Below are 55,958 nucleotides of genomic sequence, written 5' to 3'. Positions count from 1 at the left end.
GCCCGCGACCTGCCGCACACCCCGGCGCTGATCTCCGGAGCGGCCTGGGGCGGCGGCGACAGCTTCTTCTCCGGCGGATCGGGCGGCCCGGGCGGGGCCACCGACTTCACCGTCTCGGAGGCGGCCAGGATCGCCCCCCGGCTCTACGCGATGGCCGGGGTGGGGCCGCGCGACATCGACGTCGCCGAGATCTATGACTGCTTCACCTATTCGGTGCTCGTGCAGCTCGAGGACTACGGGTTCTGCGCCAAGGGCGAGGGCGGCCCGTTCGTCGAGTCGGGCGCGATCCGGCTGGACGGCCCGCTGCCGGTCAACACGCACGGCGGATTCCTGTCGGAGGGATACGTGCACGGCATGAACCACATCGCCGAGGCGGTGTCGCAGCTGCGCGGCACGGCGGGGGACCGGCAGGTGCCCGGCGCGGAGGTCGCCCTCTCCACGGCCCAGCCGGGCTACGTGCTCGCCGGCACCTCCGCTCTGATCCTCACCGCGGGCCGCTAGATGCCCGTCACCACTTCCTTCATCCGTGCCGCGTCCCGCATTCGCACGGCCGGCAGCGCGCGGCGCGGTGCGGATGAGGGGACCATCTTTCCCAGGAGCCTTCCCAGGAGACGAGCATGAGTCTGCGGCAGCGGCCCCGGCCAGAACCCGATCGCGACTCCGCTCCCTGGTGGGAGGCGGTCCGGCGGCACGAACTGCTCGTCCAGCGGTGCGGGGGCTGCGGCACGCGCCGCTTCCCGGCCCGGTCGGTGTGCAACCGCTGCCGCTCCCGGGAGTGGGACTGGGTGCCCTCGGCGGGCACCGGCCGCGTCTACAGCTGGATCGTCAATCACCAGGTGTTCATGCCCGCGCTCGCCGACGAGGTGCCGCTCCCGATTCTGCTGGTCCGGCTCGACGACGGCGATGACATCTTCATGTACGGCGACCTGGCGCGCGATACGGCGGGCGGCCGGACCGGCGAGAATGAGATCACGGCGGAGCTGCCGGTGGAGGCCGTCTTCACCGACGTGGACGACGACTTCACGCTCGTCCAGTGGAGACCCAGACGCTGACCCCGCCGTTCCCGGTGCGCACGCGACGCGGCGGCACCAGCCACGGGCCACGAGCCGCCGGGGAAGGAGCACGGGGCCGGGAGGAGCGGGTGTGCGGATCGCGGTTCTCGCCAAGCAGGTCCCCAGGTTCGAGGAGCTGAGCCTGGGCCTGGACGGGCGGCTGCTCCGGGAGGGGCTCGAGCTGGAGATCAACCCGTACTGCCGGCGTGCCATCGCCAAGGGCGTCGAGCTCGCCCGGGCGACCGGTGGCAGCTGCGTGGTCCTGACCCTCGGGCCCCCCAGCGCCGCGGAGGTGCTGCGCGAGGCGATCGCCTGGGGCGCCGACGAAGGGGTGCTCATCAGCGATCCGGCGTTCGCGGGCGCCGACACGCTGGCCACCGCCCGCACCCTCGCCGCCGCGCTCCGGCTCGAAGATTTCGACCTCGTCCTGGCCGGGCTGAACTCGGTCGACGCCGACACCGGCCAGGTCGGCCCTCAGCTGGCGGAGCTGCTGGACCTGCCGTTCCTGGGCGGCGTCCGGGAGCTGACCCTGGACGCGGGCCTGGTCCGGGCCCGCTGCGAACGCGACGACGGGCACGTCCTCGCCGAGGTCGCTCTTCCGGCGGTGCTCACCGCTGCCGAGCGGCTCTGCCCGCCCGCGAAGATCCCGGCACACGAGCGCGGCCGGCCGCGCATCCGGATCCGCACCGCGGCCGACCTTGGGCCCGGCCCCTGGGGCGCCGCGGCCAGCCCGACCGTCGTGGGAGAGGTACGGCCCGTGGGCGGTGACCGGCCCGGCGTACGGCCCGCGGGCCCGCTGGCGGAACAGGTGCGCGAGGCCGTACGGCTGCTGGTCGCCTCCGGTGCCCTGGCCGGCCTTCCGCCCCTGCTCCCGGCGGGTCCCGGCGGGGCCGGTCCCGGTGGAGGTGCCGGTGGAGCAGGTGCCGGTGGGGCAGGTGCCGGCGGCGGAAGCACGGCGGCACGGCGGTCCGGCGTGGTGCCGGTCACCGGAGGCGGCGGGCCGCTCGTGGGAGTGCTGGCAGAGGACCCGGCGGCCGCGGTCACCGGGGAACTGCTCGGCTCGGCGGCCAGGCTGGCCGCCGGGCTCGGCGGCGGCACCGTGCTGCTCGCCCCGGCCCCCGCGGAACCGGCGACGGTGTGGGCGCGGGGCGCCGACGCGGTCGTCACCCTCACTCCGGAGCCCGAGGCGGCGGCCGAGGGCGCCACCGCCTGGGCGCGCGCCACCGGGCCGTGGGCCCTCCTGCTGCCCGGCACCTCGTGGGGACGCGAGGTGGCCGGGCGGGTCTCGGTCCGGCTCGGCGCCGGCCTGACCGGCGACGCGGTGGACCTCGACCTCACCGCCACCGGGTCCGGTACGGAGCCGGGCACGGCCTCCGGCACCGGGGCGGACCGGAGGCTGGTCTGCTGGAAGTCCGCGTTCGGCGGGCAGTCGGTGGTCGCCGTCACCGCGACCTCGCCGGTGCAGATGGCCACCGTACGGCCCGGGGTGCTGCCCGCCGGGATCCCGCGCGGCGGCGCGTACCCGGGGATACCGGTGTGCTCGGCGGAACGGGAGCCGCGCGGCCGGGTGGTCCTCTCCGGCCGGGTCAGCGACGACGACCCGGCGCGGCTGCCGCAGGCCCGGACCGTGGTCGGCATCGGGCGGGGCGTGGACCCCGCGCGCTACCGGGAGCTGTCGCCGCTCGTGGAACTGCTCGGTGCCGAGCTCGCGGCCACCCGCAAGGTCACCGACCAGGGCTGGCTGCCGCGCGGCCGCCAGCTCGGGATCACCGGCCGGTCGGTCGCGCCCGAGGTCTACCTCGCCATCGGCACCTCGGGGAAGTTCAACCACATGGTGGGGGTGCGCGGCGCGCGGTTCGTGCTGGCGGTCAACAGCGACCCGGAGGCACCGGTCTTCGCCGCCGCCGACGCGGGGATCGTGGGGGACTGGGCCGAAGCCGTACCACTGCTCACCGCCGAGCTCACCAGGGTCATGAAGACGTGAGCCAGGCACGGTCGGCCGGGCCGGGGCGAGCAACGGGGGAGTCGCGATCCCGTACGTCATGACGGGGCGCACGGTGAGGGCGTGCCGGTGACCGGTGACAGGTGACCGGTCACCGGGGGCTCAGGTCTCCGCGGCCCGCCGGCGCAGCAGCGGCTTGTCCACCTTGCCGTTGACGTTCAGCGGCAGGGCGTCCACGACGAACACCCGGCGCGGCACCTTGTAGTTGGACATGTTCTCCCGGGCCCAGGCGATGACCTCGGCGGGGTCCGCCTCGGCGCCGGCCTTGGGCACGACGTAGGCCCAGCCCGCCTCACCGCTCTTCGGATCCGGCATGCCGACCACCGCGGCCTGGGCCAGGCCGGGGTGGTGCAGCAGCAGCGCCTCGATCTCGGCCGGGTAGCCGTTGAACCCGTTGAAGATGAACATCTCCTTCTTGCGGTCCACGATGGCCACGTTGCCGTGCTCGTCCAGCGTGCCGATGTCGCCGGTGCGCAGCCAGCCCTCGGGGTCGACGGCCTCGGCCGTCTTCTCGGGGTCCTTCCAGTATCCGCGCATCACCCCGTACCCGCCGACCAGGATCTCGCCCCGCTCGCCCGCCGGGACGTCCTTGCCCGCGTCGTCCACGACCCGGACCGTGACGCCGGGGACGGCGCGGCCGGTGGAGCCCGCGATGACCTCGACCGGGTCCTCCGGCCGGGTCATCGAGACGACGGTGCCCTCCATCAGGCCGTACGCGTTGATCATGCGTTCCAGCCCGATCCGGTCGACCAGGTTGCGGATCAGCTCGGGGGGCACCGCCGCGGCCCCGCAGATCAGTACGCGCAGGGAGGACACGTCGCGGGGCCCGCGGCCCGGCCCGCCGTCCAGCTCGTCGAGGATCTTGAAGAACATCGCCGGTGCGCCGGCCAGGATGCTGACCCGCTCGCGCTCGATCAGGTCCATGAGCTCGTCCGGCACGAACAGCGCGATCGGCATCATGGTGGCCCGCTTCAGCACGCACGCCAGCAGCCCGGCGTTGATGCCGAAGCCGTGCGAGAAGGGCGCGATGATCGGGTACCGGTCGTCCTCGGTGAGCGTGACGATCTCCGCCCAGTCCCAGTAGCCGCGCAGCAGCTGCGAGTGGTGCAGCATCACGCCCTTGGGCGTCCCGGTGGTGCCCGACGTCGCCATGATCTCGCCGAGGTCGTCCCCGGTGATCGACAGTGCCCGCTTCTCGGCCTCCGCGGGCGTCACCGCCGTACCGCCCGCCAGGAACGCCTCCCAGTCCAGCACCCGGTCCCGGCCGGCCTGCCCCGGGCGGGCGCGCTCCGGCCGGCCGTACGCGACGACGTACTCCAGGTCCGGCAGCCCGGCGTAGGGGCGGTCACCGGCCGGTCCGCCGCCGGCGTCCGCCAGCAGGTCCAGGTACGAGGTCCCCATGAAGCCCTCGGCCACGAAGAGCACCCGTGCCCCGGTCTTGCGGAGCAGCTCGGCGGCCTCGATGCCCTTGAACCGGGTGGAGAGCGGCGCGACCACGGCACCCGCGTCCCACAGCCCGTACGCCGTGACGACCCACTCGGGGGCGTTCGGCGCCCAGATCGCGACCCGGTCGCCCGTCTCGATGCCCAGCGCCAGCAGGGCCCGCGCGACCTCGGCGGCCTTCCCGGCCAGGTCCGCGAGGGTCAGGGTGACCGGCTGCCCGGACAGCGACCGGCCCTGCACCACCTCGGCGCCCGGATGGCTCGCGGCCTGGTCGCGCAGCATCCGCGGGATGGTTCCCCAGCTCGGTACGGGCCGCAACGTGTCCATGGCGATGTCCCTTCGCTCGCGCTCCGCCGCGCTTCCTCCGAGGGCCTTCCTCCGAGGGCCTTGTGCGAGGCCCTTTGTGCGAGGCCCGTCCTACGTGACCTGGGTGCGGTCGCGGCCCAGGTGCTGCCCGCGCAGATCGGTGACGGACGGCGGCCGGGGCGTCTCGGAGACCTCCGGCTCGACGACGACCTCGATGGAGACCGGGGTCACCGCGACCAGGGACTGGCCGATCCGCGACTTCCACATCGGGTTCTTGACGAGCGTGTCGCGCTTGAAGGTCACGTGCAGCGCGGCCGCGTCGAGCGTGCCCTCCCGGGAGATCCGCAGCTCCCAGTGGCTGACGCCGTCGATGCGGGCCAGCGCGGCGGTCACCTTGGGGAGGGAGACCCAGCGGCCCCGGATCAGCACGTGCTCGCCGACCGTGTGCGCCGGGCTCGGCACGCCCTGCTCGCCGCCCGCGAGCCGTACGACCTGGCCGGTACGGAGCGTGGCGGCACCGAGCGTGGAGTGCCAGCCCGGGGTGACGATGACCTCCGCGAGGCCCTGGCCGGGGCCGTCCGCGGTGTCCTTGTCCAGCGGGGCCAGCCCGAGCAGCCCGTCGCGCACCGGGGTCAGGACCTTCTCGGCCGAGGTGCGGTGGGCGATCGGGACGCCCAGGAAGGGATCGGCGAACAGCTCCACGACGGACGCCTCGAACTCCGCGGCCAGCTGCCCGTAGACGTTGGCGGAGGCCACCTCGCCGATCAGGAAGATCTGCTTCAGCTCGAGGTCGAGCGGGTCCAGCAGGAACTCCAGGTGCAGCCGGGCGAGGAAGTCCATTGCGCCCGAGGGGGTGGTGACGAGCGTCGTGGCCCGGGTCCGTTCGAGCGCCGTGTGCAGCCGCAGCCTCCCGCGCGGGCCGACCGAGGCGGCCGCCTGCGCGACGGACGCCGCCGCCTGGGCGATCAGCGCACCGCTCAGCTCGCCGTCGTTGTTCAGCGCCACGACGACCCGGTCGGTGGCGCCGAGCCCGGCGGCGGTCAGGGTGGCGGCCGCCAGCTGCTGCGCGGCCGTACGGTCCGCGGTGGCCAGCGGCGCGACCACCTCGCCGTCGGGGGAGACCAGCAGCAGCCCCTCAGCCGCGCGCCCGGCGGGGAAGGACTCTCTGGTGATCCATGTCATCTCATGACCTCGCTCATGAACAGCTTCATCGATGCGGTGACGTGCTCGTGGGAGAGCCCGCCCACCTGGGCCTGCAGGATCAGGTCGGTGGCGCCCGCCGCCTGGATCTGCGCCACGGCCTTGCGGGAGCCCTCCACGTCGTCGATGACGACCATGTGGTGGTCCCGGAGGACCTGCATGGCCTCGTCCGGCGGCATCCCGACGGCCGCCTGGCCGAGCACCCGGTGGGTGGCGTGCCGGGCGTCGGTGTAGCTGGGGGGCGCGACCAGGTTGACCTGTCTCCGGAGGTACCAGAGCACGGGGTCCGCGGCGGTGGCGACCGCCTCCTCCTTGGTCGGCGCGACGTACCAGGGGATCATCAGCGCGATCCGCCGGGACTCCGGGTCGAAGCCGTTGTCGGCCAGGCACTGCTTGTACTTGGCGATGTCCTCGGCGACGTCGTCCAGGCCCTTGAGCATCGTCATGCCCAGCAGGTTGTACCCCTGCTTTGCGGCGGCCAGATAGCCCTCCAGCGAGGTCGAGGCCACCCACACCGGCGGGTGCGGCTCCTGGACCGGCCGGGGATAGACCGCCACGTTGGGAATCTCGAAGAACTCGCTGGACCGGGTGATCGGCTCTCCGTCGGCGTTCCAGATCGCCAGGACCGCCTCGAGCGACTCCTCCCAGAGCTCCCTGGACTGCTCGAAGGGGCGCTGGAACGCCTGGTACTCCAGGGGCGAGGCGCCGCGGCCGGTGCCGAACTCCACCCGGCCGCCGCTGATCACGTCCAGGGTGGCGACCCGCTCGGCGGTGCGGATCGGCGTCTGGAAGGGCAGCAGCACGACCCCCAGTCCCAGATGGATCCGCTTCGTGCGCTGTGACAGGCCGGCCAGCACGAGGTCCGGCGCCGAGGAGTGCGAGAAACCGCGGGTGAAGTGGTGCTCCACGAACCAGGCCGTGTCGTAGCCGAGCTCGTCGGCCAGCACCACCTGCGCCATCACGTTCTCGAACGCACGCCGCTCGACATCGCGGGAACGGCCGCGGACCTCAAGTTCGTAGCCAAGGCTGACCCGTAGGGATGTCATCGAGCCTCCGAATTAGTATGACCAAGCGCTCGCTTGGGAGATTAGCAGCAGCGGTAGATCGCAACAAGTCGCCCGGTGGCGTGGACTCCGTGCCCGGCGGCGCAGGTGAGCACGCGGATCAGTGCGCGGATCAGCGCGTGGGCCGGTGCGCGGATCAGCGCACGGGTCAGTGCGTGGATCAGGGCATCGATCAGCGCGCGAACCAGCGCGCGGACCAGCGCGGATCAGCGCATGGATCAGCGCATGGATCGGTACGGGTCGGCCGGCACCGGCTCCGGGCCCGTTCCCGGGCCGGATCCCGAGTGGGCGACCGCGGCGGCGGGCAGGGCGGGGCCGGGCAGCGGGCTCCAGGGGAGAGGGTTCGGGAGAGCCGGCCGGCCCAGCGGAATCCGGCGCAGCCGGGTCTCGCCTGCCCGGAGCGCCAGCCAGGCCAGCCAGCCGAGGGCGACCACCGCCCAGTAGGAGACCAGCCGGTAGAGGCCGGTCGCGGCGCCCGCGGCCGCCGGGGCCGCCCCGAAGGCCGCCATCCCGACCACCATGCTGCCGTCGATCGCCCCGAGCCCGCCGGGCAGCAGCGGCAGCGCGCTGCCGGCCGCCTGGGCGGCGAAGTAGACCAGTGCCACCTCGTACGGGGCGAGGCCGAGGCCGACGGCCTTCGCCGCGGCGGCCAGGGACAGGATGTCGAAGAGCCAGTTGAGGGCGGCGAGCAGGGCCAGCGCGCCCCAGTCGGCGCGGCGGAGCCGCAGCACGCCGCGCACGCTCGCCACCCGCCGGATCAGCCAGGCGGAGCGGGGCCGGCGCAGCGCGGACCGCAGTGCCCGCCGGTTCAGCCCGACCAGTGCGGTCCGCGCGCGCGGCAGCCTGCACACCAGCGCCACGGCGGCGATCCCGGCCGCCGCGGCGGCGAGCGCGGCCCCGACCGGTGCCCGTGAGTGCGGCTCCGACAACAATGCGGCGAGGCCGACGACGGTGTACGCCGCCGTGGTGAACACCCCGCCGAGCAGGATCACCGCCGTGGCCAGCCGGGGTGACGCACCGGCCCGCCGGAACTGCCGGAACGAATAGACCACGCTGACCGCGGGCCCGGCGGGCAGGGTGGTGGACAGGGCGTTGCCGGCGTAGGTGACCGCGAACGCCCTGCTCAGCGACATCCGGACGCCGCCGCCGAGCAGCAGCCGGCGCTGCAGCCGGGCGAACATCTCCATCGACAGCCACTCGGCGACGACGACCACGGCGAGCCAGGCGGGAGAGGCGTGGGCCACCGCCGCCCGGACGGCGGGCCAGTCGGGCAGGCGGTCGCGGAAGAGCAGTAGGACGGTGACGACGCAGGCCAGCATCGCCGACCGGGTCAGCCACGAACGCACGATCACCTCACAGAACGGCTCCGTGTGAGGAACCTGCCCGTCAGGTCATGCATTCCCCAAGAAGCGATCTACCTCGGCGAACACCGGCGGCACCCCTAGCCACAGGCCCCCGGTTCCGGGCCGCCCCGGCCCGGGCAAGCCCGCCCAGGTCCGCCCCAGGTCCGCCCAAGCCCGTCCCGGTCCGCCCAGGTCCGCCCAGGTCCGTCCCGGTCCGCCCAGGTCCGTCCCGGTCCGGCCAGGTCCGCCCCTGGCCTCGCCCTCCCCACTCGCCGTGATCATGCAATCCATCGCCGATGGATTGCATGATCACGAAAGTTGAAGGGGCAGGGGAACGGTTCCGGTCGCGCAGGGTGCGGGAGCGAGCGTCCTGGGAGCGGGGTGGTCTTCTGGGGCAGGGTGGACCGGCGCCGTCACCCCATGGGCCGGCCGGTGACGTGCGGGCGCGGCCCGCCGCTCATGCCCCGCACTGGTGGAGCCTCAGGTCCATGCGCAACCTGATCTCCGGGCCCGGTGGTCGGGCCCGATGGTCAGTCGGGCCCCGGCTGCGAGGCCCAGTCTGCAGGGCCCGGTCGTCAGACCCGGTCCTCGGGCCTGATGTTCATCGCGGACTCCTCGGCCGGGCGTTCGTCGTCGACGGCGGGGTGCTCCCGCGGCGACGCCTCCTCGCGTGCCCACTCGGAGATCCCGATGGATCCCTGGTTGTCGCTCTCGGTGATGACGAGGTCGTCCGGCGGATCGGCGATGTAGGTCTCGTACCCGCTGATCTCACTGGCCTGCTCGTCGTCGCCCATGTCCTCGTCGACTCTGCGATCGGTCATGTCCCCTCCAATGAAGGGCCGTGTTCCCCCTGCTGACCACCTTATGCAAGATCGCGGCTCACTGCCCGGGACGTGGCTCCAGGGCGGCCGGCGCCAGCCCGGGGAAGGCGGCGGCCGGTGCCGTGCCGCGCCAGCGCACCCCGCGGGTCATCGCCTCCTGCATCGCCTGCGCGGCGAATCTGCGCAGCTTGGGATCGTCGGCTCCGGCCAGGCCCACATACGCGGTGAGGACGCCGTCCTCCAGCGCGGCGGCGAGCTGCGCGGCCGTCCGCGCCGAGGTGACCTGCACCGGCAGTCTGTACGCGGCGGACGCCGGCACCGGCTTGGCCCCCAGCGCGGTGAGGAAGCCGATCAGCCGGTCGCGCCTGGCCCGGTGGGCGGTCCAGACGTCCTGGGCCGTCTGCTGCTGCCCGCCGCGCAGCCGGGCGCCCACGACCCCGTACCCGTAGATCGCGGCGTGCTCGGCGGCCACCGCCGCCTGCAGCCCCTCCACGGTGCTCTGCGGCGTCCTTCTCATCCGGCTCATCCGGGCCTCCTCACGCGGGCCTGCTCATGCGGCCGTCTCATGCGGGCCGTCTCATGCGGGCCTCGCCAGGACCGCCGCATGACCGGCCTCGCAGGCGCCGATGGAGGCGAACAGCTGGGCCAGCCCCGCCGGGACGGTCTCCACGTCCGCCAGCCGGCCGGCGGCCGCCTGCCGTTCGGCGGTACGGAGCGTCACCACGGCCCGCGCGGGCTCGTCCGGGACGCCGGGCGGGGTGGGCCGGGCGGGGGCCGGGGTGCCCTCGCCGCTGCCCGGCACGTAGTACTTGCGCAGGACCGACAGGTGCTCGCGGTGGTGCCCGACCAGGGGAGTGAGCCGCTGGGCGAGGCCGGGGTGCTGGGCGATGACCGCCTCGTACAGGGCGATCAGCCCGGATTCGGCGTTGATGGCCGCGTTGAGAGTGGCCACGTCCGGATCCGGCGGCAGCGTGACGGCCGGTTTCCCGCGGCAGCCCGCCACCAGCGGCAGCCCCAGCGCCAGGGTGCCGCCGAGCACTGCGCGCCTGCCTACAGCGTGATCACCCGGTGGCAAGCGCGCTCCTCCTCGTACTCCGGGTCCAGAGGGTGGATACGGCGCCCCATAAACGTCGCGCCAGGCCAAGGCCGGGAGCAAGCATCCCATACGGCGCGCCGGTCAGCCGTCCGAAAGACCATTGACGGGTCCGAAGGTCGATACGCTTAGGTGGCCAACAGCCGCACAACAGCATCAGCCGTAAGGAGGTCCCATGGGCGTCGAATCCAATCGCGACCACGCTCAGCGGGGCCCTGGCGTCCCTGCGACACGCCAGCAGCCCGCCCGCAAGGGCACGGGGCAGGACGCGATCAGAAGACTTCTGGAGCCGGTGATCGGCGCCGCCGGCTTCGATCTCGAGGACCTGGTGATCCAGCCCGCAGGACGCCGCCGGCTGGTCCGGGTGGTCGTGGACGCCGACGGCGGCATCAGTCTCGACGACGTCGCCGCCGTCAACCATCTGGTCTCGCAGGCGCTCGACGACACCGATCTCATGGGTTCCCAGCCGTACGTGCTCGAAGTGACCTCGCCGGGCGTGGACCGGCCGCTCACCGAGCCACGGCACTGGCGGCGCGCGGTCGGGCGGCTCGTCCGCACCTCGCTGACCGGGGCACGCCCCGGCGGCGACGGGCCCGGCGCGGACCGGCCCGGCGGCGAGATCGAGGGACGTGTGGTGGCCGCGGACGACGAGGCCGTGGTCATCGACGTCGCCGGCGACGAACGCCGGCTCTACTACGGCGAGGTGGATCAGGGCCGGGTACAGGTGGAATTCCGCCGGACCGGCCAGGACACCGACGCCGCCGACGAGGATTGAGGGGGAGCCTCGTGGACATCGACATGACGGCTTTGCGCAGCCTGGAGAGCGAAAAGGACATCTCGCTCGAACTGGTGGCGAAGGCCATCGAAGACGCGATGCTGATCGCCTATCACCGGACCGAGGGGGCGGCGCCGCGGGCACGGGTCCAGCTGGACCGCGCCACCGGCCATGTGACGGTGTGGGCCGCAGAGCAGGACGAGGAGGGCAACACCCTCCGGGAATACGACGACACCCCGAGCGACTTCGGTCGTATAGCGGCCACGACCGCCAAGCAGGTCATCCTGCAGCGGCTGCGGGACGCCGAGGACGACCTCACGTTCGGGGAGTACGCCGGGCGCGAGGGCGACATCGTGTCGGGGATCATCCAGCAGGGCAAGGATCCCCGCAACGTGCTCGTGGACCTCGGCAAGATCGAGGCCGTGCTGCCGCCCCAGGAGCAGGTTCCGGGGGAGGCGTACGAGCACGGCGAGCGGCTGCGCGCCTACGTCGTGCAGGTGCGCAAGGGGCACCGCGGGCCCTCGATCACACTGTCGCGGACGCACCCCAACCTGGTGCGCAAGCTGTTCGCGCTCGAGGTTCCGGAGATCGCCGACGGCACCGTCGAGATCGCCGCGATCGCCCGCGAGGCCGGCCACCGCACCAAGATCGCGGTGCGGTCCCGCAAGCCCGGTGTCAACGCCAAGGGCGCCTGCATCGGCCCGCTGGGCAGCCGGGTCCGCAACATCATGCACGAGCTGCACGGCGAGAAGATCGACATTGTCGACTGGGCGGAGGATCCGGCGGCGTTCGTCGGGCACGCCCTGTCGCCGGCGCGGGTCAACAGCGTCGAGGTGATCGACCTCGAGGGCCGGGTCGCCCGGGTGATCGTGCCCGACTACCAGCTGTCGCTGGCGATCGGCAAGGAGGGCCAGAACGCCCGTCTCGCCGCACGCCTCACCGGCTGGCGGATCGACATCCGGCCCGACACCGAGGCCGGCGGCGCGGGGGCTCAGGGCGCGGGTGCCCAGGGCTCGGACAACCAGGGCTCAGGCGGCCGGGGCTCCGGCGATCAGGGGCCGGCCGGGCAGGGTCCGGGCGGGCAGAGTACGGGCGGTCAGAACCCCGCGAGTACGGCCAAGTCCGGATCGCCGATCGAATCGTCTGCCTCGTCTGAAACGGCGGAAACGTCGGGAGGGCATGCGCCCGGTGCCGCCGACGCCTCGGCGCGGTAGACTCATGGCACGTGGCCAAGCGGTCCCGCAGCGCATGTGCGTGGGCTGCCGGGAGCGCGCGGCCTCGTCCGACCTGGTGCGGCTGGTCGTGGTCGAGGGCTCTGTCGTCCCCGATCCGCGCCGCCGTCTGCCTGGCCGGGGTGCCTCTCTGCACCCTGACCTGGCATGCCTCGACCTCGCAGAGCGTCGTCGGGCGTTCCCCCGGGCATTCCGCCTGACGGGGCCGCTCGACGCTCGCATGGTGCGAAGGCACCTGGAGGACACGGCCGTTCCACGGCCGTAGCACGATCGTTAGCCAGTAAGTGACGTCTAGTCGGAAGCAGGTCGAGATTGCTATGAGCGCTCGATGAGCACGCCGCAATGAGTACGGCAAGGTAGCCAAGGTCCGGAGGACTCCCCCCGGACCGAGTAGGGAGAGTAGTGGCGAAGGTCCGGGTATACGAACTCGCCAAAGAGTTCGGAGTCGAGAGCAAGGTCGTCATGGCCAAGCTCCAGGATATGGGCGAGTTCGTACGATCGGCGTCCTCGACGATCGAGGCGCCGGTAGTCCGCAAGCTCACAGAAGCATTCGGCAAGTCCTCTGGTAAGTCCTCTGGTTCCCAGACGGCCAAGGCGGCGACCGGCAGGCCGGCCGCCCCTGGCCCACGGCCGGGTGGCCCGCGGCCGCCCGCGCCCGGTGGCGAGGGTGCGCGTCCCGCCCCCCGTCCCGGCCCGCGTCCGGCGCCCGCGCCGGTTCAGCCTGCTCCGCAGGCCCCGCAGGCCCCCGTTCAGCGTGCCCCGCAGGCTCCGGTCCCGCCGGCGCCCCAGACTCCGGTCTCGGCGCCCCGTCCGGGCCCCGCGGCACCCCGTCCGGCCGCCCCGCGGCCGGCCGGCCCGCCGAGCGTCCCGCAGGTGCCCAGCGCGCCGAGCGCGCCCAGCGCCCCGGCGGCGGGCCCGGGTCCGGGTGCCGGTTCCGACACCGGCCGGCCCGGTCCGCGGACTCCGCGTCCCGGTCCGCGTCCGGCTCCCCGCGAAGGTGGCTCCGGCCAGCGTCCCGGCGGGCAGCGGCCCACCGGCCCGCGGCCCGGGAACAACCCCTTCAGCTCGACCAACACCGGCATGGGCTCGGCCAAGCCGGGTCCCCGGCCGGGTCCGCGTCCGGCCGGTCCCGGTGACCGTCCCGACCGCCCCGCCGGTCGTCCCGGTGACGGCGCCGACCGTCCGCCGCGTCCGTCGGCCGGGCGCGGTGGCGCTCCCGGCGCGGGTGGTCCCCGGCCCAGCCCGGGGAGCATGCCGCCGCGGCCGGGAGGCGGCCCGCGGCCGAACCCGATGAACATGCCCTCGTCGCGCCCCGCCAGCAGCCCCAGTGGCCCCGGCGGACGCGGCGGCCCCGGCGGCGGTGGCGGCGGAGGCCGTCCCGGCGGCGGTGGCGGTGGGCGTCCCGGTGGTCCCGGTGGCGGCGGAGGCCGTCCCGGTGGCGGCGGTCGTCCGGGTGGCGGCGGCGGCTTCGGCGGTCCCCGCACGGGTGCCGCCGGTGGCGGCGGTGGCCCACGTCCGGGTGGCTTCGCCGGTCGCCCCGGTGGCGGTGCCCGTGGCCGTGGCGGCACGGCGGGCGCGTTCGGCCGGCCGGGTGGCCGTCCCACGCGTGGCCGCAAGTCGAAGAAGCAGCGGCGTCAAGAGTTCGACAACATGCAGGCGCCCGCCATCGGCGGCGTCAACGCTCCGCGCGGTAACGGCAAGGTCGTCCGCTTGGCGCAGGGTTCGTCGCTGACGGACTTCGCCGAGAAGATCGGCGCCAACCCCGCGGCCCTGGTGCAGATCATGATGCACCTCGGCGAGATGGTGACCGCCACGCAGTCGGTGACCGAGGAGACCCTGCAGTTGCTGGGCGAGGAGCTGGACTTCAACGTCCAGGTCGTCAGCCCGGAGGACGAGGACCGCGAGCTGCTCGAGTCCTTCGACATCGAGTTCGGCGAGGACGAGGGCGGCGAGGAGCATCTCGTCGTACGTCCGCCGGTCGTGACCGTGATGGGTCACGTCGACCACGGTAAGACCAAGCTGCTGGACGCGATCCGCAACGCCAACGTGGTGGCGGGCGAGGCCGGCGGCATCACCCAGCACATCGGTGCCTACCAGGTCGAGACCGAGGTCGAGGGCCAGGAGCGCAAGATCACCTTCATCGACACCCCGGGTCACGAGGCGTTCACCGCCATGCGTGCCCGTGGTGCCGACACCACCGACCTGGTGGTGCTGGTGGTCGCGGCCGACGACGGAGTGAAGCCGCAGACCACCGAGGCGATCGACCATGCCACGGCGGCCGGCGTGCCGATCGTGGTCGCGGTCAACAAGGTGGACAAGGAAGGCGCGGACCCGCAGCGGGTCCGGTCCCAGCTCACCGAGTACGGCCTGGTCGCCGAGGAGTTCGGCGGGCAGACCATCTTCGTCGACGTGTCGGCCAAGCAGGGCCTCAACATCGACGGGCTGCTCGAGGCGATCGTGCTGACCGCCGACGCCGAGCTGGACCTGCGCGCCAACCCCGAGCAGGACGCCCAGGGCGTCGCGATCGAGGCGCACCTCGACCGTGGCCGGGGTGCCGTGGCGACCGTCCTGGTCGAGCGGGGCACTCTGCACGTCGGTGACTCCATCGTCTGTGGCGGGGCCTACGGCCGCGTCCGGGCGATGCTGGACGAGAACAACAACACGGTCGAAGAGGCCGGGCCGTCCCGGCCGGTCCTGGTGCTCGGTCTCACCGCGGTGCCAGGGGCGGGCGACAAGTTCCTGGTCGTCGACGACGACCGGGTGGCCCGTCAGATCGCCGACAAGCGCGCGGCGCGCAAGCGCAACGCGGAGCTGCTGAAGAGCCGCGTCCGGCGCTCGCTCGAGGACATGTTCAAGGACATGGAGCGGGGTGACATCCAGGAGCTGCTGCTCATCATCAAGGGTGACGTCTCCGGTTCGGTCGAGGCCCTCGAGGACTCGCTGCTCAAGATCGACGTGGGCGAGGAGGTCAACCTGCGGGTCATCCGCCGTGGTGTGGGTGCGATCACGCAGGACGACGTCAACCTCGCGGTGGCGTCCGAGGGTGCGGTCATCATCGGCTTCAACGTGCGGCCCGAGCGCAACGCGCAGGAGACGGCCGACCGCGAAGGCGTGGACATCCGGTACTACTCGGTCATCTACCAGGCGATCGAAGAGGTCGAGGCGGCCCTCAAGGGCATGCTGAAGCCCGAGTACGAGGAGGCCCAGCTCGGTACCGCGCAGATCCGCGAGATCTACAAGGTCCCGAAGATCGGCAACGTGGCCGGCTCGATGGTCCTGTCCGGCACGATCAACCGCAACAGCAAGGCGCGGCTGGTCCGGGACGGCGTCGTGGTGTCCGACAACCTCACCGTGTCGTCGCTCCGCCGCTTCAAGGACGACGCCACCGAGGTCCGCGAGGGCTTCGAGTGCGGTATCGGCATCGGCTACAACGACATCAAGATCGATGACGTCATCGAGACCTTCGAGATGCGGGAGAAGCCCCGCGCCTGAGGTTCTCGTCCCAGGGTGTCTCCCAGGGTGTCGAGGAGGGGCGGCCCGAGCCACCGGGCCGCCCCTCCTGCCATGTCCGAGCGCGGTTATTCCGTCGACTTTCTACGTGATCAAGGTAGAGAATAGGGATCCGCGCAGGTGGTGGGCATGTTCCCAGACGCCAGGTTGTTCCCATAACCTGGCCTTACGTCGTGAAATGTCACCTGCTGCCTGCAAACCCTGACTTCAACGAGGTGATCTCTTAGGTGTTCGTTGGTGCGCTGACGGTGGATCTGCTGCTGGGTGACGTACGGTCCCTGAAGCAGAAGCGATCGGTCGTCCGGCCGATCGTGGCGGAGGTGCAGCGCCGCTTTCCCGGGGTAGCGGTCGCGGAGACCGGCGACCAGGATGTGCATCGGCGGGCCGAGCTGGGAGTCGCGGTGGTGTCCTCCACGGCGGACCACTGCAGCACCATGCTCGACGCCTGCGAACGGCTCATCGCGAGTCGGCCGGATATCGAGCTGCTGTCGGCCCGGCAGCGGCTCTTCAACGACGAGGAGTAGGACTCATGGACGCGGCTCGGGCTCGAAAGCTCGCTGATCGTATTCAGCAGATCGTGGCGGAGATGCTGGAGCGGCGGATCAAGGATCCGCGGCTCGGTTTCGTCACGGTGACCGATGCGCGGATGACCAACGACCTGGGTGAGGCCACGGTCTACTACACCGTGTACGGCTCCGACGGGGAGCGTGCGGACACCGCCGCCGCCCTGGAGAGCGCCAAGGGCGTCCTCCGCTCCGAGGTGGGCCGGCAGACCGGGCTGCGGCGTACCCCCACCCTGACGTTCGTCCTGGACGCCGTGATGGACAACGCCAAGCACCTGGACGAGCTGCTCGCCAAGGCGCGTGCCCAGGACGAGCAGGTGGCCAGGGTCGCGGAGGGCGCCAAGCCCGCCGGTGATCCCAACCCGTACCGGGTCGATGACGAGCTTGCCGAAACCGATGCCGACGACGACGGGGAAGCGGGATACTCCGCACCGTGAGCGAGCGTGCGGGCAGGGCGAAGCCATGAGCGGCGGGCTGGATTGGGGCCGGGCGGTGGCCCTGATCGAGCAGGCGGACGAGGTGTGCCTGGCCTGCCACGTCTCCCCGGACGGCGACGCGCTCGGTTCCATGCTCGCGTTCGGGCTGGGCCTGCGCCGGCGCGGCGTCCGCTGTACGGCCTCGTTCGGGGATCCGTTCGTCGTGCCGTCGATCCTGCGGTTCCTGCCCGGCCAGGAGCTGCTGGTCGAGCCGGCCGGGTATCCCGTCGACCCGGACCTCATGCTCACCTTCGACGCGGCCAGCGCCGAGCGGCTCGGTTCGCTGGCGCCGCACGCGGAGAAGGCCCGTGAGCTCATCGTCCTCGACCACCACGCCTCCAACACCGGGGCCGCCGGCGCGTTCGGCACCGTACGCCTGGTCGACCCGGCCGCGGCGGCGACCGCGGTCCTGACCGAGGAGCTGCTCACCCGGCTCGGCGTGGAACCGACGCCCGACATCGCGCTGAACCTGTACGCCGGGCTGGCCAGCGACACCGGGTCGTTCAAGTTCGCCTCCACCACCCCGGCCGTGCACACGCTGGCCGCGCGCCTGCTGACCGCTGGCGTACGGCCCGACGCCGTGGGGCGGGAGCTCTGGGACCGCGCGCCGTTCGGCTACCTCCAGGTGCTCTCGGCCGCACTGGGCCGGGCACGGCTGGAGCCCGACGCGGTGGGGGGAATGGGCCTGGTCTGGACCACGGTCACCAAGGCGGACCGGGTCGCCAACTCCGTGTCGTTCGACCAGGTCGAGAGCATCATCGACGTCGTCAAGCGGACCGACGAGGCGGAGGTGGCGGTCGTGTTCAAGGAGATGGACGACGGCGGCTGGTACGTCTCCACCCGGTCGAAGGGCCGGGTGGACCTCAGCCGGGTCTGCCTGGCGTTGTCGGGGGGAGGCAATCCGGAGATGGCGGGCTTTCTCTGGACCGGTCCCGTCAGCGCGGCGATCGACAGGCTGCTGGCTCTCCTGTCGTCGCGGTCCCTGCCCTGATCCCACCGGGGTCATCGCGATGGGGCCGGCGCACCCCTCTCATGCGTGGAACCGCTGCTCACGCGCGGCGCGCGCGGCCACGGTACGGAACCGTCCGCCGGCCCATCGCGTGAGCAGGGTCCAGGCCGCCGCGGCCACGCCGACTCCGACGCCGAGTGCGAGCAGGGCGCCGGGGAGATGCACGCCGGGGAGATCGACCCCAGAGAGCTGAGCGCCATGGCGATGAACGTCATGGGGCAGAACAAGGAGGCACAAGGTACCCGCCGCGGCCCCCCAGGCACCGGCGGTGATCACCGAGACCTGACGCCGGGCGAGGCTCCGGGGCCGCGTCACCCAGACCGTCGGCGCGTCGATCCGCTGCCAGCTCACGTGGTCGGCCACGTCCGGATGCCGGGCCAGGAAGTACTGCCGGACACGCGCGGTCGCCCGCGCGCAGGCGTCGGTGCCGATGTCGCGCACGACGAGGCTGACGAAGGTGTTGGTGCCGATCAGCGCGACGACCACCGCCGCGGCCAGCGCCACCCGTTCCACCGCCGAGCCGTCGATGCCCTTGATCCCGCTGATCGTCCCCACCAGTCCGACGGCCACGCCGGTGAGCGTCAGGAAGACGGTCACCTTGGCGTGCCCCTCGGATCGCAGCCTGCGGAACTCCTCCTCCGCCCCCCGCATCTCCTCCAGGAGGAACATCACCGCGAACTGCTCGGAGCCGCTCTCCGCGCCTCCGTCCGTGCGTCCGCCGTCACTGCTTCCGCCGGCTGCGCGGCTGCTGCCCGGGCCGCTGTTGTCCGCGCGTCTGTGCCGTCTAGAGAGCATCGCGCACCCGGTCGGCCGCTCGCGCGGCGGCGGCAGGGTCGGGCCGGAGACCGCTGCTCCGGAACAAGGACCGGATGCCGCGGCTGTCGTGGGCCGGGAGCGACCAGCGCGACCTGGGCGCGACCGGGTCCTTGCCGCCGACCGGTCTGAGCAGGAAACCGGGTTCCGACCTGGTGCAGAAGGGGTTGCACACCGTCACGTGATCCTGGTACGGGGAGGTGGACGTCTCGTACGCGCCGACCCGGAGCAGGAATCGCCATCCGGCCACCCGCGCCAGGCCGGGCCGGTGGACGGCGCGGGCGCTGAAGGACACCGCCGACGCGTTCCCGCAGGGCTCGGAGTGACAGCCGGCCGACCTCCACGCCTCGATGCGGCGGCCCACCTGCCCGGTCGTCGTCCAGCCGTCGGGCAGGTCGATGGCGCTGGGACGGGTCACGAACTCGGTGCTCGCCGTGTCCAGCGTGTCCCGGTCGCGGCCGTCCCCGTCCGGTGCGAACAGGCAGGTGAGAGCGAAGCTGCGCCGCCTGGTGGTGTCGGACGCGTCATAGCGCTCGTCCGCTCCGGCCCCGCGGATGCCACCGGTACGGTCGATGTGCCAGTCGCTTCGGGAGCTCGGTACCTGCCCGGCTTCCAGCCAGATGGAATAGGTGCTGATCCGCAACGCCAGACCGGTGCCGGAACGCACCGCGAGGAGGATCTCGTCCAACGCGCCCAGCCTGAGCAGTGCCTCGAGCGCCATGGAGGCCACAGCGCCGCCGTAGCGGCGGAAGACCTCCAGGGAGCACAGGGACATGGAAGGCTCGTGCCGGATGGCGCCCGGGGCGGCGGGTGGCACCACACCGTGGATGCGGAGGTGCCGGCGAGCCGGCCGATGGCCGGCCGATCTCTGGTCGCCGATCATTTTGCGGGATCTCCGTACGATGCTGGGGAGGGCGGCACGGTAAGAAGGCGGCACTGTAAAGGCGTCACTGTAAGTGGAACCCACGGCTCCGTCCGCGGGCAATGCAGTCATCCATATTCGTCCGGTGATATTCGCCGGACGCTGTTCGGCGGGCGCTGGTGCTCCCAGCGGCCGATCATGAGGGGGACGTGGGGCGTGGGCTCGCAGAGCGGGATCGTCATCGTGGACAAGCCGGCGGACTGGACCTCCCACGACGTGGTGGCCAAGATGCGCCGGCTGGCGGGGACCCGCCGGGTCGGGCACGCCGGCACCCTCGACCCGATGGCCACCGGCGTGCTGGTGATCGGAGTGGAGAAGGCCACCCGGCTTCTGGGGCATCTGGCGCTGACCCAGAAGGGTTACGACGCCACCATCCGGCTCGGCCGGTCCACCAACACCGACGACGCCGAAGGGGAGATCATCGCCTCGGCGTCCGCCGCCGCGGTCACCGACGAGGACCTGCTGGCCGGTATCGGCAGGCTCACCGGCGAGATCCGGCAGGTGCCGCCGCAGGTGAGCGCGATCAAGGTCGACGGCAAGCGGGCCTACAAGAGGGTCCGGGCCGGTGAGCAGGTCGAGATGGCGGCGCGGCCGGTCACCGTCGCCGAGTTCACGGTGAGCGCGATCCGCAGGCACGGCGACCTGATCGACCTCGACGCGTCGATCACCTGCTCGTCCGGCACCTACATCAGGGCGCTCGCCCGCGACCTGGGCGGATCGCTGGGCACCGGTGGTCATCTGACCGCCCTCCGCCGCACCCGGGTCGGCCCGTACGACCTGACCATGGCCCGCACGATCGAGCAGCTCACCGAGGAGTGCGTGGTGCTGCCGATCGGTGAGGCCGTCGCCGCCGCGTTCCCCCGGCGCGACGTGTCCGGCGACGAGGTCCGTACGGTCAGCCATGGCGGCCGGCTGCCCGCGGCGGGGCTCGGCCCGGGCCCGGTCGGGGTCTACGCCCCGGACGGCACCCTGCTCGCCCTGGTCGAGGAGCAGGGTGAGGTGGCCAAGCCCCTGGCGGTCTTCGTCCCCTGACCTCCCGGGCGCGCACCCGCGTCCAGGCCCGAGTGAGGCGAATCACGAGCTCGGAGTGCCTCCAGACAACCTACGGTGGCGTAACCTACGGAAGCGTAAGTTAAGTGGCCGAGGTCGGCTGACCGAGGCCCGCGAGTCATCGAAGGCCCGGCGCCATCGGGCCCCACAACATCGAAGGAGGTGCCGATGATCACATCGACCGGATCTCCGGCCGATCCGTCCGCCGCGTTCGTTCCCGGTATCGCCGCCGCCGAGGTGCCGCCGCAGAAGCCGCGGCTGCGCGGCGCACTGCACGCGGTCGCCTTCCCGGCCGCGCTGGTGGCCGGCCTGATCCTGGTCGCGCTGGGGCCGACCCAGCAGGCCCGACTGGCCTCGGCGCTCTACACCCTGACGTCGGCGCTGATGTTCGGCGTCTCCGCGCTCTACCACCGGGGCCGGTCGTCGCCGCGGCTGACCGAGGGGCTGCGGCGCTTCGACCACGCCAACATCTACCTGATCATCGCGGGGACCTACACCCCGCTGGCGCTGCTGGCCCTGGACGGGGCCGTCCGCGCCGTGGTCCTGTCGGTGGTGTGGGCCGGCGCCGCGCTGGGCGTGATCTTCCGTACGGTATGGATCTCGGCCCCGCGATGGCTGTACGTCTCGCTCTACATCGCGCTCGGCTGGGTCGCGGTGTTCGTCATGCCGCAGCTCGCCGACGGTGCCGGGGTGGCGGTCTGCGTGCTGCTGGCGGCCGGTGGCGTACTCTACAGCGGCGGTGCGGTGGTGTACGGCCTGCGGCGCCCGGACCCCTCACCACGCTGGTTCGGCTTCCACGAGGTCTTCCACACCTTCACGCTGGCGGCCTACGTGGCACAGTTCGTCGCGGTCTCCCTGGTGGTCCACCGGGCCGGCTGAGAGCCCGCGATTGGCCGCTGATGCGCTACTGAACAGTAGAATTTATTACGCCCCGCCCTCATGGCCGCCGGGGCGCGCATGGCAGGCTTGTCGGAGCGCCGTCCCGCAGGGGCCGGCGGTCACCCCGGAGAGAACGTCGACGTGAGGGAGCGAGCAGGTGCGGCGCTGGCACGGCCTCGATGAGGTCCCCCCGGGCTGGGGCAGGTCGGTGGTGACCATCGGCGTGTTCGACGGTGTGCACCGAGGTCATCAGCGCATCGTCGGCGGAGCCGCCGAACTCGCCCGCGAGCTGGGGCTCCGGTCGGTCGTGATCACCTTCGATCCGCATCCCGACGAGGTCGTACGCCCGGGCACGCATCCGCCGCTGCTGTCCACGCCCAGGCGGCGTGCGGAGCTGCTGTCCGGGCTGGGCACCGACGCCGTGATCGTCCTGCCGTTCACCTTCGAGCTGTCCCAGATGGGACCGGACGAGTTCGTCCAGTCGGTGCTCGTCGACCGGCTGCACGCGCTCCGCGTGATCGTCGGGGAGAACTTCCGCTTCGGGCACAAGGCGCGGGGAGACGTGGCGCTGCTGCAGGAGCTCGGCGAGAAGTACGACTTCGTGGCGGAAGGGGTGCCGCTGGTGGCCAACGGCGAGACGATCTCCTCCACCTCGATCCGCGAGCGGCTGGACGCCGGCGACGTGGAGGCCGCCGCGCACTCGCTCGGCCGCCCGCACCGCGTCGAGGGCATCGTGGTCCGCGGGCACCAGCGGGGCCGGGCGCTCGGCTTCCCGACCGCCAACCTGGAGTCCCTGCCGCACACCGCGATCCCCAGCGACGGGGTCTACGCCGGCCGGCTGGTCTGCGACTCCGACCGCTACCCGGAGTGCCGGTGGCCCGCCGCGATCTCCATCGGCACCAACCCGACCTTCGACGGCGAGGCGCGCACGGTCGAGGCGTACGCCTTGGACCGTGACGATCTGGATCTCTACGGGGAGCACGTGGCGGTCGACTTCATCGCGCGGATCCGCGACACCCTGAAGTTCGACTCGATCGAGGCGCTCATCGAGGAGATGCACCGCGACGTCGACCGGGCCCGGGAGATCACCTCCGGCGATGCCTGATCCCGGGCGTGCTCGATTTCGGGCGTGCCTGAGCCCGGGCGTGCCTGATCCCGGGCGTGCTTGATCCCGGGCGTGCTTGATCCCGGGTGTGACTGATCCTGGACTGCTTGATCCCGGGGTGCCTGATCAGAGGGGTGGCTGATCAGAGGGGTGGCTGATCAGGCGGGTGCCAGATCGCGAGGGGCGCCACGCGGCACCTGCCCGAACACGAAGAGTGTCCCGTTGTGACGGGGCGCCGTCCGTAGCGTGGTAGCGTGGGTGGTCGCCGGGAAAGGACACCCGGTCTGGTCTGCTGCACCCTCATGTGGCAGCCGCCAGTTCAGGAAAGACGCCACACGCGCCATGCGGACCCAGTAGCTGCACAGCGGCCGGGATCTGCGGGTGACGACCGTAAGAAGGAGCCACGTGTCGCTCGACACCGCCATCAAGAACCAGATCATCGCCGAGTACGCGACCAGTGAGGGTGACACCGGATCCCCGGAAGTCCAGGTCGCGCTGCTGACCCGCCGGATCAACGATCTGACGGAGCACCTCAAGACGCACAAGCACGATCACCACAGCCGCCGCGGCCTGCTGCTGCTGGTCGGCCGCCGCCGCCGGCTCCTGAAGTACCTTCAGGACAAGGAGATCAGCCGCTACCGGCAGCTCATCGAGCGACTCGGTCTGCGCCGATAGTGATGGACGAGGGAGTGGCTCGAGGCCCGGGGACACCCGGCTCTGAGCCGCTCCCTCGCTTCATATCTCGCTTCACCTGACGTGAGAACGTCTCATATTCCGTAGTACAGCAGGACAGCTACATGCACGACAGCTACATGCACGACAGCTACATGCACGACAGCTACATGCAGGACAGCTACATGCAGGACAGCTAAAGACAGACAACTGAACACGCCAGCCCGCGGACGTCGTCCACGCGCGGCCGGTCCTCGGTAGTGGCTCTCGGGTCGTGACACACGAGCCGAGTGCTTCGATCGAAGACCGGCGCTACGCGACAACAACGGGAGACGCACGCGGGAACCTATGAAACCAAGGAGGTTTCCCGTGGATGCTGTGCGCATCGATGGAGTCGACAGTACCGAAGCCGTTATCGACAACGGTTCCTTCGGGACTCGCACGATCAGATTCGAAACGGGCCGGCTGGCCCGTCAGGCGGCCGGTTCGGCCGTCGCCTACCTCGACAACGAGACCATGGTGCTCTCGGCCACGACGGCGTCGAAGCGGCCCAAGGACAACCTGGACTTCTTCCCGCTGACCGTGGACGTCGAGGAGCGGATGTACGCCGCGGGCCGGATCCCCGGCTCGTTCTTCCGCCGGGAGGGCCGCCCCTCCGAGGACGCCATCCTCACCTGCCGGCTCATCGACCGGCCGTTGCGCCCGTCCTTCGCCAAGGGCCTGCGCAACGAGATCCAGGTCGTTGAGACGATCATGGCTCTGCACCCCGACCACCTGTACGACGTCGTGGCGATCAACGCCGCGTCGATGTCCACGCAGCTCGCCGGGCTGCCCTTCTCCGGCCCGATCGGCGGCGTCCGCGTCGCGCTGATCGACGGCCAGTGGGTGGGCTTCCCGACCAACTCCGAGCTCGAGCGCGCCACCTTCGACATGGTCGTCGCGGGCCGGGTGCTCGAGGACGGCGATGTCGCGATCATGATGGTCGAGGCGGAGTCGACCCGGGACACCCTGCGGCTCGTCGCCGACGGCGCGCCCGCGCCGACCGAGGAGACCGTGGCCGAGGGGCTCGAGGCGGCCAAGCCGTTCATCAAGACCCTCTGCAAGGCGCAGAGCGACCTCGCCCAGGTCGCCGCCAAGGAGACCCGGGAGTACCCGGTCTTCCTGGACTACCAGGACGACGTCCACGAGGCCGTCGCCGCCGCGGTGAGCAAGGACCTGGCCGAGGCGCTGACCATCGCCGCCAAGCAGGAGCGCGAGAGCCGGCTGGACGAGGTCAAGGCCTCCGCCGTCGAGCGGCTGACCGCCGAGTTCGAGGGCCGCGAGAAGGAGATCTCGGCTGCCTTCAAGGCGGTCACCAAGAAGCTCGTCCGCGAGCGGGTCATCCGGGACGGCATCCGGATGGACGGCCGCGGGGTCAAGGACATCCGCCAGCTGTCGGCCGAGGCGCACGTGGTGCCCCGGGTGCACGGCTCGGCGCTGTTCGAGCGGGGCGAGACCCAGATCCTGGGCGTGACCACGCTGAACATGCTCCGCATGGAGCAGATGATCGACACGCTCAACCCCGAGCGCACCAAGCGCTACATGCACAACTACAACTTCCCGCCGTACTCCACCGGGGAGACAGGCCGGGTCGGCTCGCCCAAGCGGCGCGAGATCGGCCACGGTGCGCTCGCCGAGCGGGCCCTGCTGCCGGTGCTGCCCACCCGCGAGGAGTTCCCGTACGCCATCCGGCAGGTGTCGGAGGCGCTCAGCTCCAACGGCTCCACCTCGATGGGCTCGGTCTGTGCCTCGACCATGTCCCTGCTCGACGCGGGTGTCCCGCTCAAGGAGATGGTCGCGGGCATCGCGATGGGCCTCATCCACGAGGCCGGGGAGTACGTCACGCTGACCGACATCCTCGGTGCCGAGGACGCCTTCGGCGACATGGACTTCAAGGTCGCCGGCACCCGTGAGCTGATCACGGCGCTGCAGCTCGACACCAAGCTCGACGGCATTCCCGCCTCGGTGCTGTCCGCCGCGCTCCGGCAGGCGAAGGGCGCCCGGCTGGCGATCCTGGACGTGATGAGCGAGGCGATCGAGGCTCCGGCCGAGATGAGCCTCAACGCACCGCGCATCATCACGATCAAGGTGCCGACCGACAAGATCGGAGAGGTCATCGGCCCGAAGGGCAAGATGATCAACTCGATCCAGGAGGACACCGGCGCCGACATCACGATCGAGGACGACGGCACCATCTACATCGGTGCCACCGACGGCGCGTCGGCGGAGGCCGCGCGGACGGTGATCAACTCGATCGCCAACCCGCACATGCCCGAGCCCGGCGAGCGCTTCCTCGGCACGGTCGTCAAGACCACGACGTTCGGCGCGTTCGTGTCGCTGCTGCCCGGCAAGGACGGCCTGCTGCACGTTTCGCAGATCCGCAAGCTGCACGGCGGCGTCCGGATCGAGAACGTCGAGGACTTCGTCAAGGTCGGCGAGAAGATCCAGGTCGAGGTGACCGAGATCGACCAGCGCGGCAAGCTGTCGCTGGTCCCGGTCGAGGTCGTCGAGCGTGAGGCCGCCGAGGGCGGCGTCACGGCCGAGTCGGCCGCGCCCGCCGGTGACAGGGCCGGCGGCGACGAGCCCGCCGGTGGCGGCGACCGGCGCCGTCAGCGCACGCGCAGCAGTGGCGGTCGCGACGGTGGCCGCGACGGCGGCGGTCAGCGCAACTCCTGATCCAGCGGAATGATGGCCGGCTGGTCTCCGCTCCCGGTCCACCGCGTGGTGGACGCGGGTGCGGAGGCCGGCCGGTCCCGTTATTGAGCCAGCAGAAGTGGAATCAACGTGACGTTGTCGGCAAGGGACCAGCAGCCGGGCACCACCCACACGCTTCATCCAGGTACCGATGGGGCGGGCCGGGTCCAGCGCACGGTCCTGCCGGGGGGCCTGCGCATCGTCACCGAGACCATGCCGACGGTGCGCTCCGTGGCGTTCGGCATCTGGGTGGGCGTCGGATCCCGCGACGAGGACATCGCGGACGCGGGGGCCACCCACTACCTCGAGCATCTGCTGTTCAAGGGCACCCGGCGGCGGTCCGCGCTGGAGATCTCCGCGGCGATGGACGCGGTGGGCGGTGACCTCAACGCCTTCACCGCCAAGGAGTACACCTGCTACTACGCGCGGGTGCTCGACGAGGACCTGCCCCTGGCGGTCGACGTGGTCTCCGACATGGTCAGCTCCTCGCTGATCGACGCCGAGGACGTCGACGCCGAGCGCGGCGTGGTCCTGGAAGAGATCGCCATGCGCGACGACGACCCGACCGACCTCGTGCACGACGAGTTCGCCATCGCCCTCTACGGCGACGCGCCGCTGGGCCGGCCCATCCTCGGCACCATCGAGTCGATCAACGCGCTGAGCCGGGACGGCATCTCCCGCTACTACCAGCAGCGTTACCTGCCGCCCAACCTCGTGGTCGCGGTGGCCGGCAACGTCGACCACGACGAGGTCGTACGGCTGGTCGGCGCGGCGTTCAGCGACTCGCTGACCGGGGACGCGCTGCCCAGCGCGCCGCGCATCGGGGGTTCCCCCACCGCGGCGCTCACCGGCCGGGCCCGGGTGGTGGACAAGGACACCGAGCAGGCCCACCTGGTGCTCGGCACCGCCGGGCTCTCGCGCACCGACGACCGGCGGTTCTCGCTGGGCGTGCTGAACGCGGCACTCGGCGGCGGCATGTCGTCCCGGCTCTTCCAGGAGATCCGGGAGAAGCGCGGCCTGGCCTACTCGGTCTACAGCTACACCTCGCAGTACGCCGACACCGGCACGTTCGGGGTCTACGCGGGCTGCCAGCCGGCGAAGGCCGACGAGGTCCTCGACATCTGCCGCGACGAGATCGCCAAGGTGGCGGCGGGCGGCATCACCGCCGAGGAGCTGGCCCGGGGCAAGGGCCAGCTACGCGGCTCCATGGTGCTGGGCCTGGAGGACACCGGCTCACGGATGAGCCGGATCGGCAAGAGCGAGCTGGTCTACCGTGAGCTGCTGTCGGTCGACGAGATCCTGGCCAGCATCGAGGCGGTCACCCTGGACGACATCCACGCGGTCGCCACGACCGTGCTGGACCAGCCGATGACGCTCACCGCGATCGGCCCGTTCGAAGACCACCGGTTCAGCCTCTGAGCGGTCCCCGCCGGGCTCACCCGGCCTGCGGGTCCTGAGTCTGCGGGTCCTGCGCCAGCGGGTCCTGCGCCAGCGGGCCGGGGGGCTGCGGGGCGGGGCGCTGCGGGTTGCGGCCCGGCAGGAACAGCACCGGCAGCAGCAGGACGGCCGTGAACGCCAGGATCCACCAGAACGTGGCGCCGAACGCGGCGGCCAGCCCGGCGGGGGTCCGGGCGTGACCGGAGAGCTGGTGCTGGGTGACGATGAGCAGTACGGCGCTGCCGAACGACCCGCCGAGCTGCTGCATGATCCGGATGCTGGTGCTCGCTCTCGGGACCGCGGCGGGTTCCAGCCCGCGGTAGGCGGAGCTCATGATCGGGACGAGGGTGGCGCCGATGCCGGCACCGCTGAGCACCTGGGCGCCGCTGAGGAGCAGGTCGCTGGTCCCCACCGCCACCTGGGTGTAGACCGAGGTCCCCAGTGCGGTGCACAGCAGCCCGACGAGGGCGATCGTCCGGGGCGGGACGTGATCCGCCAGCCTGCCGCTGATCATCAGTGACAGGCCCATGCCGATGCCCATGGGGATGAGCAGTGCTCCCGCGTGCTGGGCGCTGTCGCCCCGGGCGAGCTGGTAGTACAGCGGCAGCGCGCCCATCGCGCCGAAGAGGACGAAGCCCGAGACGAAGATCGAGGCGGACGCCGAGGCGAAGGGGCGCCGGCCGAACAGCCGCAGGTCGATGAGCGGCACCCGGGAGGTCCGCAGCGCGTTGACCGCGAAGGCGGCCAGGAGCGCCGCGCCCACGGCCAGCGGGACGAGCACGTGGCCGTCGCCGAAACCGCCGTACGAGCCGGTCTGGGCGAGACCTAGGACGACGGCCGCGCACCCGGGCGACAGCAGGGCCAGGCCGGTGAGGTCCAGCCGGGTGTCTCCCGGCACCCGGTCGGCGGGCATCGCCCGCCGCGACAGGGCCAGCGCGGCCAGGCAGACCGGCACGTTGACGTAGAAGATCCAGCGCCAGTTCAGGTCGTCCACCAGCACCCCGCCGAGCACGGGGCCGAGCACCGGGCCCAGCATGGCCGGAACGCCCAGTGCGGCCATCGCCCGGTTGAGCCGCTCCGGCCCCGCCGCCTGGACGAGCACCGTCTGGCCCACCGGGAGCACCATGCCGGCGCCGAGCCCCTGCAGGATCCGGAAGGCGATCAGGCTGCCCGGCGACCAGGCGGCCCCGCACAGCACCGAGCCCCCCAGGAAGAGCGTGATGCACGCCGTCCACACCGCCCGCGCGCCGAAGCGCTCGAGCGCCCAGCCCGCGAGCGGGATGGTGACCACCATGGCCAGCATGTAGCCCGTGCCGACCCACTGCAGGACCGACAGGGTGGAGTGGAACTCGCGCAGCCACGTCCTGGTCGCGATGTTGGTCATGGTCAGGTCGAGCTGCATCATCAGCGCGCCCATCGTGACGACGGCGATGATCCGCAGGAGCGAGGCGGGCAGCCGGCCGGCCGGCGCGTCCGCAGCTTGCTGGGTCCGAGTCATCAGAGCTTCCTCTCTGAAGTAAATATTTACTGCACTGGTTGGACGGAAGGGGTTGTGTCGGGTGGAAAGGGAAAGCGTCGGGGTGTGAGAGGTCGGCGTGTGAGTGGTCGGGGTGTGAGTGGTCGGCGTGTGAGTGGGAAGGCGTCGCCGCGCCGGGACGGGGGAGGGGTCAGCCGGTCATGCCGTCGAGCAGCTGTCGGACGACCTGCTCGCGAAGCCGCACCGGATCGGTGTCGAGCCCCGGCTCGGCGAATCCCGCCCGGGCGAAGTCGGCCATGCGCGGCGCGAATATGATCATGGCGATCAGGGCGCCGATCGCCGTGCCGTAGGCGACCTCGAACGGCACCTCCGCCGGGAAGACCTTCTCCGCCTGGCCGCGCTCGTAGAGCGTGCGGAGTTGCTCGGGGAAGCCCTGGACGCCCTCGGGCAGCCCCAGCGGACCGTTGCCCAGTGCCTCGTGGACGAACATGGCCGCCACCTGGGGCCGGTTGAGCAGCGTCTCGAAGAAGCCGCCCAGCGCGAGCCGCATCCCCTCGTAGGGCTCCAAGGTGAGGGCCTGTTCCAGGATCGGCTGCCAGGCCGCTCCCAGCCGAGAGCGCTGGTCCTTCATGACCGCCGTGTAGAGGCCCTCCTTGCTGCCGAAGTGGTGGTAGATCATGCGTTCGTTGACCCCGGCGGCCTTGACGATGTCCTGCACCCGCGTGCCCTTGGGGCCGTGCTTGGCGAACTCCTCCGCGGCCGCGGTCAGCAGTAGCTCCCGACTGTCGCTCATGAAGTAAATATTTACTGAAACGATCCGTGAGCGCAAGGCCCATCGACGAGATTCCGCACCACGCCGCCCCGGACCGGCCCGCGGCCTCCACGGCGTCGGCGCAGGGCCACGGTGGGCTGGGCGGTGGCGCTCGGTGGTGGCGCTCGGTGGTGAGCCGGGTGGTGGAGTCGGGGTGGTGATGTCGGGTGGTGGAGCCGGGTGGTGATGTCGGCTCCGGGACTCGGTGCTGGACCGCGCGCAGGTCCGGCCCGCGATAGGCTCGGCGACGCGTGCGAGACGGGGAGGTTGATCGTGATCAAGGTCGGGGTGCTGGGCGCGCGAGGCCGGATGGGCGCGGAGGTGTGCCGGGCGGTCGAGGGTGCGGACGGCATGGAACTCGTCGCCGCGGTGGACGAGGGCGACTCGCGGGACGCGCTGACGTTCGCGCAGGTCGTGGTCGACTTCACCCATCCCGGGGCCGTCATGGACAACCTGCGCTGGTGCATCGAGCAGGGCGTGCACGCCGTCGTCGGCACCTCCGGGTTCGACCCGGCCCGGCTGGACACCATCCGGGAGTGGCAGGCGGCGAAGCCGGGCGCCAACGTGCTCATCGCGCCGAACTTCGGGGTCGGCGCGGTGCTGATGATGCACTTCGCCAAGATCGCGGCGCCGTTCTTCGACTCGGTCGAGGTCGTCGAGCTGCACCACCCCAACAAGGTCGACGCCCCCAGCGGTACGTCGTACCGCACCGCGGAGCTGATCGCCGAGGCACGCGGCAAGGCCGGCATCCCGGCCTCACCCGACGCCACCAGCACCGAGCTGGCCGGTGCCCGCGGCGCCGACGTCGACGGGGTACGCGTCCACTCCGTACGGCTGGCGGGGCTGGTCGCGCACCAGGAGGTGCTGCTCGGCGGGCACGGCGAGATCCTCACCCTCCGGCACGACTCGATGAACCGCGAGTCCTTCATGCCCGGGGTGCTGCTCGGCGTGCGGGCCGTCGGTGAGCTGCCTCAGCCGCTCACCGTCGGCATCGAGCCGCTCCTCGGCCTGGTCTGAGCCCCAGGTGCCCGATGACTCGGTGCCCGGTGACCCGGTGCCCGGCCCGATGTTCCGGGAGGCACTGGTCTTCCTCGCGGAGCCCTGGGAGTACCTCGGGGCGGACGAGGCGATCGACCTCGACCATCCGCTGGTGCAGACCACGGCCGCCCGGCTGCCCGCGGGTGACGGCGACGCGGTCTTCGCCCGGGCCGCGTACGAACTCGTACGAGACACGATCACGCACTCGGCGGACGCCGGGGACCGGCGGGTGACCTGGCGCGCCTCCGACGTGCTCCGCGAGCGGACGGGCCTGTGCTACGCCAAGTCGCACGCGTACGTGGCGCTGCTGCGGGCCGCCGGGATCCCGGCCGGCCTCTGTTACCAGCGGCTGGCCCGCGACGAGACCGGATCGGCGCATGTCCTGCACGGGCTCACGGCGGTCTGCCTGGACGGCTCGTGGTTCCGGCTCGATCCGCGCGGTGACCGGCCCGGCGTGCCGGCCGGGGCGCAGGCGGCGTTCTCGCTCGGCGAAGAGCGCCTCGCCTTCGTGGTACGACCCGGCCTGGGCGAGGTCGACTACCCGCAGGTCTACGCGAGCCCCGCTCCGGCCGTACTCGACGCGCTGCGGCGTCACGACGACCGCCGCGAGCTGTGCGACGGCCACCTGCCGGCCGGACTCGACCCGCCCCGCTAGGGGCTAGTGGACGGCGCGGATGGTGCCGCCGTCGACGCGCAGGGTCGCTCCGGAGACGTAGTCCGCGAGCGGGCTGGCCAGGTACGCCACGGCTGACGCGATCTCCTCCGGCCGGCCGAGACGGCCCACGTCGTTGGGGACCAGGTCGCGGACGACACCGCGTTCGATCTCCTCCCAGGTCTCGCCCCAGCCGAACCCGGGTGCCACCGCGGTGAGGAGCTCCTCGACGGCCGCGACGCGGATGGCGCCGGGGGCCACGACGTTCGACGTCACGCCCGAGTCCTTCAGCTCGCGCGCGAGGGACACGGCGAGATTGTGCCGGGCCGCCAGGGACGCGTTGTAGTCCGGCTGGGCGGCTATCGGCTGCTGCGCCAGACCGCCACCGATCTGGATCACCCGGCCCCAGCGGCGCTCGCGCATCCGGGGCACCAGCCGCTGGATCATCCGCACACCGGAGATCACGTTGGTCTCGTACGTCGCCGCCCAGCGCTCGGCCGTCGCCTCGGTCCAGGACAGGTGCTCGTACGATCCCGCGTTGTTCACCAGGATGTCGATGTCTCCGCCCGCCAGCGCCGCGGCGGTCACCGCGTCGGCACCGGCATCCGTCGAGAGATCACCCACTGCCACGACGGCGTGCCCTCCGTCGGCGCGGATGCCCTCGGCGACGGCCTCCGCCCGGGTCTTGTCGCGCCCGTGCACCACGACGCCGGCACCCTCCGCGGCGAGCAGCCTGGCGATCTCGGCACCGATGCCAGCGCTCGACCCGGTCACCAGCGCCCGCTTGCCTGTCAGCCTCAAATCCATCTCAAGTCCATTTCGACCTCGTGTTCGTACCGGCGGCCACGAGTGGCCGACCGTCTGTCTACAGTCGTAGACTTTCTTGTACAGGCGAGTCTACACTCGTAGACATGACTGCCGACAACGCCGGACACAGTGCCGGCCCAGCTGCGGGCCAAGCGGCCGGTCAAGACGCCGACCCAGCTGCCGGACACGGTGCCGGCCAAGACGCTGGCCAAGACGCTGGCCAAGACGCTGGCCAAGACGCTGGCCAAGCGGCCGGCGGGCAGGGGGGCGGCCCTCCGTCCCGGCGCCGCCGCGACGCCGCCGCGACCCGGGAGGCGATCCTGCGGTCGGCCCTGATCGCCTTCACCCGATCCGGCTATGACGGCGTCGGCGTGCGGGACATCGCGCAGGCCGCCGGGGTGACCGCGATGCTGGTCAATCGCTATTTCGGTTCCAAGGAGCGGCTCTTCGCCGAGGTGGTCGAGGCCGCCTTCGCCAGGAGACCCCTGCTCGGAGACACGCGCGACCCCAGCGCGCTCGGCCGCGAGCTGGCCGCCGCTCTGGTGACCCAGGAGGCGCCCGAGGGCGCCCACATCGACGGGTTCCTGCTGATGCTGCGGTCGGTCTCGAACGCACGGGCCGCGGAGATCCTGCGCGAGGGGGTCGCACGGCACTTCGAGCTGTACCTGGTGAACCTGCTGCCCGGCGAGCGGGCCGCCGAGCGCGCCGGGTTGTTGCTGTCCCTCATCGCGGGTTTCCAGCTCATGCGGAACGTTCTCGGCAGCGTGGCGCTCGCCGGAGCCGACCCGGCCACGCTCACCCGCAGCCTCGAGGGCATGTTCCAGCTCCTGGTCGAGCCGGTCCCGGTCCCCGTCCCGGTCGGACCGGACGCGGACGGCACCCGCGCCGGACGCGACCCTCAACCCCCTCCCGCGGCGGGTGCGCCCACCCGGTGAGGAGCACCCCTGTCGCCGCGGTGACCTGCTGAATGCGCTCTGACCACATCTCCGTAGCGGACGCCCCGCTATACCGTCCGGACGGTAGAGTGCGCGTATGTCGGCGAGTGGACGAAGGGCGCCCTGGATGGCTTGGCTGCTGTTGGCCGGTGCGATCATCTCCGAGGTGGCCGCGACGCTGGCGATGCGGGGCATCGCCAACGGATTCCGGCCGTGGCCCGCGCTGATCGTCGTGGCGGGGTATCTCATCTCGTTCGCGCTGATGGCCCTGGCGCTGCGCACGCTGAACGTCGGCATCGTGTACGCCGTCTGGTCGGGAGCGGGCACGGCGGGCACGGCGGCCATCGCCGCGGCGCTCTACGACGAGCGGCTGAACCTCACCGCCGTCGCGGGCATGGTCGTCATCGTCGTTGGCGTCGTCCTGCTGGCCACCTCGGGCGCCGCCACCCACGAGTAACCCCCACCGCCACGGGGCCGGTGATCCTCGCCATGCCGCCATGCCCCCTACCGTCATGCCGCGTGCCTGATGCCGCGTGCCTGATGCCGCCATGCCCGTAGCTCATGCCGCCATCGCCGTGCCGCCATCGCTATGCCGCAATGCCGCCGGGGCTCGGGAGGACGGGCGCGTGACCGGGTCGCCGGGCGTGCTGCTGTGGAGCGCGGGCGAGAGGGATACAGCGCGCCGACGACATGATCAGGGCGGGCTGAAGCCGTACTTGGTCAGGATGCCGACGGCCTCCGGTGAGGTCAGCCAGGCGACGAAGGTCCTGGCCTGGTCCTTGTGGCCGCTCCGGTCGAGGACCGCGGCGGGGTAGTCGGCAGTGACGTTCTGGGCCGCGGGGATCGGCACGCTGCTGGCCGCGGCGCCCGCCGACTTGAGGTCGGTGATGTAGACGATCCCGGCGTCCGCCTCGCCGGTACGGACCCGGGCGAGCACGGACCGCACGCTGATCTCCTCCCACTTGGGCACCACGGTCACGCCCGCCTTGGTGAAGACCCGCACGGCGTAGCGGCCGGACGGGGTGGTGGGGGAGCCGAGCACCACGCTCAGCCGGGAGTCGGTGAGGTCCGCCAGCCCGCGGATGTGCTTGGGATTGCCGGGGGCCACCGCGATGGTCATGGAGTTGTGCGCGATGATCCGATGCGTCCCGACCAGCCTGGCGGCCTGCTCCATGGTGGGCACGTCGGCGGTGACCAGCACGTCGGCGGACTTGCCGTCCTCGAGCCGGGCGACGAGGTCCTGCGAGCCGCCGAACGAGGCGCGGACCCTCGTGCCCCGGTGGGTCTGCTGGTACCGGGTGCCCAGCTCGGCCATCACCTCGGTCAGGGACGAGGCGGCGAAGACCTCGATCGTCTTGGTGGCGGAGGAATCGCCGCATCCGATCAGGGAGACGAGCACCAGGAGGAGACCGGCCAGGCACGCGCCGAGTCGTCTCATGGCAGGCGTGGGGGACAGGTGGGGCGGGAGGGCATATCGGTGATCCTAGGGGGACCCGTGCGGGAGATGCCCGGTGGTCACGATTCGGCGCATCAGGACCACTGTGCGAGGAACACCGCCCCGGAGACCGGCCTTGCCCTCGTCCGCGGCTCCGGTGGCGAGGGGCCGGTCTCCGGCTCGTGGGAGTCACAGCCGGGTCGGTGGGCTACGGGCCCCTCGGCCGCCGAGTGGACGTGGAGCCCCCGCGCGTGCCGGAGTCCCTGCGCGTGCCGGAGTCCCTGCGCGTGCCGGAGTCCCTGCGCGTGCCGGAGTCCCTGCCTGTGTTGGGGGCCCTGCCTGTGCCGGAGTCCCTGCGTGTGCTGGGGAGCCTGCGTGTGCTGGGGGGCCTGCCCGGCCGTGTCCTGTCGAAGGTGTAGGTCCAGCGTCCGTGGGCGTCCCGGGTCGTGCTGATCTGTTCCGCGTAACGGTGCTTGGCCCGGTTGTGCCATGAGCAGCATGGCGCGAGCAGGTCGATGTCGGTCGCCGGGTACTCGGTCCAGCCGAGCGTGTGGTCGACCTCGCAGAACCTCGCCGGGATGTCGCAGTCGGCGAACGCGCACGTCTCGTAGAGCGCTTCGAGGACGCGGCGCTGCCCTGGTGAGACGAACCGGGCTCTGTTCCCCAGGTAGAGGGGGATGCCGTCCGTCCCCAGGATGAGGGGGGACACCCCGGCGGTGAGCGCGATCGTCCGTGCCCGCTCCGGAGAGATCGGGGTCCCGTCGGCCAGCCGCGCGGACACCTTCACGTGTTCCAGCGGCCACACCGGCCACCGGACGGAGGATTCCCCGTCATCGAGGGCGGCCTGGTCCTGCGGTCCGTGGTCTTGCGGTCTGTGGTCTTGCGGTCCGTAGTCCTGCGGACGGTGGTCTTGCGGACGGTGGTCTTGCGGACGCGGGTCCGGCGGTCCCTGTTCGTGGGCATTCTGGTCGCGAGGACCATGCGCTGCGGCTTCCTCCTCGCGGATGGTCACTCCGCCGGCGTTGGCCACTCTGTCGGCACTGGTCACTCGGCCTGGGCTGGTCACTCCGTCGGGGCGGGCCACTCGGTCGGGGCCGGCCGCCTGGTCGCGATCGGGCTTTGGAGGGGCGGCCCGCTGGTCAGGGCTGGTCTGTGCGCGCTCATCCGTGCTGTCGTCGGCGGGCGTCCGTTCGCTGTGCGGGGCGGTGCCCGGTGGGTCGCCGTCGGGCTGGCAACGGTCCTCCGGTGGCCCCTGGGAAGCCTCCCCGTCCGGGCCATCGAGTGTGATGACCATGGTGGCATTCCAGCGGGTGGAACCGCCGGACAGGTGCATCGCCAGCGCGTCGGCCAGCCGCTCGGCGGGATCCCGGTCGTCCTCCGGGCCGGCCGGCTTGGTGAGCGGGCCCAGGATGTCCAGCACCAGCGCGGTCAGCTCCGGGCCGAAGCGTCCCTTGACGTAGGAGGTGCCGTTGAGTGACCTGGACAACCTCCACCATGACCGGTCACCTCGCCGGGCGTCCTCGGGTGGCTGCTCGGTGCCGTCCCGCTCCGCGATCACCTCCTGGATCCGGGCGCCGACCTTGGCGACCTTGGTGGCCGACACACCCTTCCCCACGAGCTCCAGCAGGATCCGCTCCGCCTTGACGCAGTCGTCGTCGTTCAGCCGTGCCACGGCCTCGGCGATGGTGGCGGCGTACCCGTACGGCAGCCGCCGGGTCCGCAGGAGCTCGGCGGTGGTGGGCAGCCGCTCCAACTGGCGGGCCACCGTCAGCCGCTCGCCCGCCCGGCCCGTCCGCATGCCCAGCGCGATGCGCAGCCAGCCCTTGGTCCCCGGATACCGCTGCGCCGAGGCCTCCCCCGCCCGGTCGACGGCCGCGACCCGCGCGGCCAGTGCGGCCTCGCCCAGATCCAGGCCCAGGCCGAGCCGTTCGGCCTGCTCCAGGCACACCACCGGCGCGTCGGGAACCGGCCGTCCCGCCACCTCGGCCAGGACCGCGACCGCCGCCTCCACCAGGTCACCGGTGGAGGCGGTCCGCAGCTCCACGGCCGACCACATACCGTCAAGCTACGGTCACCCACCGACAGAATCGAATGGATCATCGACAGGCTGCTCACGTCGGGGCACCGAGCATCGGCATTCACATCGACCGGGCCCATTGACGATCGAGCTGCCGCTCGCTCGCCGACCTGTCGTTGATCAAGGCATGGCCGGTCATGGCGTCACGGTCCACGAAGGCCTTGACGCGGAGGGGACGGCCGCCCTTCCGGGGACCGGCGATCAGGGCGAGGATCACGGAGCGCCGGGCCTGGCGCACTACCGGGACGCCCGGACTTTTGTCGCCGCCGGGCCCTAGGGTCGTTGGTAACAGAACCCTTTCCCCGGAGGCCGAAACCCGATGTCCCTGGACCTGCTGGACCTGCTCCCCGACGACTGGCGGGCGCACCTGGAGCCGCTGCTCGACCCGCTGCCGACCGCGGCGCTGAGCGCGTACGTCGCGGCGGAGTACGACCAGCACACGGTCTACCCGCCCCGTGAGGACCTCTTCAACGCCTTCCGGCACTGCCCGTACGACACCGCACGGGTGCTGATCCTCGGCCAGGACCCCTATCACGGGCCGGGGCAGGCGCACGGGCTCAGCTTCAGCGTCAAGTCCGGGGTGCGGCTCCCGCCGTCGTTGCGCAACATCTACAAGGAGCTCGCCGCGGATCTCGACGTGCCGGTCGCGACCGGCGGCGACCTCACCCCCTGGGCCGACCAGGGCGTGCTGCTGCTCAACGCCGTGCTGACCGTGCGGGCGGGGGCGGCCGGCTCGCACGCCAGGAAGGGGTGGGAGGAGTTCACCGACGCGGCCATCCGGGCGCTCGACGCCAAGGACGAGCGCGTCGTCTTCGTGCTCTGGGGCGGTTACGCGCGCAAGAAGGCCAAGCTGATCACCGGTGCCCAGCACGTGGTGATCGAGTCCGGTCACCCCAGCCCGCTCAGCCAGAAGTCCTTCTTCGGCACCCGCCCGTTCAGCGCGGTCAACAAGGCCCTCGCCGACGCCGGGCTTCCGGAGATCGACTGGCGGATCAGCGAGGAGCGGGACCGCTAGCGAGGCGGGACGCTACAGGGCCAGGCCGGCCGCCAGCAGGACGCCGAAGGCGATCTGCAGGCGGGCGGTCTCGCCGAGTACCGCGATCAGCTCCGGCCCGGTCGCGCCCGCCATGATCCGCCGGCTCGGCGGGATCGACAGTGGCGCGGCCACCAGCGCCAGCAGCGCCCACGGATGCGGCGCGGCCAGTGCCAGGGTGATCGTGAAGGGCAGCGCGGTGCACGAGGTGTAGAGCAACCGGGTCCGCCGGTCGCCCAGCACGACGGCCAGCGTGCGCTTGCCGGAGACCTCGTCGGTGGGGATGTCGCGCAGGTTGTTGGCGACCAGCAGGGCGCACGCCAGCAGCCCGACCGGCACCGCCGCCACCCAGGCCGTCCAGGGCAGGCGTTCGAGCTGGACGTACACGGTGCCGACGACCGCCACCAGGCCGAAGAACACGAACACCGAGATCTCGCCCAGGGCCCGGTAGCCGTACGGGTTGGAGCCGCCGGTGTAGAACCAGCCGGCCACGATCGCCGCGGCGCCGACCAGCAGCACCCACCAGCTCGTCACCGCGGCGAGCACCAGCCCGGCCACCGCCGCGAGGAGGAAGGCGCCCAGCGCGGTGGCCAGGACCTGCTTGGGCCGCGCGACCCGGGAGCCGACCAGCCGCAGCGGGCCCACCCGGTCCTCGTCGGTGCCGCGTACGCCGTCGCTGTAGTCGTTGGCGTAGTTGACGCCGATCTGCAGGGTCAGCGCGACGAACGCGGCGAGCGCCGCCCGCCACCAGACGGCGTGGCTCTCGCCGATGGCCACGCCGGTACCGACGACGACGGGCACGACCGAGGTCGGCAGGGTGCGGGGCCGGGAGCCGGCGATCCACTGGGAGAGGCTGGCCACGGGATTACTGCTCGCTCTCGGAGGAGGGGACGGATGCGGGTCGGAGGGTCCTGCGCTGATCAGGGTCCCGCCAGGGGGCTGGGAACAGGCTAGATCATCCCTCCGGGCGGCCGGGCAGCCGCAGGGACACCAGCAGGCCCAGACCGAGGATGCCGGCGGTGACGAGCATCGCCCGGTCGGCCGCGACCGCGAGGCTCTCGTCGGCGGCGTGGGCCGCCTGCTCGGCGCCCGGCTGGTCGTGCAGGACGCGGGTGTAGGTGCCCGCGCTCTCCCGCAGTTCCCGGGCCATGGCGGCGCGCTGGGCCGGGGGCACGTCGGTGAGCTCCAGCCGCTGGTGCATGACGTGGCCGAGGCCGGTGGCGAAGACGGTCCCGATGAGCGCGATGCCCAGCGCGGAGCCGACCTGCCGGGCCGTCGACTGGGTGCCGGAGGCCTGCCCGGACAGGGCGGGCGGTACGTCGCCCAGGGAGACGTTGGTGAGCTGCGCCGAGGTGAGCCCGAGCCCCGCCCCGTACATCAGCATCCAGGGGGCGAGGTCGAAGCCGGAGGTGCCCGCATGGGTGGTGAGCCCGATCGCCAGCACGGCGACGACCTCCAGGAGCATCCCGATCTGTACCACCCGTGCCGCCCCGTACCGGTGCGAGAGCCGCGCGGCGAACGGGCCGGCCAGGAAGGCGCCCACGGCGAGCGGCACGATCGCGACGCAGATCTGCAGTGGCGAGTCGCCGTGCACGCCCTGCAGGAACAGGGGCAGCACGAACAGCAGGCCCAGCTCGCCCACGCTGATCAGCGAGGAGGCGGCGTTGCCCCGGCGGAAGCCGGCGATGCGGAAGAGCGACAGGTCCAGCATGACGGGCTGGCCCGCCCCGGCCCGGGCCCGCTCCACCACGACCAGCGCGGCGACGAGCACGGCCGACAGCGCCAGCGCCACGGGGACGGGCGACAGCCCGGTGAGCGGCCAGTCATAGGGCCCGGCGGCGAACGGCCGGGTGGGGATCCACCAGCCGTACCGCTGCCCCTCGATCAGCGCGAAGACCAGCGCGCCCAGGCCCAGCGCGGACAGCACGGCGCCCGGCCAGTCGACGCCGCGCCGGGTCTCCTCGTCCCTCGTCTCGGGGATCAGCTTCAGCGCCCCCACCACGAGCAGGACCCCGATGGGCAGGTTGACGCCGAAGGCCCAGCGCCAGCCGTACGAGGTGGCCAGCCAGCCGCCGAGCAGCGGGCCCAGCGCGGCCATCCCACCGATCATCGAGCCCCAGACACCGAAGGCGACCGCCCGGTCGCGGCCGGTGAAGACGGTGTTCACGGTCGACAGCGTCGCAGGCATGATCATCGCGGCTCCGACGCCCTGCAGCGCACGGGCGGCGATCAGCTCGGGGCCACTGCCGGACCGCGCCGCCAGCACGCTGGCCAGGACGAACACGGCGGTTCCCAGCACGAACATCCGTCGCCGGCCGAACAGGTCACCGGCACGGCCGAAGGAGATCAGCAGCGCCGCGAACACCAGCGAGTAGACCGAGGTGACCCATTCCGCGTCGGTGGTGCGCAGCCCCAGGTCGGTGACCATCCGGGGGAGCAGCACGTTGACGATGGTCGCGTCGACGACGATCAGTGACACGCCGAGGCTGAGGACCATCATGCCGAGCCAGCGCCCTCGTCCCGCTCCGGGCCTTCGCGGTCGCTGCCGCGCGCCGCGTTGCCGGGGACTGGTGGGGGCGGTCATGGACTTCCTGGCGTCGAGAGGGATGCTGTGGTCGGGACGGGCGCGGTATGGGGCAAAGACCTGCCAACACCGCCCATCGGCTGGTCCTCGCCGCGGAGAGCACGCACAATGTCGCCGTGCGCGACATGGACCCGGACCCGGACCTGGCAGGCATGCCCATGTCCCGGCTGCTCGCGGTGGCCGGCCATGTCGTCGCCATGCGCTGGCAGCGGCTGATGGGCAGTCACGGTCTCACTCCGCATGGGCTCGCCGTCCTCGCCTACCTGGTTGAGGGCTCGGCGCTCACCCAGCGAGAGCTGGCCCGCCAGTGCGGAGTGTCACCCTCCACACTCAACCATACGGTCGACCATCTGGAGCGATCGGGGTGGATCGAACGCCTCCGTGACGTCGCGGACCGCCGCCTGGTCCGGCTGGCGCTGACCGAGACGGGCCACCGCCAGCTGGCGGCGGTGAGGCAGGCGGCGAGCGAGCAGATGGAGCCGATGCTCGACCACCTGCCCCCGGCGGCGGAGCCCGTCGTCCGGGAGTTCCTCATGCGGACGGTGGCCCGCTTCCAGGAGCAGGATCCCGGCGAGGTGCCGGATCTCCCCGGGATGCCCGCGCCGCGGGGGAGGGGACACGATGAGCCATGACGCGACCCGGCCGGAGCGGGCGGCGGCGGGGTCGTCGTCCCGCAGCCCCGCCTGGTGGCCCGCCCCCGCGCCCGCGGCCCGGCGGGCCCCTCCGTAGGCTGGCCGTAGTCGGCTCGTGGGGGGTCCCGCACGTCCGATCCCCTTGCGGTGCGGAACCCGCCACGAGCCGGAAGGGCCGCGGGACGCCCTGCCCCCCGGACGGGGTCAGGGCGTCCCCGTGTCCGCCGGGACGACCGAGGAGAGCCATGGGAAGCGGCGTACGGCGGATCGTGCTGCTCACGCTGGGCTGGGAGGACCTGCCCAAGTCGGTGTCGGTGCACGGGGCGCCGCCGGGCCTCCGGATGCGCGAGCCGGTGCCGGGAGTGCTGCTGGAGGCGGACGGCGGCTGGGTGCTGCTGGACACCGGGTTCAACACCGCGCTGATCCGCGATCCGGCGCTGGCCCGGCGGTTCCATCCCGGGGGCGCCTACGTCTCGGTGCTGCCCGGGCCCGGCGAGCCCCTGGAGGAGACGCTGGCCGAGGTCGGGCTCGAGCTCGCCGACATCCACGTGGTGGCGGTCAGCCATCTGCACCTCGACCATGCCGGCGGCCTCAAGCACTTCGCCGGGCGGGTCCCCGTGCACGCCCAGCGCGCCGAGCTGGAGTACGGGCTGTCCGGCCACCCGGAACCGGAGAGGCACTCCATCTACCGCGTCGACTTCGACGATCCGCGCATCGACTGGCGGCTCGCCGACGGGGAGGTGGAGATCGCGCCCGGCATCACCGCCGTGCCGACGCCGGGGCACACGCCCGGCCATCAGAGCTTCGTCGTCGACCTGGACGCCTCGGTCGGCGGCGGCGGGTTCGTGTTCGCCTTCGACGCCGCCGACCTGACCGAGAACATCGAGCACGAGCTGGCCGTGGGCGGCTTCATCGACGTGGAGCCCGAGGTCACCGTCGAGCAGATCCGCAAGCTCAAGCGCATCGCCGCGGCGAAGGGCTACCCGCTGATCCCGGGCCACGACCCCGTGGTCTGGCCCGCCCTCACCGGCGAGCTCGCCGCCCGCTTCCCGGCCTAGCCCGGGCCGCCGCGCCCGCGCGCCGCCCCGCCCCGTCTCGAGGCGTCTGGGGGCGGCTCAGAGCCCGGGGAAGGCCGTCACGTGCCGCCGGTGGCGGGGTCGTCCGTGAGGTCGGTGTGCAGCCGGATCATGGGGACGGGCTCGCCGAGGTCTAGCTGCCGCCGGGCTCCGTCCTCGGCCCAGCCCGCGGGCTCCAGGAATCCGCGCATGGCCCGGTCGCCGGGGAACACCCAGGTGACCATCCTGGCGACGGCGTCCTCCCGCACCAGGTCGACGGTGGCCGCCAGCAACCGGCTGCCGTGTCCCGCCCGGCCCGCCATGGGGTCGACGAGCAGGGTGAGCAGCTCGGCCGCCGTCGCCGGATCGCAGTCGGCGTCCGCGGCCGGGGTCTGCGCGGCGAATCCGAGAACGGTGTCGTCGGTCATGGTGTGCCGCTGTACGGCGACGAGCAGGCGGTGCCGGGGGCTCGGCGGGGCGGTGACGGCCTCCGCCCAGCGCTCCTGCCACACGGCCTGCGCCTCCGGGGTGGTCATCGCGGCCAGCGCGGGAGTGGGCACCACGCCGGCGTAGCCGCTGCGCCAAGCCCGTACCTGGATGTCCGCGATCGTTGCGGCGTCCTCCACCCGTGCGGGACGTACACCGACATCTGCCATTTGCTTCTTCTCCCCGTTACGCGTCAGCGGCCCAGACTAGGCCCCCGGGGCCGGACCGGGGCCGGGGCGGCGGCGGGCCCGGTAGGCGCGGGTCTTCGTGCGGTTGCCGCAGACCCGCATCGAGCACCAGGCCCGCGAGCGGTTCTTGGAGGTGTCCAGGAAGGCCCACCGGCAGGTGTCCTCCTGGCAGACCTTGAGCCGGGCCCAGGTGCCGTCGGCCAGGCAGGTCATCATCGCCGCCGCGATCCGGGCCAGCGCCCCCTCGACGCCGTCCCGCACCGGCACCAGCACCGGGCGCTCGCCTTCGAAGGCCACCCGCAGCGGCAGCCGGGCGAGCGCGCCGTCCATCTCGGGCGGCCGGTCGACGGCGTCCGGGCCGTGATGACCGAGCATCGCCGCCCGCAGCCCTTCGCGGAGGCCGACCGCCGTCGCCAGGTCCGCGGGACCGGCCGCCCCGGCCTGCGACCGGCCGGCCAGCAGGCCGTGCTCGGCCAGCCACTCGCCCAGCTTCCCGGGCGTGGCGATCGCGTCGTCGTCGCACTCGACGTCGAGCGTGTTCACGAAGTCCTGCAGCAGCACGGCGGCCGCCTGGCCGGTGGGCCGCAGGCTCACCGGCTGCTGGTGCACGGGCTGCTCGTTCATGTCGAACACCATCGTATCGCGTTGACCGGTTGCGCGATTGCCCGACACCGGCCCGCGGTGACCGGCTCCGCGGCCTAGGAGACCGCCGAGAGCGCCTGGGCGAGCCGGCGCACCCCTTCGGTGAGCTCGGCCTCGGTGGCGGCGATGCTGTAGCTGAGCCGCAGGTGGTGCCCCGACGGCTCGGCCGGGAAGAAGGGCCGGCCCGCGCTCACCATCACCCCGGCGCGCGCGGCGGCCTCCGTGAGGGCCTGCTCGTCCACCCCGGGCGGCAGCCGCAGCCACAGGTGCAGGCCGCCCGCGGGCCTGGTCGGCCGGACCCCGGGGAGCTCCCGGGCGACCGCGGCGGCCAGGACGTCCCGGCGGCGGCGCAGCGCGGCCCGGACGGAGCCGAGGTGCCGTGGCCAGGCCGGTGAGCTCACCAGTTCCAGGGCCGTCTCCTGCAGCGGCCTGGCCGGGAAGAAGGTGTCGACCAGCTGGGTGGCACGGAGCCGCTCCGCCACCGGGCCGCGAGCGATCATCGCGGCGATGCGCATGCTCGGCGCTGTGATCTTGGTGAGCGACGTGAGGTGGACGACGGTGCCCTCGTCGTCATCGGCCGCGAGCGGCGGGGGCGCCTCGGCGAGCCCGAGATACCGGGCGTAGTCGTCCTCGATCACGAAGGCCCCCACGGCCCGGGCCACCGACAGCACCTGGGCGCGCCGCTCCGCCGGGAGCACCGTGCCCGTCGGGTTGTGCAGGGTGGGCTGGCAGTAGAACACCTTGGCCCCGGTCATCGCGAAGGCCTCGGCCAGCAGATCCGGCCGGACCCCCTCCGCGTCCACCGGCACCGGGACCGGGTGCAGCCCGGCCGCCCGGGAGGCGACCAGCGCTCCCGGATAGGTCGGCGACTCGACCAGGACCGGTGATCCCGCCGCCAGCAGGGACCGCAGCGCGATGGACAGCGCCGCCTGCCCGCCGCTGGTGATGAGCACGTCGGCGCCGGCCGCCCAGGGGCCGGCCGAGGCGGCGAACCACGACCGCAGCCCGGCGATGCCGGACGGAGGGGGACGCTCCCAGGAGGCGGGTCGCCGGGTGGCCCGGGAGGCCGCCGTGGCCAGCGCCCGTACGGGCTGGAGCGAAGGATGCAGATAGCCGCCGCTGAGGGCGATCAGGCCCTCGGGCGCGGTCGGCAGCATGGCGTGCAGGCCGGCGGTGTCGACGGTGCGGTCCCCGAGCGCGACGGCCTGCCAGCCGAAGTCGGGCGGCTCGGAGAACGCGCGCGGCGGGTCCGCGACATAGGTGCCGCTGCCCGGGCGGGCCACGACCAGCCCCTCCGCGGCGAGCATCCCCAGCGCACGGCTGACCGTGACCGGGCTGACCTTGTGCCGCTCCACGAGGGTGCGGCTGGACGGCAGCCGGTCGCCCGGGGTCAGCCGCGTCACCTGAGCGCGCAGGCTGGCCGCCAGATGATCGATACTGCTATCCTGTTTCATGAGAGATAACAATAGCGCTATCGTCACCAGCCAGGTAGCGCTCCCCGGGCCGGGCGACCCGGTGAGCCGGCCCCGGCCCCGGCCGGTCGCACCGGGCCTCGGCCTGGCCGCCCTGGGCGTGCTCGCCTTCTCGTTCTCCTTCCCGGCCACCGTCCTGGCCCTCGACGGCCTCGATCCGTACCTCATCGGCGTCGGGCGGGCCGCCGCCGCGACGGTGCTCGCCGTGCTCGCGCTCGCCGCCGTACGCGCCCCCCTCCCGGCCCGCCACCAGTGGGGCGGGCTGGCGGCGGCCGGCCTGGGCGTCGTCTTCGGGTTCCCGGTGCTGTCCTCGCTCGCCCTCGACCAGGGCGCCTCCAGCTCGCACAGCGCGGTGGTGATCGGCCTGCTGCCCGGCGCGACCGCGGTCTGCGCGGTGCTGCGGACGCGCGAACGGCCTTCCGCCGCGTTCTGGCTCGCCGTCGGCGCCGGCGCCGCCTGCGTCGGCGGCTTCGCGCTCAGCCGCGGCGCCGGCCACGTCACCCCCGCGGACCTGCTGCTGTTCGGCGCGCTCCTGGCCGGCGCGATCGGTTACGCCGAGGGCGGCCGACTGGCCCGGGACATGCCCGGCTGGCAGGTCATCTCCTGGGCGCTGGTGCTCACCGGGCCCGTCTCCGTCCCGGTCACGCTGGTGCTGCTCGGCACCGGCGACCCGCACTGGACCGGAAGGGCGCTCGTCGGCTTCGGCTACGTGTCCGCGGTGTCGATGTTCCTCGGCTTCTTCGCCTGGTACGCCGGACTGGGCCGGGCGGGTATCGCCCGCGCCAGCCAGGTGCAGCTGGCCCAGCCGGTGCTCACGCTGGGCTGGTCGGCGCTGTTCCTCGGCGAGCGCCTCGACGCGCTGACCGGGCTGGCCGCGGTGGCCGTCCTCGGCTGCGTGGCCTGGACCCAGCGGGCCAGGAGCCGGCCCCCGGCCGTTCCCGGGCCCGGCCCGCGCCCCGCCCTGGCCGGCGAGGTGGCCGACTGATGCCATGATCGGTGGTGATCTCGGAGGTGCGGTGCGGATACGGCGTGTTGTGCGGTTCTCGGCGTGGAGCACGGCGTTCGTGCTCGGGCTGGTGGCCATCTTCCTCGCCCAGACCTGGGTGTGGTGGCAGTCCGGGCCCCGCTCGCAGGGAACGGCGACCAACGCGATGTGGGCGCGGCACCAGTGGGTGGGGGAGGCGCACACCGAGGCGGAGTACCAGGCGCTCGCCGGCACGCTGCGGCTGAACAAGATCACTGATGTCTTCTTCCACGCCGGGCCGCTGGCGCCCGACGGCTCCGTCGCGCCGCGGTTGTACGCCCACGCGGCGGAGCTGGTCACCGCGGTGCACCGGCTCGCGCCGGGGGTGCACGCCCAGGCCTACCTCGGCCAGATCAGGCGGCAGCAGGGCAGAGGGCTGCTGCGGCTCGACGACCCGGCCGTACGGGCGCGCATCGTCGAGACGGACCGGACCTTCCTCGACCTCGGCTTCGACGGCGTCCACTACGACATCGAGCCCGTGTACTCCGACGACGGCGCCTTCCTCGACCTGCTGGACCGGACCCGCGAGCTCACCCGGGCCCGCGGCCGGATCCTGTCGGTCTCGCTGGAGCAGCTCACCCTGGCCGACGCCCTGCAGCCGGTCTTCCTGGCCCTGCCCCGGGGCGGGGACCCGCACTACCCGGCCCGGCCGACCGGCGCCTTCCTGCGCGCGGTGGCCGGCCGGGTGGACCAGGTGGCGATCATGACGTACGACACCGAGCTGCCGACGCGATCGCTGGTCGGGCGGCACTTCGCCTGGCACACCGAGCACACGCTGGAGCTGATCGGCGACCAGGTCACGGTGTTCATGGGGGTACCGACCTACCGCCCCGTCACGGCGGGGTGGGCCGAGGACCTGGCGACGTCGCTGCGCGGTATCCGGCGCGGGCTGGACGCCCTCGGCAGGCGCCCCGCCAAGCCGTACGGGGTCGGGATCTACGCCGAATGGACCACGACCCCGGCCGACTGGGCCCGCTACAGATCGCTCTGGTCGCCGTGACAGAACCCTGGCCGATCGGCCACCTGCTTTGTCACGTTCCCAATTACGTATTCTCCCAGGTCGGAAGAGTGTTGCATTGGCCGTTAGGTCGGGTAAGCATCGATAAGTAAACCCAAGAGCACGGCCCGGCGGCGGGCCCTGGGAGCGAGGTCGATGAGCATGGAACACACCTCACAGCAGGTCGCTCGCCGGCTGACGGAGCTGACCGCCGAGTTCGCCGGGTGGCGGATCGGCCGGGGTGGATCCGGTCACTGGTGGGCGGTCCGGGGCAATCAGCTCGTCCGATCGCTGACCTCGGAGGACCTGCGGCTCCGGCTGCTGGAACTGGCCGGAGTTCCGCAGAAGGTGTGACCATTAGTGCCCTTTTGACCGGTATGTCGCATTTCCCCAAAGGGATCCGGGAATCTGGGCGGATAGCGCCGTAACGCGGGATTTACTTGGGGCGATGTCGGTAGAGACGCCGCCGGTGTGTGTACCCCCGAGCACATATCGGCGGCGTCTTCAGGTCAGATCTCCGCTTCACCCGCCCGCACCCCGGCCGTTCTTGTCGACACGGACGCCGGCGGCACGGCGGCGGCCCCCAGCGCCGGCCCGGCGGCCCCCCGGGAGCGCGGCGGCGGGACGAGGGCCGGACGGGCGGATCACGGGCCCCGTGGCGACCGGGACACCGGGTGCACCTGCGGGTCCACGGGCGCGGGCCGGAACGGTACCGTTCGGTGCATGGCACCCAGTACAACGAGCGACGCGCCCTTCGGCCGCCTGCTGACCGCGATGGTCACTCCGATGACCGCGGCGGGCGAGATCGACTACACCGGAGCCGCGCGCCTGGCGACCCACCTCGTCGACGAGCAGCGCCACGACGGCCTGGTGATCAGCGGCACCACCGGAGAGTCGCCCACGACGAGCGACGCGGAGAAGAGCCGGCTGCTGGAAACGGTCGTCGAGGCGGTGGGCGACCGGGCCTGTGTCGTCGCCGGCGTGGGCACCAACGACACCGCCCACACCGTCCACCTGGCCCGGGCGGCCGAGGCGGCGGGCGCGCACGCGCTCCTGGTGGTCACCCCGTACTACAGCAAGCCGCCCCAGGAGGGGCTGCTCCATCACTTCACCGCCGTGGCCGACGCGACCGGGCTGCCGAACATGCTCTACGACATCCCCGGGCGGGCCGGCGTGCCGATCCAGACCGAGACCCTGATCCGGCTCGCCGCGCATCCGCGGATCGTGGCCGTCAAGGACGCCAAGGGCGATCTGTTCGCGGGCTCGCGGGTGATGGCGGGCAGCGATCTGGTCTTCTACTCCGGCGACGACAACCTCAACCTGGCCTGGCTCTCCATGGGTGCCGCGGGGTTCGTCAGCGTGGTGGGACATGTCGTAGGAGCGGATCTCCGTGAGATGATCGATGCATACCGTGCCGGTGACGTGGGCCGGGCGCTGGCGATCCACCGTCGGCTGCTCCCCGTCGTCACGGCCATCATGACCCGCACGCAGGGCGTCATCGCCGTCAAGGCGGCGCTCGACCTGCTCGGACTGCCCGGCGGGGCCCTTCGGCCGCCGCTCGTGGCGGCCGCGCCGGAGTTCAGGACGCATCTGCGTGAAGACCTTGTAACCGGGGGAGTCAAAGTGCCGGAGGCCACTACGTGAGCACAAAGAGTCGATCAGAGGTGGGTACGGCGGTCGCGGCGAGCCGGCCGGCGCCGCGTCAGCCGGAAGGTGCCAGCGGGGTGATCGCATGAGTCATCCGCATCCCGATCTCGCGAGCCCGCCCGCGCTGCCGGCCCACGGCCTGCGCATCGTGGCGCTCGGCGGGCTGGGTGAGATCGGCCGCAACATGACGGTCTTCGAGTACGGCGGCCGGCTGCTCATCGTCGACTGCGGCGTGCTGTTCCCCGAGGAGGAGCAGCCGGGGGTCGACCTGATCCTGCCCGACTTCGAGTACATCCGGGGCAGGCTCGGCGACATCGAGGCGATCGTCCTCACGCACGCCCACGAGGACCACATCGGGGCGGTGCCGTACCTCCTGCGCGAGCGGCCGGACATCCCGCTGATCGGTTCCAGGCTGACCCTGGCCCTGATCGAGGCCAAGCTCACCGAGCACCGGATCAGGCCCGTCACCGAGCGGGTCAAGGAGGGCGACCGGACCCACTTCGGTCCCTTCGACTGTGAGTTCCTGGCGGTCAACCACTCCATCCCGGACGCGCTGGCGGTCGCCATCCGTACCCCCGCGGGCCTGGTGCTGGCCACCGGCGACTTCAAGATGGACCAGCTCCCGCTCGACGGCCGGCTCACCGACCTGGGCGGGTTCGCCCGGCTCGGTTCCGAGGGCATCGACCTGCTGATGTCGGACTCGACCAACGCCGAGGTGGCGGGGTTCGTCCCGAGCGAGCGCAACATCGGCCCGGTGGTCGACGAGGTCTTCCGCGTCGCCCGGGAGCGCGTGATCGTCGCCTGCTTCGCCTCGCACATCCACCGGGTCCAGCAGGTGCTGGACGCGGCGCACGACAGCGGCCGCAAGGTCTGCTTCGTCGGCCGGTCCATGGTGCGCAACATGGGGGTCGCCGGTGAGCTCGGCTACCTGAAGGTCCCGCCGGGGATCCTGGTCGACCAGAAGGAGCTCGACAGCCTCCCGCCGGACAAGATCGTGCTCGTCTGCACCGGCTCCCAGGGCGAGCCGATGTCGGCGCTGTCGCGGATGGCCAGCCGCGACCACCAGATCAGGATCACCGAGGACGACACGGTGCTGCTCGCCTCGTCGCTGATCCCGGGCAACGAGAACGCGGTCAACCGGGTGATCAACGGGCTCACCCGGTGGGGCGCCCGCATCGTGCACAAGGGCAACGCCCTGGTCCACGTCTCCGGGCACGCCGCGGCGGGCGAGCTGACCTACGTCCTCAACCTGACCAAGCCCTCGAACTTCATGCCGATCCACGGCGAGTGGCGGCACCTGCGGGCGCACGCCCGGCTGGCCGAGCTCACCGGGGTGCCGCTGGAGAACATCGTCATCGCCGAGGACGGCGTGGTGGTCGACCTGGTGGACGGCCAGGCCTCCATCGTCGGCTCGGTACGCGCCGGCTACGTCTACGTGGACGGCTCCTCGGTCGGTGAGATCACCGAGAACTCCCTCAAGGACCGGCGCATCCTCGGCGACGAGGGCTTCGTCTCCGTCGTCATCGCGATCGACACCGGCTCCGGCAAGGTGGTCGCGGGTCCGGAGATCTACGCCCGCGGCGCCGGCATCGGCAACGAGGACTTCGCCGAGGTCATCAACCGGATCGCGGCCCTCCTGCAGGACTCGGCGGCCGACGGCGTGACCGACGTGCACCAGGTCCGCCAGCTGATCCGCCGCACGGTCGGCAAGTGGGTGGCCGACACCTACCGCCGCCGTCCGATGATCATCCCGGTGGTCGTCGAGGTCTGAGCCGTCCCGGCCGGCCCCCGTCGTGATCTTGCATGGGGAACACCCCACTGCAAGATCACGACGTATTTGGGGCGACACGCCGTTTTGGTGTCGGCCAACCGCGGGCACGCGCGGTTAGTCTCGTCACCATGGCCACTCGTGCGTCTGGCGGAACGAAGGGCTCCTCGGGTGCGCAGGGCGCGCGCAAGCCCGCCGGGGGCTCGGCCGCGCGCAGGACCTCCGGAGGCCCGGCCGCGCGCAAGACCCCCGCCAAGGGCGGCCGGTCCGGCCGGTCCGCACCGCCGCAGCGCACCAAGCCGGACCCGCTCGCCCAGGTGCTGCTGGGGATCTTCCGGCTGCTCGCCAGGGTGTGGCTGCTGCTGGCCGGAGCCGTCGGCGCGATCTTCCGGGTGTACGGCCGGGGCGCCCGCGGCCTCGAGGTCGAACATCGCCGTGACGGAGGCGGTCTCGCCGCGCTCGGCGCCGCCATCATCCTCGCCGCCGCGCTGTGGTGGCGGCCGCGCGGGGTGGTCGTCGTCGCCGTGGAGCAGATCTTCCGGGGCGCCTTCGGCGTGTTCGCCGTCATGCTGCCGGTGCTGGTGGCGGCACTCGCCTGGCGCATCCTGCGGCACCCCGAGCGCACTGAGGAGGGCCGCGTCGTCATCGGCGCCAGCGCCCTGCTGGTCAGCGCCCTCGGCATCGCGCACATCGCGGCGGGCGGCCCGTACCCGCGCAACGGCATGGGCCCGGTGCGCAAGGCCGGCGGCGTGATCGGGTGGCTGGTCTCGGCCCCGCTGGAGAGCCTGCTCACCGCCTGGGTGGCGGTGCCCCTGCTGCTCCTGCTGGGCGGATTCGGGCTGCTGGTGGTGACCGCCACGCCGATCCAGCAGGTGCCGGACCGGCTGGCCCACCTGTGGGATCTGGTGACGCTGCGCGAGCGGCAGGAGACCGGCGAGGAGGACGGCGCCGCGGAGGGCGGCAGGTCACGGCGGCGCAAGCCCGAGGTCGAGGTGGAGGTCGGCGAGCACGACAAGCCCTACGACACCCCCGTGATCGCCGAGCCCAAGGCGCCCAGGCCGCGCCGGGCCGACGGCCCGGCGCTGTTCGACGAGCTCGCCGACCCGCCGCCCGCCGAGGCCGAGGCGGCGCTGCCGGAGCCGCCGTACGTCCCCGAGCCGCCGGACCCGACCCCCGCCCCCGCGCGGGCGGAGCAGCTGCCGCTGTCGTCGTCGGGCGAGATCTACGAGCTGCCGCCGCCGGGGGTGCTGCGTCCCGGCAGCGTGGCCAAGCCGCGCACCAAGGCCAACGACGTGGTCGTCAACGCGCTGACCGCCGTGCTGGAGCAGTTCGACGTCGACGCGCAGGTGACCGGCTTCACCCGGGGGCCCACGATCACCCGGTACGAGATCGAGCTGGGCCCGGCGGTCAAGGTCGAGAAGGTCACCGCGCTCACCAAGAACATCTCCTACGCGGTGAAGAGCGCCGACGTCCGGATCATCTCCCCGATCCCCGGCAAGTCCGCGATCGGGGTGGAGATCCCCAACGTCGACAAGGACATCGTCAGCCTCGGCGACGTGCTCCGGTCGGCCGTCGCGGTCAACGACCAGCACCCGATGGTGGTCGGCCTCGGCAAGGACGTCGAGGGCCGCACGGTCATCGCCAACCTGGCCAAGATGCCGCACATGCTCATCGCCGGCGCGACCGGTGCCGGAAAGTCCACCTGTATCAACGGCCTGATCTGCTCGATCCTCATGCGGTCCACCCCGGACGAGGTGCGCATGATCCTGGTCGATCCGAAACGAGTGGAACTCTCCTCGTACTCCGGCATCCCGCATCTCATCACGCCGATCATCACCAACCCAAAGAAGGCCTCCGAGGCCCTGCAGTGGGTGGTCGGTGAGATGGACCGCCGCTACGACGACCTGGCGGCGTCCGGCTTCCGGCACATCGACGACTTCAACAAGGCCGTACGCGCGGGGCAGCTCACCGCGCCGCTCGGCAGCGAGCGCGTCTACACGCCCTATCCGTACATGCTCGTGATCGTCGACGAGCTGGCCGACCTCATGATGGTGGCGCCGCGCGACGTCGAGGACTCGGTGGTCCGCATCACCCAGCTGGCCCGGGCGGCCGGCATCCACCTGGTGCTCGCCACCCAGCGGCCCAGCGTCGACGTCGTCACCGGCCTGATCAAGGCCAACGTGCCGTCCCGGCTGGCGTTCGCCACCTCCAGCCTGGCGGACAGCCGGGTCATCCTCGACCAGCCCGGCGCGGAGAAGCTGGTCGGCCAGGGCGACTCGCTGTTCCTGCCGATGGGCGCCAGCAAGCCCATGCGGTTGCAGAACGCCTACGTCTCCGAGAAGGAGATCGCCGCGGTCGTCGGCCACTGCAAGGAGCAGACCGAGGTCGTCTACCGGGAGGACGTCGCCGAGGTCACGGCGCCCAAGCGGGAGATCGACGACGACATCGGTGACGACCTCGACCTGCTCGTCCAGGCGACCGAGCTGGTCGTCTCCACCCAGTTCGGCTCGACGTCGATGCTGCAGCGCAAGCTGCGCGTCGGCTTCGCCAAGGCGGGCCGGCTGATGGACCTGATGGAGAGCCGCGGCATCGTCGGCCCCAGCGAGGGTTCCAAGGCCAGGGACGTGCAGGCCAAACCCGACGATCTTCCCGGCCTGCTGGCCGAGCTGCGCGGGGGCGGGTGACGGGAAACCTCCCGCCGGCGCCACAGCTGCCGACAATCTCGCCCCGTTTTCTAGCGCGTTGCGTATCGCTTTACGGGTGGCCCGGTTCATACACTGGTAACGCGAGGCGGCACGCGAAAAGAAAAGATCTGGGCCGCCGGTCCCCTGGCCGGCCGGCGACCGCGAACCTGGAGGTCCAGCGTGAGCATCGGTGAGACCCTGGCCACGAAGCGTCAGGACGCGGGTCTCACGGTGACGCAGGTGAGCGAACGGACCCGGATCCGCGAGACCGTCATCCGGGGCATCGAGCGCGACGACTTCAGCGCCTGCGGCGGCAACTTCTACGCGCGCGGCCACGTCCGCAGCATCGCCCGGGTGATCGGCCTGGACCCCGAGCCGCTGGTACGCGAGTACGACGACACGCACGGTGGCGCCCCGCAGGCCGTCTCGGCGGCGGAGGCCTTCGAGCCCGAGACCCCGGTGCGGTTCCGGGAACGCCGGTCGCCGAACTGGTCGGCCGCGATGGCCGTCGCCCTGATCCTGGTGCTGATCTACGGAGTGGTGCACGCGTTCGGCAGCGACGGGCAGCAGCGGAAGCCCATCCGCGCGGACCAGGCCTCCCGTGTCGAGCCGGGCAAGCGCTCCGCCTCGCCGGCCCCGGCCACCTCCGCCCCGGTCGCGATGGCCTCCCGCAAGAAGGTGACCGTGCGGGTCGACGCCCGGCGGGCCAGCTGGGTCAACGTCCGCGACGGCAGCGGCACGCAGCTGTTCAGCGGGCTGGTCCGCAGCGGCGCCTCCAAGGAGTGGTCCGCCAAGAAGAAGATCCGGATCCTGATCGGCAACGGCGGCGGCGTGAAGCTCACCGTGAACGGCAAGGATCTCGGTTCGCCGGGCAGCGACGGGCAGGTGCTCCGGCTCAGTTTCGGGCCGGGCGATCCCGAGACGGCCTGAGCCCGGGAGCGTTCCACGGAAGAAAGCCCGAGGGGGCTGGTCAGGACCGGCGGCCGCGCCCATTAACGTATGGGGCATGCCCACTAGTCGCACGGTCTCCCTCGTCACGCTCGGCTGCGCCCGTAACGAGGTCGACTCCGAAGAGCTCGCGGCCCGCCTGGAGAGCTCGGGCTGGACGCTCGTGGCGGAGGGCGACGAGGCCGGGGTCGTCGTGGTCAACACCTGCGGCTTCATCGACGCGGCCAAGAAGGACTCGATCGACACCCTGATCGAGGCGCACGACTCCGGCGCCAAGGTCGTCGCGGCGGGCTGCATGGCCGAGCGGTACGGCACCGAGCTGGCCGAGGCGCTGCCCGAGGCGGACGCGGTCATCGGCTTCGACGACTACACCTCCATCGGGGAGCGGCTCGACGACGTGCTGGCCGGCCGCCGGCGCCCGGCCCACGTGCCGCGCGACCGCCGGACGCTGCTCCCGCTCACCCCCGTCGAGCGCTCCGCCGGCACGGCCCACATCCCCGGCCACGGCGGGGTGGACCTCCCCGGCGACCTCCCGGCGGGCGTGGCGCCCGCGACCGGGCCCCGGGTGCTGCGGCGCCGGCTGGGCGGCGGGCCGGTGGCGCCGCTGAAGCTGGCCTCCGGCTGCGACCGCCGGTGCACGTTCTGCGCGATCCCCGCCTTCCGCGGCTCCTACGTGTCCCGGCCGCCCGCCGAGGTCCTCGAGGAGGCCCGCTGGCTGGCCGGTCACGACGTGCGGGAGCTGGTCCTGGTCAGTGAGAACTCCACCTCCTACGGCAAGGACCTGGGGGATCTCAGGGCCCTGGAGACCCTGCTGCCGGACCTCGCCGGCGTTGAGAAGATCAGCCGGGTGCGGGTGAGCTACCTCCAGCCCGCCGAGCTGCGGCCCGGGCTGGTGGCCGCGCTGTGCTCCACCCCCGGCGTCGCGCCGTACTTCGACCTGTCCTTCCAGCACGCCAGCGGCCCGGTGCTGCGCCGGATGCGCAGGTTCGGGGACTCCGAGCGGTTCCTCGCGCTGCTGGAGCAGATCCGCGCCCAGGTGCCCGACGCGGGCGTCCGCTCCAACTTCATCGTCGGCTTCCCCGGCGAGACCGAGGAGGACCTGACCGAGCTGACCGGCTTCCTGGCCGCGGCCCGGCTGGACGCCATCGGGATCTTCGGCTACTCCGACGAGGAGGGGACCGAGGCGGCCACCCTGGACGGCAAGCTCGACCCCGACGACGTCGCCGCCCGGCTGGGCGAGGTGTCCGCGCTCGCCGAGGAGTTCACGGCGCAGCGCGCCGAGGAGCGCATCGGCTCGCTGGTCGACGTGCTCGTCGAGGAGGTGTCCGCCGACGGGGAGGCCGAGGGCCGGGCGGCGCACCAGGCCCCGGAGGTCGACGGGGTCGTGACCGTCCTGGCCGGTGGGCCGGCCGGCGGGAGGCCGGTCGTGGGAGAGATCCTCCGGGCCCGGGTCACCGGCAGCGCGGGAGTCGACCTGATCGCCGAGGTGGACCGGGAGAACGCGCCATGACGCCCGCGGAGCGTCCGGCGCCGAGCTCCGGAACGCCCGCGGAGCCGCCCGACCCCTCCGCCGTCGACCCCATCGCGACCCCGCCGTCGCCGCAGGTCAGCATCTACAACGTCGCCAACCTGCTCACGATGGCGCGGATCGCGCTCGTCCCGGTGTTCGTCTGGCTGCTCTTCGTCGACGGCACCGGCTGGCGGCTCGCCGCGCTGGCCGTCTTCGTCGTCGCGTCGATCACCGACCGGGTGGACGGCCAGCTGGCGCGCAAGCACAACCTGGTCACCGACTTCGGCAAGATCGCCGACCCGATCGCGGACAAGGCCCTCACTGGCTCGGCACTGGTGGGCCTGTCGGTCCTGGGCGAGCTGTGGTGGTGGGTGACCATCGTCATCCTGGTCCGGGAGGTCGGCATCACCCTGCTGCGCTTCGTCGTCATCCGGTACGGCGTCATCCCGGCCAGCCGGGGCGGCAAGCTCAAGACCCTGCTGCAGGTGGCCGCCATCACTTTCTACATCGCGCCCGGACCCCTCGACCCGCTGCGCTGGGCCATGATGGGCGCCGC

At 72.3% G+C, this 55,958-nt stretch carries 54 protein-coding genes (2 of these 54 only partly in view); 34 read left to right on the top strand and 20 right to left on the bottom strand.

Going from position 1 to position 55,958, the window contains the following annotated elements:
* The 3 genes from ACRYCC_RS42620 to ACRYCC_RS42610 form a co-directional block, all read left to right on the top strand.
* Positions 1-501, top strand: the end of a protein-coding gene (locus tag ACRYCC_RS42620) for a thiolase C-terminal domain-containing protein (protein ID WP_433819891.1). 678 nt of this gene lie to the left of the window's left edge; the window shows 501 of its 1,179 coding nt (coding positions 679-1,179); its start codon lies beyond the left edge, outside the window; its stop codon occupies positions 499-501.
* A 116-nt stretch (positions 502-617) separates the two neighbouring features.
* Positions 618-1,052, top strand: coding sequence for a Zn-ribbon domain-containing OB-fold protein (locus ACRYCC_RS42615; RefSeq protein ID WP_433819890.1), 435 nt, complete (start codon positions 618-620; stop codon positions 1,050-1,052).
* 91 nt (positions 1,053-1,143) lie between these two features.
* Entirely contained in the window at positions 1,144-3,036 is a 1,893-nt protein-coding gene (locus ACRYCC_RS42610; protein WP_433819889.1) for an FAD-binding protein, read from the top strand.
* A gap of 120 nt (positions 3,037-3,156) precedes the next feature.
* On the opposite strand, the gene ACRYCC_RS42605 is transcribed toward ACRYCC_RS42610, so the two are convergent.
* From ACRYCC_RS42605 to ACRYCC_RS42575, 7 genes are all read right to left on the bottom strand, one after another.
* Positions 3,157-4,824, bottom strand: coding sequence for an AMP-binding protein (locus tag ACRYCC_RS42605; RefSeq protein ID WP_433819887.1), 1,668 nt, complete (start codon positions 4,822-4,824; stop codon positions 3,157-3,159).
* 90 nt (positions 4,825-4,914) lie between these two features.
* Complete coding sequence (locus tag ACRYCC_RS42600) at positions 4,915-5,985, bottom strand: hypothetical protein (protein WP_433819886.1); 1,071 nt, start codon at positions 5,983-5,985, stop codon at positions 4,915-4,917.
* Positions 5,982-7,049: an LLM class flavin-dependent oxidoreductase gene (locus ACRYCC_RS42595; RefSeq protein ID WP_433819885.1), complete on the bottom strand. Its 1,068-nt coding sequence runs from the start codon at positions 7,047-7,049 to the stop codon at positions 5,982-5,984. The genes ACRYCC_RS42600 and ACRYCC_RS42595 overlap by 4 nt, the downstream gene beginning before the upstream one ends.
* Positions 7,050-7,285: 236 nt before the next feature.
* Positions 7,286-8,413, bottom strand: a complete 1,128-nt coding sequence (locus ACRYCC_RS42590) for a lysylphosphatidylglycerol synthase transmembrane domain-containing protein (RefSeq protein WP_433819884.1) — start codon at positions 8,411-8,413, stop codon at positions 7,286-7,288.
* 572 nt (positions 8,414-8,985) lie between these two features.
* A complete protein-coding gene (locus ACRYCC_RS42585; protein WP_433819883.1) occupies positions 8,986-9,231 on the bottom strand; it encodes a hypothetical protein in 246 nt (81 codons plus the stop codon).
* A gap of 58 nt (positions 9,232-9,289) precedes the next feature.
* On the bottom strand, positions 9,290-9,757 hold the full coding sequence (locus ACRYCC_RS42580; RefSeq protein ID WP_433819881.1) for a ferritin-like domain-containing protein: 468 nt from the start codon (positions 9,755-9,757) through the stop codon (positions 9,290-9,292).
* 51 nt (positions 9,758-9,808) lie between these two features.
* Positions 9,809-10,270, bottom strand: coding sequence for a ferritin family protein (locus ACRYCC_RS42575; protein ID WP_433819880.1), 462 nt, complete (start codon positions 10,268-10,270; stop codon positions 9,809-9,811).
* 229 nt (positions 10,271-10,499) lie between these two features.
* Here ACRYCC_RS42575 and rimP point away from each other — a divergent pair, with 229 nt between their 5' ends.
* From rimP to ACRYCC_RS42540, 7 genes are all read left to right on the top strand, one after another.
* Entirely contained in the window at positions 10,500-11,099 is a 600-nt protein-coding gene (gene rimP, locus ACRYCC_RS42570) for a ribosome maturation factor RimP (RefSeq protein WP_433819879.1), read from the top strand.
* Between the two features lie 11 nt (positions 11,100-11,110).
* Positions 11,111-12,313 (top strand): transcription termination factor NusA, encoded by a 1,203-nt coding sequence (nusA, locus tag ACRYCC_RS42565; protein WP_433819878.1) that lies wholly within the window; start codon positions 11,111-11,113, stop codon positions 12,311-12,313.
* Complete coding sequence (locus ACRYCC_RS42560) at positions 12,279-12,596, top strand: YlxR family protein (RefSeq protein WP_433819876.1); 318 nt, start codon at positions 12,279-12,281, stop codon at positions 12,594-12,596. Before nusA ends, ACRYCC_RS42560 begins: the two co-directional genes overlap by 35 nt.
* A 137-nt stretch (positions 12,597-12,733) precedes the next feature.
* Positions 12,734-15,823, top strand: coding sequence for a translation initiation factor IF-2 (gene infB, locus ACRYCC_RS42555; protein ID WP_433819875.1), 3,090 nt, complete (start codon positions 12,734-12,736; stop codon positions 15,821-15,823).
* 245 nt (positions 15,824-16,068) lie between these two features.
* Complete coding sequence (locus tag ACRYCC_RS42550; RefSeq protein WP_433819873.1) at positions 16,069-16,365, top strand: DUF503 domain-containing protein; 297 nt, start codon at positions 16,069-16,071, stop codon at positions 16,363-16,365.
* A 5-nt stretch (positions 16,366-16,370) separates the two neighbouring features.
* On the top strand, positions 16,371-16,841 hold the full coding sequence (gene rbfA, locus ACRYCC_RS42545; RefSeq protein ID WP_433819872.1) for a 30S ribosome-binding factor RbfA: 471 nt from the start codon (positions 16,371-16,373) through the stop codon (positions 16,839-16,841).
* Positions 16,842-16,866: 25 nt separating this feature from the next.
* Complete coding sequence (locus ACRYCC_RS42540; protein ID WP_433819870.1) at positions 16,867-17,871, top strand: DHH family phosphoesterase; 1,005 nt, start codon at positions 16,867-16,869, stop codon at positions 17,869-17,871.
* A 39-nt stretch (positions 17,872-17,910) separates the two neighbouring features.
* Here ACRYCC_RS42540 and ACRYCC_RS42535 read toward each other — a convergent pair whose 3' ends face one another.
* Positions 17,911-18,561, bottom strand: coding sequence for a hypothetical protein (locus ACRYCC_RS42535; RefSeq protein ID WP_433819869.1), 651 nt, complete (start codon positions 18,559-18,561; stop codon positions 17,911-17,913).
* Between the two features lie 112 nt (positions 18,562-18,673).
* The gene (locus tag ACRYCC_RS42530; RefSeq protein ID WP_433819868.1) at positions 18,674-19,477 is read right to left on the bottom strand and encodes a hypothetical protein; all 804 of its coding nucleotides are present in this window, start codon (positions 19,475-19,477) and stop codon (positions 18,674-18,676) included.
* Positions 19,478-19,780: 303 nt separating this feature from the next.
* Between ACRYCC_RS42530 and truB the strand changes: the two genes are divergently transcribed.
* The 6 genes from truB (at position 19,781) to ACRYCC_RS42500 (ending at position 27,482) form a co-directional block, all read left to right on the top strand.
* The gene (truB, locus tag ACRYCC_RS42525; RefSeq protein WP_433819867.1) at positions 19,781-20,656 is read left to right on the top strand and encodes a tRNA pseudouridine(55) synthase TruB; all 876 of its coding nucleotides are present in this window, start codon (positions 19,781-19,783) and stop codon (positions 20,654-20,656) included.
* 186 nt (positions 20,657-20,842) lie between these two features.
* Positions 20,843-21,553 (top strand): PAQR family membrane homeostasis protein TrhA, encoded by a 711-nt coding sequence (gene trhA, locus ACRYCC_RS42520; RefSeq protein WP_433819866.1) that lies wholly within the window; start codon positions 20,843-20,845, stop codon positions 21,551-21,553.
* 157 nt (positions 21,554-21,710) lie between these two features.
* Positions 21,711-22,658, top strand: coding sequence for a bifunctional riboflavin kinase/FAD synthetase (locus tag ACRYCC_RS42515; protein WP_433819865.1), 948 nt, complete (start codon positions 21,711-21,713; stop codon positions 22,656-22,658).
* A gap of 405 nt (positions 22,659-23,063) precedes the next feature.
* Positions 23,064-23,333, top strand: a complete 270-nt coding sequence (gene rpsO / locus ACRYCC_RS42510; protein ID WP_433819864.1) for a 30S ribosomal protein S15 — start codon at positions 23,064-23,066, stop codon at positions 23,331-23,333.
* Between the two features lie 381 nt (positions 23,334-23,714).
* Entirely contained in the window at positions 23,715-26,045 is a 2,331-nt protein-coding gene (locus tag ACRYCC_RS42505) for a polyribonucleotide nucleotidyltransferase (RefSeq protein WP_433819898.1), read from the top strand.
* A gap of 108 nt (positions 26,046-26,153) precedes the next feature.
* Positions 26,154-27,482: a M16 family metallopeptidase gene (locus ACRYCC_RS42500; RefSeq protein WP_433819863.1), complete on the top strand. Its 1,329-nt coding sequence runs from the start codon at positions 26,154-26,156 to the stop codon at positions 27,480-27,482.
* Positions 27,483-27,498: 16 nt separating this feature from the next.
* Here ACRYCC_RS42500 and ACRYCC_RS42495 read toward each other — a convergent pair whose 3' ends face one another.
* Both ACRYCC_RS42495 and ACRYCC_RS42490 read right to left on the bottom strand, forming a co-directional pair.
* The gene (locus ACRYCC_RS42495; protein ID WP_433819862.1) at positions 27,499-28,998 is read right to left on the bottom strand and encodes a DHA2 family efflux MFS transporter permease subunit; all 1,500 of its coding nucleotides are present in this window, start codon (positions 28,996-28,998) and stop codon (positions 27,499-27,501) included.
* Positions 28,999-29,167: 169 nt separating this feature from the next.
* Entirely contained in the window at positions 29,168-29,770 is a 603-nt protein-coding gene (locus ACRYCC_RS42490) for a TetR/AcrR family transcriptional regulator (RefSeq protein WP_433819861.1), read from the bottom strand.
* 26 nt (positions 29,771-29,796) lie between these two features.
* Here ACRYCC_RS42490 and ACRYCC_RS42485 point away from each other — a divergent pair, with 26 nt between their 5' ends.
* The 3 genes from ACRYCC_RS42485 (at position 29,797) to ACRYCC_RS42475 (ending at position 31,481) form a co-directional block, all read left to right on the top strand.
* Positions 29,797-29,949 (top strand): hypothetical protein, encoded by a 153-nt coding sequence (locus tag ACRYCC_RS42485; protein WP_433819860.1) that lies wholly within the window; start codon positions 29,797-29,799, stop codon positions 29,947-29,949.
* A 112-nt stretch (positions 29,950-30,061) separates the two neighbouring features.
* Positions 30,062-30,805, top strand: a complete 744-nt coding sequence (dapB, locus tag ACRYCC_RS42480) for a 4-hydroxy-tetrahydrodipicolinate reductase (protein WP_433819859.1) — start codon at positions 30,062-30,064, stop codon at positions 30,803-30,805.
* Positions 30,806-30,812: 7 nt separating this feature from the next.
* Positions 30,813-31,481, top strand: a complete 669-nt coding sequence (locus ACRYCC_RS42475; RefSeq protein ID WP_433819858.1) for a transglutaminase-like domain-containing protein — start codon at positions 30,813-30,815, stop codon at positions 31,479-31,481.
* Between the two features lie 3 nt (positions 31,482-31,484).
* On the opposite strand, the gene ACRYCC_RS42470 is transcribed toward ACRYCC_RS42475, so the two are convergent.
* Positions 31,485-32,285: an SDR family NAD(P)-dependent oxidoreductase gene (locus ACRYCC_RS42470; RefSeq protein ID WP_433819857.1), complete on the bottom strand. Its 801-nt coding sequence runs from the start codon at positions 32,283-32,285 to the stop codon at positions 31,485-31,487.
* A gap of 129 nt (positions 32,286-32,414) precedes the next feature.
* On the opposite strand from ACRYCC_RS42470, the gene ACRYCC_RS42465 reads away from it, so the two are divergent.
* The 3 genes from ACRYCC_RS42465 (at position 32,415) to ACRYCC_RS42455 (ending at position 33,677) form a co-directional block, all read left to right on the top strand.
* Complete coding sequence (locus ACRYCC_RS42465) at positions 32,415-32,621, top strand: hypothetical protein (protein ID WP_433819856.1); 207 nt, start codon at positions 32,415-32,417, stop codon at positions 32,619-32,621.
* A 35-nt stretch (positions 32,622-32,656) separates the two neighbouring features.
* Complete coding sequence (locus ACRYCC_RS42460; RefSeq protein ID WP_433819855.1) at positions 32,657-33,220, top strand: TetR/AcrR family transcriptional regulator; 564 nt, start codon at positions 32,657-32,659, stop codon at positions 33,218-33,220.
* Between the two features lie 127 nt (positions 33,221-33,347).
* On the top strand, positions 33,348-33,677 hold the full coding sequence (locus tag ACRYCC_RS42455) for a DMT family transporter (RefSeq protein WP_433819854.1): 330 nt from the start codon (positions 33,348-33,350) through the stop codon (positions 33,675-33,677).
* Positions 33,678-33,914: 237 nt separating this feature from the next.
* Here the strand turns inward: ACRYCC_RS42455 and modA are convergent, their stop codons facing one another.
* The 3 genes from modA to ACRYCC_RS42440 all read right to left on the bottom strand — a co-directional run bounded on the left by modA (position 33,915) and on the right by ACRYCC_RS42440 (position 36,949).
* Positions 33,915-34,658 carry a molybdate ABC transporter substrate-binding protein gene (gene modA / locus ACRYCC_RS42450; RefSeq protein WP_433819853.1) on the bottom strand — a complete coding sequence of 248 codons (744 nt, stop codon included), beginning with the start codon at positions 34,656-34,658 and terminating at the stop codon, positions 33,915-33,917.
* A 205-nt stretch (positions 34,659-34,863) separates the two neighbouring features.
* The gene (locus ACRYCC_RS42445; RefSeq protein WP_433819852.1) at positions 34,864-36,711 is read right to left on the bottom strand and encodes an HNH endonuclease signature motif containing protein; all 1,848 of its coding nucleotides are present in this window, start codon (positions 36,709-36,711) and stop codon (positions 34,864-34,866) included.
* A gap of 82 nt (positions 36,712-36,793) precedes the next feature.
* The gene (locus ACRYCC_RS42440; protein WP_433819851.1) at positions 36,794-36,949 is read right to left on the bottom strand and encodes a hypothetical protein; all 156 of its coding nucleotides are present in this window, start codon (positions 36,947-36,949) and stop codon (positions 36,794-36,796) included.
* A 102-nt stretch (positions 36,950-37,051) separates the two neighbouring features.
* Between ACRYCC_RS42440 and ACRYCC_RS42435 the strand changes: the two genes are divergently transcribed.
* Positions 37,052-37,747, top strand: a complete 696-nt coding sequence (locus ACRYCC_RS42435) for a uracil-DNA glycosylase (RefSeq protein ID WP_433819850.1) — start codon at positions 37,052-37,054, stop codon at positions 37,745-37,747.
* Between the two features lie 12 nt (positions 37,748-37,759).
* Here ACRYCC_RS42435 and ACRYCC_RS42430 read toward each other — a convergent pair whose 3' ends face one another.
* Positions 37,760-38,626 (bottom strand): 1,4-dihydroxy-2-naphthoate polyprenyltransferase, encoded by an 867-nt coding sequence (locus ACRYCC_RS42430; RefSeq protein ID WP_433819849.1) that lies wholly within the window; start codon positions 38,624-38,626, stop codon positions 37,760-37,762.
* Positions 38,627-38,720: 94 nt separating this feature from the next.
* Positions 38,721-40,349, bottom strand: a complete 1,629-nt coding sequence (locus ACRYCC_RS42425; protein WP_433819847.1) for an MFS transporter — start codon at positions 40,347-40,349, stop codon at positions 38,721-38,723.
* 47 nt (positions 40,350-40,396) lie between these two features.
* Here ACRYCC_RS42425 and ACRYCC_RS42420 point away from each other — a divergent pair, with 47 nt between their 5' ends.
* Both ACRYCC_RS42420 and ACRYCC_RS42415 read left to right on the top strand, forming a co-directional pair.
* Positions 40,397-40,981, top strand: coding sequence for a MarR family winged helix-turn-helix transcriptional regulator (locus ACRYCC_RS42420; protein WP_433819846.1), 585 nt, complete (start codon positions 40,397-40,399; stop codon positions 40,979-40,981).
* Between the two features lie 245 nt (positions 40,982-41,226).
* Positions 41,227-42,039, top strand: coding sequence for an N-acyl homoserine lactonase family protein (locus tag ACRYCC_RS42415; protein ID WP_433819845.1), 813 nt, complete (start codon positions 41,227-41,229; stop codon positions 42,037-42,039).
* A 77-nt stretch (positions 42,040-42,116) separates the two neighbouring features.
* On the opposite strand, the gene ACRYCC_RS42410 is transcribed toward ACRYCC_RS42415, so the two are convergent.
* The 3 genes from ACRYCC_RS42410 to ACRYCC_RS42400 all read right to left on the bottom strand — a co-directional run bounded on the left by ACRYCC_RS42410 (position 42,117) and on the right by ACRYCC_RS42400 (position 44,806).
* Entirely contained in the window at positions 42,117-42,692 is a 576-nt protein-coding gene (locus tag ACRYCC_RS42410) for a GNAT family N-acetyltransferase (RefSeq protein WP_433819844.1), read from the bottom strand.
* A gap of 36 nt (positions 42,693-42,728) precedes the next feature.
* Entirely contained in the window at positions 42,729-43,334 is a 606-nt protein-coding gene (locus ACRYCC_RS42405; RefSeq protein ID WP_433819843.1) for a CGNR zinc finger domain-containing protein, read from the bottom strand.
* A gap of 74 nt (positions 43,335-43,408) precedes the next feature.
* Positions 43,409-44,806, bottom strand: a complete 1,398-nt coding sequence (locus tag ACRYCC_RS42400; RefSeq protein ID WP_433819842.1) for an aminotransferase-like domain-containing protein — start codon at positions 44,804-44,806, stop codon at positions 43,409-43,411.
* On the opposite strand from ACRYCC_RS42400, the gene ACRYCC_RS42395 reads away from it, so the two are divergent.
* The 9 genes from ACRYCC_RS42395 to pgsA form a co-directional block, all read left to right on the top strand.
* Positions 44,805-45,809 carry a DMT family transporter gene (locus tag ACRYCC_RS42395; protein WP_433819840.1) on the top strand — a complete coding sequence of 335 codons (1,005 nt, stop codon included), beginning with the start codon at positions 44,805-44,807 and terminating at the stop codon, positions 45,807-45,809. The two genes, ACRYCC_RS42400 and ACRYCC_RS42395, sit on opposite strands and share 2 nt — an antisense overlap.
* 31 nt (positions 45,810-45,840) lie before the next feature.
* Positions 45,841-46,848 carry a glycoside hydrolase family 18 protein gene (locus ACRYCC_RS42390; RefSeq protein WP_433819838.1) on the top strand — a complete coding sequence of 336 codons (1,008 nt, stop codon included), beginning with the start codon at positions 45,841-45,843 and terminating at the stop codon, positions 46,846-46,848.
* A 153-nt stretch (positions 46,849-47,001) separates the two neighbouring features.
* A complete protein-coding gene (locus ACRYCC_RS42385; RefSeq protein ID WP_433819836.1) occupies positions 47,002-47,199 on the top strand; it encodes a hypothetical protein in 198 nt (65 codons plus the stop codon).
* A 369-nt stretch (positions 47,200-47,568) separates the two neighbouring features.
* Entirely contained in the window at positions 47,569-48,489 is a 921-nt protein-coding gene (gene dapA / locus ACRYCC_RS42380) for a 4-hydroxy-tetrahydrodipicolinate synthase (protein ID WP_433819834.1), read from the top strand.
* An 88-nt stretch (positions 48,490-48,577) separates the two neighbouring features.
* Complete coding sequence (locus ACRYCC_RS42375; RefSeq protein ID WP_433819833.1) at positions 48,578-50,263, top strand: ribonuclease J; 1,686 nt, start codon at positions 48,578-48,580, stop codon at positions 50,261-50,263.
* A 128-nt stretch (positions 50,264-50,391) separates the two neighbouring features.
* Positions 50,392-52,944: an FtsK/SpoIIIE family DNA translocase gene (locus ACRYCC_RS42370; RefSeq protein WP_433819832.1), complete on the top strand. Its 2,553-nt coding sequence runs from the start codon at positions 50,392-50,394 to the stop codon at positions 52,942-52,944.
* Between the two features lie 180 nt (positions 52,945-53,124).
* Positions 53,125-53,874, top strand: a complete 750-nt coding sequence (locus tag ACRYCC_RS42365; protein ID WP_433819831.1) for a helix-turn-helix domain-containing protein — start codon at positions 53,125-53,127, stop codon at positions 53,872-53,874.
* Between the two features lie 76 nt (positions 53,875-53,950).
* On the top strand, positions 53,951-55,402 hold the full coding sequence (rimO, locus tag ACRYCC_RS42360) for a 30S ribosomal protein S12 methylthiotransferase RimO (protein WP_433819829.1): 1,452 nt from the start codon (positions 53,951-53,953) through the stop codon (positions 55,400-55,402).
* On the top strand, positions 55,399-55,958 hold the 5' portion of the coding sequence (gene pgsA, locus ACRYCC_RS42355) for a CDP-diacylglycerol--glycerol-3-phosphate 3-phosphatidyltransferase (protein ID WP_433819827.1). The gene runs 85 nt beyond the window's last position; the window shows 560 of its 645 coding nt (coding positions 1-560); the start codon lies at positions 55,399-55,401; its stop codon lies beyond the right edge, outside the window. Before rimO ends, pgsA begins: the two co-directional genes overlap by 4 nt.

The sequence above is a fragment of the Actinomadura scrupuli genome, from assembly GCF_050971785.1.
Lineage (GTDB): Bacteria > Actinomycetota > Actinomycetes > Streptosporangiales > Streptosporangiaceae > Actinomadura_E > Actinomadura_E scrupuli.
Note: the sequence above shows the minus strand (reverse complement) of the source record. Positions and strands in the feature narration are given on the sequence as shown.

What these genes read in the sequence shown, in the direction of transcription:
- trhA (WP_433819866.1), top strand. Translation starts at nt 20,843, where the DNA reads ATGATCACATCGACCGGATCTCCGGCCGATCCGTCCGCCGCGTTCGTT.
- ACRYCC_RS42470 (WP_433819857.1), bottom strand. Translation starts at nt 32,285, where the DNA reads ATGGATTTGAGGCTGACAGGCAAGCGGGCGCTGGTGACCGGGTCGAGC.
- ACRYCC_RS42445 (WP_433819852.1), bottom strand. Translation starts at nt 36,711, where the DNA reads ATGTGGTCGGCCGTGGAGCTGCGGACCGCCTCCACCGGTGACCTGGTG.
- ACRYCC_RS42425 (WP_433819847.1), bottom strand. Translation starts at nt 40,349, where the DNA reads ATGACCGCCCCCACCAGTCCCCGGCAACGCGGCGCGCGGCAGCGACCG.
- ACRYCC_RS42410 (WP_433819844.1), bottom strand. Translation starts at nt 42,692, where the DNA reads ATGGCAGATGTCGGTGTACGTCCCGCACGGGTGGAGGACGCCGCAACG.
- ACRYCC_RS42370 (WP_433819832.1), top strand. Translation starts at nt 50,392, where the DNA reads ATGGCCACTCGTGCGTCTGGCGGAACGAAGGGCTCCTCGGGTGCGCAG.
- ACRYCC_RS42595 (WP_433819885.1), bottom strand. Translation starts at nt 7,049, where the DNA reads ATGACATCCCTACGGGTCAGCCTTGGCTACGAACTTGAGGTCCGCGGC.
- ACRYCC_RS42495 (WP_433819862.1), bottom strand. Translation starts at nt 28,998, where the DNA reads ATGACTCGGACCCAGCAAGCTGCGGACGCGCCGGCCGGCCGGCTGCCC.
- ACRYCC_RS42580 (WP_433819881.1), bottom strand. Translation starts at nt 9,757, where the DNA reads ATGAGCCGGATGAGAAGGACGCCGCAGAGCACCGTGGAGGGGCTGCAG.
- ACRYCC_RS42490 (WP_433819861.1), bottom strand. Translation starts at nt 29,770, where the DNA reads ATGAGCGACAGTCGGGAGCTACTGCTGACCGCGGCCGCGGAGGAGTTC.
- ACRYCC_RS42375 (WP_433819833.1), top strand. Translation starts at nt 48,578, where the DNA reads ATGAGTCATCCGCATCCCGATCTCGCGAGCCCGCCCGCGCTGCCGGCC.
- ACRYCC_RS42385 (WP_433819836.1), top strand. Translation starts at nt 47,002, where the DNA reads ATGAGCATGGAACACACCTCACAGCAGGTCGCTCGCCGGCTGACGGAG.
- ACRYCC_RS42405 (WP_433819843.1), bottom strand. Translation starts at nt 43,334, where the DNA reads ATGAACGAGCAGCCCGTGCACCAGCAGCCGGTGAGCCTGCGGCCCACC.
- ACRYCC_RS42415 (WP_433819845.1), top strand. Translation starts at nt 41,227, where the DNA reads ATGGGAAGCGGCGTACGGCGGATCGTGCTGCTCACGCTGGGCTGGGAG.
- ACRYCC_RS42605 (WP_433819887.1), bottom strand. Translation starts at nt 4,824, where the DNA reads ATGGACACGTTGCGGCCCGTACCGAGCTGGGGAACCATCCCGCGGATG.
- ACRYCC_RS42615 (WP_433819890.1), top strand. Translation starts at nt 618, where the DNA reads ATGAGTCTGCGGCAGCGGCCCCGGCCAGAACCCGATCGCGACTCCGCT.
- dapA (WP_433819834.1), top strand. Translation starts at nt 47,569, where the DNA reads ATGGCACCCAGTACAACGAGCGACGCGCCCTTCGGCCGCCTGCTGACC.
- ACRYCC_RS42400 (WP_433819842.1), bottom strand. Translation starts at nt 44,806, where the DNA reads ATGAAACAGGATAGCAGTATCGATCATCTGGCGGCCAGCCTGCGCGCT.
- ACRYCC_RS42585 (WP_433819883.1), bottom strand. Translation starts at nt 9,231, where the DNA reads ATGACCGATCGCAGAGTCGACGAGGACATGGGCGACGACGAGCAGGCC.
- rimO (WP_433819829.1), top strand. Translation starts at nt 53,951, where the DNA reads ATGCCCACTAGTCGCACGGTCTCCCTCGTCACGCTCGGCTGCGCCCGT.
- ACRYCC_RS42540 (WP_433819870.1), top strand. Translation starts at nt 16,867, where the DNA reads ATGAGCGGCGGGCTGGATTGGGGCCGGGCGGTGGCCCTGATCGAGCAG.
- rimP (WP_433819879.1), top strand. Translation starts at nt 10,500, where the DNA reads ATGGGCGTCGAATCCAATCGCGACCACGCTCAGCGGGGCCCTGGCGTC.
- ACRYCC_RS42560 (WP_433819876.1), top strand. Translation starts at nt 12,279, where the DNA reads ATGCGCCCGGTGCCGCCGACGCCTCGGCGCGGTAGACTCATGGCACGT.
- ACRYCC_RS42395 (WP_433819840.1), top strand. Translation starts at nt 44,805, where the DNA reads ATGAGAGATAACAATAGCGCTATCGTCACCAGCCAGGTAGCGCTCCCC.
- modA (WP_433819853.1), bottom strand. Translation starts at nt 34,658, where the DNA reads ATGAGACGACTCGGCGCGTGCCTGGCCGGTCTCCTCCTGGTGCTCGTC.
- rbfA (WP_433819872.1), top strand. Translation starts at nt 16,371, where the DNA reads ATGGACGCGGCTCGGGCTCGAAAGCTCGCTGATCGTATTCAGCAGATC.
- ACRYCC_RS42420 (WP_433819846.1), top strand. Translation starts at nt 40,397, where the DNA reads ATGGGGCAAAGACCTGCCAACACCGCCCATCGGCTGGTCCTCGCCGCG.
- ACRYCC_RS42530 (WP_433819868.1), bottom strand. Translation starts at nt 19,477, where the DNA reads ATGTCCCTGTGCTCCCTGGAGGTCTTCCGCCGCTACGGCGGCGCTGTG.
- ACRYCC_RS42455 (WP_433819854.1), top strand. Translation starts at nt 33,348, where the DNA reads ATGGCTTGGCTGCTGTTGGCCGGTGCGATCATCTCCGAGGTGGCCGCG.
- ACRYCC_RS42600 (WP_433819886.1), bottom strand. Translation starts at nt 5,985, where the DNA reads ATGACATGGATCACCAGAGAGTCCTTCCCCGCCGGGCGCGCGGCTGAG.
- ACRYCC_RS42435 (WP_433819850.1), top strand. Translation starts at nt 37,052, where the DNA reads ATGTCCCTGGACCTGCTGGACCTGCTCCCCGACGACTGGCGGGCGCAC.